The sequence below is a fragment of the Faecalibacterium sp. An121 genome, from assembly GCF_002160915.1.
In the GTDB taxonomy this organism is placed as follows: Bacteria; Bacillota; Clostridia; order Oscillospirales; family Ruminococcaceae; genus Faecalibacterium; species Faecalibacterium avium.
On record NZ_NFLM01000009.1, the window covers coordinates 56370 to 112750 of the forward strand.

Below are 56381 nucleotides of genomic sequence, written 5' to 3' on the forward strand. Positions count from 1 at the left end.
TAGAAAAAAGCGCCCCGCCCGCCCGGAAAGCCGGGGCAGGCAGAGCGCCATACAGGCACGATTTATGCGTTGGGACGGGCCGGCTCGAAGTCCACCTTGCCCAAGTTGACGTCGGCACGGACAATGGTGATCATCAGGCTGTCGCCCAGATTCCAGGACTTGCCCGAGACAGGGTCGGACAGGCGCACGCCTTCGGTCAAAAGCGCGCCGGAGGGAGTCAGACTGCCCACAGGGACAAAGCCCTCCACACCGTTGTCCAGCTCCACAAAGACGCCCCGCTGGGTGACGCCCGAGATGGTGCCCTCGCGGCATTCCCCAATGTGCAGGCGGGCGTATTCGGCCTTGTAGCAGTCCTCGGCCCTGCGCTCGATCTGCATGGCCACCACTTCCTGGGCGCTGGACTGCTTGCTGACCTTTTCGGCAAAGTCGGCATAGCGCACCGTCAGCGTCTCCTTGTCGGTGCCGGACAGCAGGTCGGTCAGGATGCGGTGGATGGCCAGGTCGGGATAGCGGCGGATGGGGCTGGTGAAGTGAGCATAGTCTTTCAGCACCAGGCCGTAGTGGCCCTTGGGCTGGGCCTGGTATTCCGCCTTGGACATGCACCGCAGCAGGCCGGTGTGGATGATCTTTTCATAGGGGGTACCCTTGACCCCTTCCAGGATGGCGCTCAGCTCTTTGGGCTGGGGCACCTCAGCTGCAAAGTGGTCGTTGATGCCGCAGGCCTTCAGCAAAGTGTGCAGCCGCTCCAGTTTCTCGCTGTTGGGCTCCTCGTGCACACGGTAGACAAAGGGGATCTTGCGGGTGCGGGCGAAATGGGCCGCGCACTGGTTGGCCAGCAGCATGAACTCCTCGATCATGGCCTCGCTCTCCCCCTGCACTCGCTTTTTGACGTCGATGCACCGGCCGTTATCGTCCAGGATCAGCTTGACCTCGCCGCTCTCGATGTCCATGCAGCCCCGCTGGCGGCGCAGGCCGGCGCGCAGGCCGTACAGCGCCTTCATGGCGGGCAGCTGGGCAGCCACCTCGGCGTATTTGTACTGCAGCTCGGTGTCGGCGGTGCCGGCCAGCAGGGCGTTGATCTCGCTGTACACGCCCTTGACCCGGCTGCGGATCACCGACTTGACAAACTTGTAATCCACCAGGTTGCCCGTCTTGTCCAGGTGCATCAGGCAGGAGAAAGCCAAACGCAGCTCCCCTTCGTTCAGGCTGCAGATGCCGTTGGACAGCTGCTTGGGAAGCATGGGCACCACCTGGTCCGCGTAGTAGACGCTGGTGGCACGGCTGAACGCCTCATTGTCCAGCTCGGTGCCCGGCTTGACATAGTGGGACACGTCCGCGATGTGGACCCCCAGCTCAAAGCCGTCGGGGGTCTGGTTGAGGCTGATGGCGTCGTCGATGTCCTTGGTCTCGGCGCTGTCGATGGTAAAGATGGGCAAGGCCCGCAGGTCCATCCGGCCGGCGGTATCCGCCTCGGAGACCGATGCGCCCTCCAGCTTTTTGGCTTCCTCCCGCACCTTGTCGGGGAAACGGACATGGACATCCCGGTCATACAGCAGGGCTTTGGCGCAGCGCTTGGCCTCCTCGCTGGAACCAAACCGCATGGTGACAGCCACCCGGTGGTCCTCCTGGCGGGTGCCGCGGCTGCGGATCTCCACCGCCACCTTGTCCCCGTCCCGGGCGCCGCCCTCGCCGTCCCGGATGATCTGCATCGAAATGGCAGGGCAGGCATCGGGCACGAACACCAGACGCCCGCTGATCCGGCGGGCGGTGCCCACCAGGTCGTTCTTTTCCTCCAGCACGGCCAGGATCTCGCCCTCGTCGCTGCCCTCCACCCGGGGATGGGCCAGTTTCTCCACCAGCACCCGGTCTCCCGGCATGGCGCCCTTCATCATCCGGCCGGGGATAAAGATGTCCCCTGTGCCGTCCTCCAGCATGGCAAAGCCAAAATTCTTGCCCAGCTTGACCAGGGTGCACACCAGGGCCTTATCCTTCCGGCCCGAACGCACCGTAAAGAACACGCCCTCGGTCTGGCAGATCACGGCCTCCCGGACCAGCTGGTCCAGCGCCTCCATCACCTTGCGGTCGGCAGCGCGGTCCCCGCCGAATTTGGCTTTCAGGTCCCGCACCGTACAGGGCTGCATTTGGATGGCCCGCTCGATCTTGTCTCTCATTGGCATATCAAATACTCTCCTTCACATCCTTCTGCGTACCGCCTGCTGCTTCGGGCGGACGCGCTGCCAGGCCCGGGGCCGTGCCCGGGCACAAAAACAGCCCCGCTTTTCCTGCGGGGCCTCTCTGGCGTGCCGTGCCGGCACACCTTCGGGGAAGCCAGTTTCTGCGCCCTGTATCCCCTGTTGTGGTTTGCGATCCTCGCTGTTCCGTCCGGGTTGCGGTGCCCTGAATTTCCGGCGCGCATGCAATGCGCTTGAAAATTCAGACCGCGGCCCCTTTGGTTGCTGTTAGCCAAATTTCCATCGCACGTCGCAGCGCGCTCGTAAATTTGGACAGCTGCCCCAACTCCAGCTCGGCTGTATCGTCCGCTGGACGTGCCTCGCTTTCGTTGTGCCTCGCCTGCTTCGTCCGCAGGACGCGGCTCGGCTGCGCAGCCACAGGACGCGGCAAAGCATGTCAGCCCAGGCGGCTGGACAGCACGCAGGCGGCGATCGCCACCACGAAGAAGATCACACCGGCAACGCGGGTCACTTTGGCCAGCATCTGGTCGGCGGGGCTCAGGCGGGTGGTATTGGCGCCCTGCATCCCGCCGCCAATGGCGCTGGACAGGCCCTGGCCGTGGGTGTGCTGCAGCAGGGTCAGCACAATGATCACAAGTGCAACGATCAGCAGAACAACGCCGCCGACAATCTCATAAACCGTCATGTGTAGAACGCTCCTTTAAACTCCCGGGCAGCCCGCTGGGCCAGCCCCCGAATCGATTTGCATGGAAATACCTTTATAGAATAGCACAAGATCCTGTCAAAAGCAAGATGCTTTGGAGCTATTCCTGTTCCAGCAGCCACAAAGCTTCGCACACCTGGGCAAAGATCCGGGCGCTGGAGCACACGGGGTCGGTCTGGCCGTCCTGCAGCACCACCACCGTATACCGGGGGTCCTCCGCCGGGCAGAACCCCGCAAACCACAAATTCATCTTCTCCTCCCCTTCCGCAGTGAACTGGCCGGTCTGGGCGGTGCCGGTCTTGCCGGCGGCACTGCCATGGATGGGCGCGCCCTGGCGGCCGGTGCCCTCTGCCACCACCCCCGTCAGCAGCTGCTGCAGCCGCTGGGCGGTCCGGGCCGAAAACACCTGCCGGGCAGCGGGGATGGCGCCGCTCTCCACCACTTCGCCGCTCTCTCCATCCAAAACGGCCAGCACAAAGCTGGGGGTACGGCAGACGCCGCCGGCGGCAATGGTGTTCATCATGGCGGCCACCTGCAGGGGAGTGGCCAGCAGCTGTCCCTGTCCAAAGCTGAAGTTGGCCAGCTGCCCCGAGGCCTCCAGCGTCTCCAGGTCGGGCAGTTCCCCTGCCGCCCCCTGCAAGCTGCCCGCCACCGGCGTGTGCTGGCCAAAGCCCAAAGCCCGGGCCGCTTCCAGCACCCGCTCGGCTCCCAGCTGCTGCCCCAGCCGGATGAAATAACCGTTGCAGCTCTGCTCCAGGGCGGCAGCCAAGTCCACCGTGCCATGGGCGGTGCCCGAAGCACAGCGGAACACCTGTCCGTCCACCATGGTATAGCCGGGGCATTCCACCACAAGACCGTCCAGTCCCGCCTCGATGGCGGCAGCCGCCAGCACCGGCTTAAACACCGAGCCCACCGCATAGGCCGCCAGGGTACGGTCCAGCAGAGGGCTGCCGGGCTGATCCAGGCTGGCGGCCACATGGTCCGGGTCGTAGCCAGGCAGGCTGACGCTGGCCCGCACCTGGGCGGTGTCCACATCCAGCACAAGGATACAGCCGCTGGTCATGGTCTGTGCCGCCACCGCCTCCACCGCCCGCTGCACCGGCCGGGAAATGGTCAGCTGCACATCCGCCCCTTCAAAGCCCGCCCGGGTGTAGAGGGGCTGGGTCCCCTCCACCAGACGCCCCTGGCCGGTCACCTCGCAGGTGATGGTATCCCGGCTGCCGCTGCCCGCCAGCTGGCGGTCCAGAGCGGCCTCCAATCCTGCCACGCCCCGCCCTTCCCCGTCCAGATAGCCGATCAGGTGCTGGCACAGGGGCGCCTGGCAATACCGCCGGACCGACGGGTAGGTATAGACCCCCAGCGCGGACACATCCCGGCTGACCTCCAGCAGAAAGGGCGCCGCGGCGTTCCTGCGCTGGTACAGCGCCGCCTGCCCTGCCGGTGTGGCCGCATCGTACAGGCGGACATAGCTGCTCTCCCCCGGCAGACAGAGGGCATACCAGCCGGTCTGCAGCCCGGTGAGGGGCAGGCCCTGGCAGTCATAAAATGTGCCCCGCCGGGCGGGCATACTGAGGGTGACGCTGCTCTGCCCCGCAGCGCGGGCTGCATAGCCGGTGTTGCTGGCGGCCAGATACAGCCTGCACAGCACCACTGCAAACAATCCCACCAGCACCCCATACAGGGCGGTGATCCTCCGCACAGACAAAAGCCCGCACCCCCTTTGCAGACAGTGTGGGCCGGACAGGGTCCGGTTATTCTTCCCCAGGCTTACAAAAACCCCGGCGCCCTGCTTTTGGAAGCAGAGCGCCGGGGCGCTATCTTTTATTCAGCCTGCCGGCCGGCGTTTATCAATACATATCGCCGCCTGCGGGTGCAGCGGGAGCTGCGGGAGGCTCGGGCAGATCAGCCACCAGGCTCTCGGTGGTCAGCACCATCTCAGCCACAGAAGCAGCGTTCTCCAGAGCGGAACGGGTCACCTTGGTGGGGTCCACGATGCCTGCGGCGATCATGTCATCCACATAGACTTCCTTCTGAGCGTCGAAACCGAAGTTGGGCTTGGCAGCCGAGACGATCTTCTCGATGATGACGCTGCCCTCCAGGCCGGCATTCTTGGCGATCTGGCGCAGAGGAGCCTCCAGGGCCTTCAGCACGATGCTGGCGCCGGTGCGCTCGTCGCCCTCCAGGGTGCCGCACAGCTCACGCACAGCGGGGATGGCGTTGATGGGGGCGGTGCCGCCGCCGGCCACGACGCCCTCTTCCACAGCCGCCTTGGTGGCGTTCAGGGCATCCTCGATGCGCAGCTTCTTGTCCTTCATCTCGACCTCGGTAGCAGCGCCGACCTTGATGACAGCCACGCCGCCGGCCAGCTTGGCCAGGCGCTCCTGCAGCTTCTCACGGTCAAAATCGCTGGTAGCGGTCTCGATCTGGTTGCGGATCTGTGCCACACGGCTCTTGATGGCTTCCTTGTCGCCGTAACCGCCCACGATGGTGGTGTTCTCCTTGGTCACCTTGACCTGGCGGGCACGGCCCAGCATCTGCAGGGTAGCGTCCTTCAGCTCATAGCCCAGGTCGGAGGAGATGACGGTGCCGCCGGTCAGGATGGCGATATCCTGCAGCATCTCCTTGCGGCGGTCGCCAAAGCCGGGCGCCTTGACGGCAGCCACTGTGAAGGTGCCGCGCAGACGGTTGACGATCAGGGTGGACAGAGCCTCGCCCTCGATGTCCTCGGCAATGATCAGCAGCTTCATGCCGTTCTGGACCACCTGCTCCAGCAGGGGCAGCAGATCCTGGATGATGCTGATCTTCTTGTCGGTGATCAGCACCACGGCGTCATCCAGCACAGCCTCCATCTTGTCGGTGTCGGTGACCATATAGGGGCTCAGGTAGCCGCGGTCGAACTGCATACCTTCCACGATCTCGCTGTAAGTCTCAGCGGTGGCCTTGTTCTCCTCGATGGTGATGACGCCGTCGGAGGTGACCTTCTCCATGGCCTCGGCGATCAGACGGCCGATCTCGGGGTCACCGGCAGAAATGGTGCCGACGCGGGCGATGTCGTTGGAGTCCTTCACCTTCTGGCTGTGTGCCTTGATGGCCTCCACAGCGGCATTGACTGCCTTGCTCATGCCGCGGCGGATGTCCATGGGGTTGGCGCCTGCGGCCACGTTCTTCATGCCCTCGGTCACCATGGCCTGGGCCAGCACGGTGGCAGTGGTGGTGCCGTCGCCTGCGGCGTCGTTGGTCTTGGTGGCAACTTCCTTCACCAGCTGGGCGCCCATGTTCTCAAACGGGTCCTTCAGCTCGATCTCCTTGGCGATGGTGACGCCGTCGTTGGTGATCACAGGGGCGCCGTACTTTTTGTCCAGCACCACGTTGCGGCCCTTGGGGCCCAGGGTGATCTTGACGGTGTCGGCCAGCATATCAATGCCGGCGCAAAGTGCCTTGCGGGCGTCCTCGCCCTGCTTGATCTGTTTTGCCATAAGGTATCTCTCCTTTTTCTGTCAAAGCGCGGCCCGCGCCGCGCAACTGTCGTGTGATGGGGCGTTGAAAGAGGGGGTTACTCCTCCACAATGGCCAGGATATCGCTCTGGCGCACGATGGTGCACTCCTCGCCGTCCACCTTGACGTCGTTGCCGGAGTACTTGCTGGTGAGGACCTTATCCCCCACCTTCACGGTCATGACGACTTCCTTGCCGTCCACCATGCCGCCGGGGCCCACAGCGATGACCTGTGCCACCTGGGGCTTCTCCTTTGCGCTGCCGGTCAGGATGATGCCGCTCTTGGTGGTCTCCTCGGCCTCAACCGTTTTGATGACGACGCGGTCTGCAAGAGGAATAATCTTCATAATTCTTGCCCTCCTATTTAAAAATGCTTTTTATAACATCTCTGATGGGAGCCGCCCGCCCTGCGGGCCTTCCCTTAGCACTCCGTTTCCCTGAGTGCTAAGAGTATTGTACTCATCTTGGCAGGAAAAATCAAGAGCTTTTGCCCATTTTTTTGTTAAGTTTTTATGACAAAATGCCAAAAATGCCCCGCGCCGGCAAAAAGAAGCGCAGGGCCGTTTTCTTTTTTATATCCCGGACAGGGCCGGAGCTTTGGCGCGCTCAAAAACCGCCCGGGGCAGGATCACCCGGCCCGCCAGAGGCCGCAGGGAAATGTCCAGTTTTTCCACCGGCGCGCACTCGCCGTCCGCCGTTGCGACCAGGGGCCCGGCCCCATCCGCCGTCTCAATGGAGATGCTGCGGGCCCTGCGGTAGATGAAAAAGCCGCTGGTGCGCACATCCAGCTCCGCCCCGCTGAAATGGCCGCCCTTTTTGTACCGGCCCAGCAGGCGCAGGATCTTGGCCCGGCTGACCCGGCGCACGATGACCAGATCGATCCAGCCATCCCAGGGACAGGCGTTGGGAGCTGCACGGAACCCGCCGCCGTAGTCCCGGGTGTTGCAGGCGGCGCACATCAGCACGTCGGCGGCAAAGGACTCCCCGTCCACCACAAACCGCAGCCGCCGCCCGATGGGCCCGCAGATCTGCCGGAGCGCCGACAGCAGGTAGGCCGCCTCCCCGTGGAACAGAGGATTGCGCCGGAAATCCGCCGCGCCCATGGCCACCTGGGCATCCAGTCCGGCGGCGCACACCGCGGCCGACAGGCCCAGGCTGGTGTCCATCAGGTCGATGGGGACCACCCCGCCCCGCAGCTGGTCTGCCAGGTCCAGGAACTCAGCCTTGGTGCCGAAGGTGCGCAAAAAATCGTTGCCGCTGCCCGCCGGGATGCAACCCACGGCAGCGTTGGGATAGGGGCTGGCTCCCTCCAGAGCCTCCCGGAACGTGCCGTCCCCGCCGGCGGCCCAGATCCGCACCGGCTGTCCGGTCCGGGCAGCCTGCCGGGCGAGGGTTTTGGCGTGGCCCTTATACATGGTGCGGATAAAGGAGCAGTCCTGCCGTGGGATGCCGCACTGCAGCAGCGCACCCTCCAGCCGGCGCCGGGTCTGGGCAGTGGTGTCCTGCCGGCCGGCGGCAGGGTTGAGCAAAAACAGGTAGTGCATCGGTTCCTCCCATGAGACATAATAATATAAGTATACCGATTTGTCCCCTGTTTGTAAATGCGCTCTTGACAAAGCCGGGCCGCCGTGCTATCTTATTTGCGAAATCAAGCGAAAGGGGTGGAAGGATGCGTCATTTTTCCTGCTGAACAATGGAATCGCGCGTGGCGTCCGTATGGGATCGCTGCGCCCATTTGCAGGAAAGTTGACCCGTCCCGCCGCCCTTTTGTGTCGATACAAGGGGCAGTTTTGCCGTGCACGGCCGCAGGGGCTTTCCTGCGGCCTGTTTTTTTGTGCAAAGGAGGGCTGCCCCATGGCACAGATATCCATCGAACATCTTTCTTTTTCCTACCCGTCCTGCTTTGACCCCATCTTCCAGGACGTCACCCTGACCCTGGACACCAGCTGGAAACTGGGCTTCATCGGCCGCAACGGAAGGGGCAAGACCACCTTCCTCAGGCTGCTGCGGGGAGAGTACGAATACAGCGGGCTGATCCGGTCGCCGGTGGCCTTCGATTATTTTCCCTTCCCGGTCAAAGAGCCCGGCCGTCCCACCGCCGCCGTGCTGGAGCAGATCTGCCCCGAGGCCGCCGGCTGGCAGCTGGAGCGTGAGCTGTCGCTGCTGGGGGTGGACTCCGGCGCCCTGGAACGGCCTTTCTGCACCCTGTCCAACGGGGAGCAGACCAAGGCCCTGCTGGCCGCCCTGTTTTTGCAGGAGGGGCACTTTCTGCTGATCGACGAGCCTACCAATCACCTGGACGCCGCTGCCCGGGCCAAAGTATCCGCCTACCTCAAGCGGAAATCCGGGTTCATCCTCGTCTCCCACGACCGGCAGTTCCTGGACGGGTGCGTGGACCACATCCTCTCCCTCAACCGGGCCACCATCCAGCTGCAGAGCGGCAACTATTCCTCCTGGCAGGCCAACTTCGACCAGCAGCAGGCCCGGGAGCTGGCCCAGAACCAGAAGCTGCAAAAGGACATCCAGCGGCTGGAAGCCTCCGCCCGGCGCACCTCCGTCTGGGCCGACCGGGTGGAAGCCAGCAAACGCGGGGCCGCGGACAAAGGGTATGTGGGCCACAAGGCGGCCAAGATGATGAAGCGGGCCAAATCCGTCGAGGCCCGCCAGACCAAAGCCATCCAGGAGAAATCCGGCCTGCTGAAAGACCTGGAGGAGACAGAACCTCTCCGCATCACCCCGCTGGCGCACCATGCCCCGGTGCTGGCCTCCTTTCAGGATGTGTCCGTCTGCTACGACGGGCGGACGGTTTGCGGGCCGGTCCGTTTTGAGATCCGGCAGGGGGAGCGGATCGCCCTGTGCGGGAGCAACGGCTGCGGCAAATCCAGCCTGCTCAAGCTGCTGTGCGGCGTGGACATCCCCCACACCGGCACTGTGACCACCGCCCCCGGCCTGGTGATCTCACAGGTGCCCCAGGACGCCGCAGGACTGTCGGGCAGCCTGGACCAGTTTGCGCAGGACGCCGGGATCGACCAGACCCTGTTCAAGGCCATCCTGCGCAAGATGGATTTTTCCCGCCTGCAATTTGAAAAGGATATGGCGGGCTATTCCAGCGGACAGAAAAAGAAGGTGCTTCTGGCCCGCAGCCTGTGCCAGCAGGCCCATCTGTACGTCTGGGACGAGCCGCTCAACTTCATCGATCTCTACACCCGCCTGCAGCTGGAGCAGCTGCTGGGCCAGTGCTGCCCCACCCTGCTGTTCGTGGAGCACGACGCCGCCTTCCGGGACGGAGTGGCCACCCGGCTGATCCGGCTGTGAGCGGACGCATCTCATACCGTGGCCGCGTCTCCTGAAATGAGCCGGACGCTGCCGTCGGCGGCGCAGTCCGCCGTAAGGCAGGCTCCCGGCTGCACCGCCCCCATGGCGATGCGGTCGGCCAGAGGCTGTTCCACCGCCCGGTCCACCTGGCGGCGCAGTTCCCGGGCCCCATAGGGGGAGGCAGCCCTCGCGGCCAGAGCCCGGCAAGCCCCGGGGGTATGGGTGAGGGTGTAGCCGCTGCGGGCGGCCCGCTTTTCCAGCTGGGACAAAAGCCGGTCGGCAATGGCGGACAGGCTGTCGGGCCCCAGAGGCCGGAACACGATCATGTCATCCAGACGGCCCACCAGCTCGGGGCGGAAGAACTTTTTGGCCTCGGCCACAGCCTGGGCGGACTGCTTTTCCAGCGCCGCCTCCTGGCCCGCCGCGAAGCCCAGCGGGGCCGCCTGCCCCGCCAGGAACCGTGCCCCCAGGTTGGAGGTAAGCAGGACCACCGTGTTGGTGAAATCGGCTTTCCGCCCCATCGAATCGGTGAGGCAGCCGTCCTCCAAAATTTGCAGCAGGATGTTCTGGATATCGGGGTGGGCCTTTTCGATCTCGTCAAACAGCACCACGCTGTAAGGCCGCCGGCGCACCGCCTCGGTCAGCTGGCCCCCTTCATCATGGCCCAGATAGCCCGGAGGCGCACCCAGAAGGCGGGCCACCGTGTGAGCTTCCTGGTACTCGGACATATCGAACTTGAGCAGGGCTTTTTCACTGCCAAACCAGCTGCGGGCCAGCGCTTTGGACAGGGCGGTCTTGCCCACGCCGGTGGGGCCCAGAAACAGCAGCGCCCCAATGGGCCGGCCTGGCTCCCCCAGCCCGGTGCGGCTGCGGCGGATGGCGGCGGCCACGGCGGCCACTGCCTTCTCCTGCCCCACCACTTCCTGGGACAGCCGGCTTTCCAGCAGCGCCAGACGTTCCCGCTCGGCCTCCCCCACCCGCTGGACGGGCACCCCGCTGGCCCGGGCCACCACCTGGGCCATGTCCTCCCTCGTCAGACAGGGGGCGGGGCGGTTCTCGTGCTCGGCCCGGATGCGGGCGGCGGCGCAGGCCTCGTCCATCAGGTCGATGGCCTTGTCGGGCAGGCACCGTCCCGGCAGATACCGCACCGACAGTTCCACCGCGTCATCCAGCGCATCCGAGGGGATCAGCACGCTGTGGTACCGCTCGTACCGGGGGGCCAGCCCCTCCAGGATGTCCCGGGCCTGCTGCGGGGTGGGCTCCTCGATCTGCACCCGGCCGAACCGCCGCTCGAGGGCGGGGTCTTTCTGGATGTGGGTGCGGTATTCCTGGTTGGTGGTGGCGCCGATCATCTGCAGCTCCCCCCGGGCCAGCACCGGCTTGAGGATGTTGGCCGCATCGATGGCCCCTTCGGCCGCCCCCGCCCCCACGATGGTATGGAACTCGTCCACAAACAGAATGACGTTGCCGTCCCGCACCAATTCTTCCAGCAGGTTTTTCAGCCGCTCCTCAAAATCGCCCCGGTACTTGGTGCCCGCCACCAGGCTGGCCATATCCAGGGCCAGCAGCCGCCTGCCCTTGAGGCTGCGGGGCACCTGCCCGGCCGAGATCCGCTGGGCCAGCCCTTCGGCCAGGGCGGTCTTGCCCACCCCCGGCTCTCCCACCAGACAGGGATTGTTTTTCTGGCGGCGGCACAGGATCTCGATCATCCGGTCCAGTTCCCGCTCCCGGCAGAACACCGGGTCCAGCTCTCCTTCGTCGGCCCGACGGGTCAGGTCACGGCAGTATTTGTCGCTGGCACGGCCGCCCCGGGGGGCGGCTGCGGCGGCCCGGGGCTGGACGGGCAGGGTCAGCTGACCCGACAGCTGGCGGCACTCCCGCACCGCCTCGCCCAGCTGCACCCCCATGGATGCCAGCAGTTCCCCGGCGGTACAGCCCCCATCCTCCAGGATGGCGCACAGCAGGTGTTCGGGCTCGGCCCTGCTCTGACGGGCGTTCTGGGCGTCAATGAGGGCATAGTCGATGGCCCGGCGCAGCTCGGGCGCCAGGTCTCTGCGGTGGAGGCGCCGGGGCGGGCCTTTGCGGTTTTCCGCCACCTGGCGGCGCACCTGCTGTTCCTGAATGTTCTTGCCGGCCAGGAAACGCCCCGCCGGGCCGTGGTCCTGCTGCAGGATAGCCAGCAGCAGATGGCCGGTGTCCGCCTTGTCGCAGCCAAAATTGCCTGCCAGCTCCACCGCGCCCTCCAGAACCCGGCTGCCTTCCCGTGAAAAACCGCCCCATCCTGTGTTGAAATGTTCAAAGATCCCCATGTGCTGCTCCAATCCCGGCTGTATGCCGCATCGCCTTTGTGGCGGATAACAAATACAGTATAGTCCCACTGTGCAGAAAAAAATCATCTGTTTTTGTCACATCGTTCCGTTGGTTTTGATGCGGCAGCCCAGGCGGCGGGACGAATTTGCAGCCAAACGCCATAAAACACAAAACGGCCCCTGCCCATGCGGACAGAGGCCGTTTTTGTTTATAAGGACCCGTTTACTGCTGCTGCTCCATGGCGGCCAGGGCCTTTTTGAGGTTCTTGGCGATCTGGTCGGGGCAGCTGGTGGGCTTGGGCCCACAGGTGACGCCCTCCATGCGGGCAATGGCGTCCTCCGCCTTCATGCCCTTGAGCAGGCTGGAGATGCCCTTCAGGTTGCCGTTGCAGCCGCCCACCACTTCCACCGACTGGATGGTGTGGTCGGGGGCCAGCTCGATCTTGGTCATACGGGAGCAAGTGCCCTGGTTGGGAAATGCGAAAGTCATGTTCTTTTCCTTCTCTCTTTATAAGTCCTTCGGCTTCAGCTCTGGTAGCGCTTTGCCAGGGCGCAGATCCGTTCGATCTGATCGTCCTGGGTGACGCAGGTGCCCACCGGGCGGGGATGGGCCGAGTTCGAACCGTGGAAGTCGGTGCCCCCCGTCACGATCAGGCCGTACTTCCGGCACAGCTGCCGGCATTCTTCCTTGTCCTCCTCGCTGTTGCGGGGATGGTCGATCTCGATGCCGTCCAGCTGGCCCTCGGCCGCCAGCCGGCGTACCAGAGGCATACTTTTATATACTGTGGGGTGGGCAAACACCAGCACCGCCCGGGCGGCCCGGGCCGTGGCAATGACCTGCTCCACCGGGAAGTATTCGGGGCTGTGCAGCACCGTGCCCCGGGGCTGCCAGCCAAACAGGCGGTGGTACACTTCCCCATAGATGCTGTCGGCAAGGCCCAGCTCGTGCAGCGCCTGCATGATGCCGCTCTTGTACAGCACCCCGCTGTCCCGGGCATATTCCAGGGCCTGCTCGGTGGTGAACTGCGGGTAGATGGCCTCCAGTTCCCGGGCGCTTTGCAGACAGCACTGGTTGCGCCGCTGGCGCATGATATCGCAGTGGGCCCGCAGCTGGGGACAGTCCTGGGGCCAATAGCACAGCAGATGCACCCGGTGCTGCCGTTCATAGTCGTAGCCGGTCAGCTCGGTGGCCGGGATCAGCCGCACCCCGTCCTGGACCGGGTGCTCGTAGCAATACCGGACGCTGTGCAATGTATCGTGGTCCGAAATGGCCATGGTGTCCAGCCCTGCCCGGGCCGCCATCAGGGGCAGGCGGTGGATGGGCACCGAACCGTCGGAACAGGTGGAATGATTGTGCAGATCGCCAGGCATGGCGAAGCATCGCCTCCTTTACGGCAAATCGGTCAGCGCTTGTAGTAATTGATCAGGCAGCCGTCCGCCAGGATCTGGCGCTCGTCCTCCGTGAGGGGGGCAATGGACAGGCTGAACGCCCTGGGCCCGTCCTCACCCAGCACATAGGCGGGGATGTCAGACAGGTCCCCTGCCAGAGCCTTCCGGACATTGGGCACCAGGATGTAGTCTCCCAGCCCAAAGGGGGCGGGCCCTGCGATCTGGAAGGGCAGCATCCCCCAGTTGATCAGGTTGGAGCGGTAGCGCTTGGTGGCATACTCCACCGCGATGTTGGCCCCCGCACCCAGCACACGCTGGCAGCTGGCGGCCTGTTCCCGGGCGGAGCCGTCCCCCGGCTTGACCGCAAAGATGGTGGATGCGATCTGGACATCCTGCCAGGTCAGCCGCTCACAGCCCGGCACCGCCTGGACCCGGGCCAGTAGGGCCTGATCGCCCTGGCCGTCCCTGCGGGCGGCCTCCTCGGCCTGCACCGCCTTGGCCCGGCCCACATAGGCGGGGTCTTTGCGGCTGAGGGTGAACTCTGCCAGGCCCAGGGGATTGGAGCGGTAGGAACTGGTCTCGCCCGAGGGGATCAGCTCGTCGGTGGTGGTGACCGGGTCGGTGATGTAGGAGGCCACCTTGAGCAGCAGGTTGTCCCCCAGGGGAGCGATCTCGGGCCAGTCCTTGATGTTGGGCCCCAGCTTAAGCAAAGCATCGTAGTCCCCCCGGCCAAAGCCCTGGTAGACCCGGGCCCTGTAGCTGGTGTCGTCAAAGACATAGTCGGGCACGGTGGGATCGTAGTCGATGTCGGTGGCCGCCGTCAGGATGCCGCCGTTGGCGGTGGTGGCCGCAATGCTGCGCGCATCCATCAGCGCCACCCCGGCCAGCTGGCCGGCGCCGGGCTTGGAACCCTCGCGGCTGGGGAAGTTGCGGGTGGTGTGGCGGATGGACAGAGCCCCGTTGAAGGGCACGTCCCCTGCGCCGAAGCAGGGTCCGCAGAAGGCGGTGCGGATGGTGGCGCCCGAGGCCATCAGGCTGGCCAGCACCCCCGCCTTGTCCAGGGCCATCATGACCGGCTGGCTGGCGGGATAGACACTGAGGGCGTACTCATCGCAGCCGCCGGTATGCCCTTTGAGGATGGAGGCCGCCTCACAGATGCTGTCGTACAGGCCGCCGGCGCAGCCCGCGATCACGCCCTGGTCCACCCGCAGGCGGCCGTTCTCGATCTTGGAGCGCAGGTCCAGGCTGTGGCCGGTGAGCTTCTGGACGTCCTGCTCGCAGGCGTAGAGGATGTCCTCCAGATTCTCGTTCAGCTCCTGGATGGTGTAAGCGTTGGAGGGGTGCATGGGCAGGGCGATCATGGGCCGGATGGCCGACAGATCCACCTTGACCACGCCGTCGTAATAGGCCAGGCTGGCAGGGGCCAGGGGGCGGTAATCCCCGGGCCGGCCGTGGGCCGCCAGGTAAGCCTGGGTGGCGGCGTCTGTCTGCCAGATGGAGGACAGGCAGGTGGTCTCGGTGGTCATGGCGTCGATGGCGTTGCGGGTATCCTGGCGCAGGGTGGCCACGCCGGGGCCAATGAACTCCATCACCTTGTTCTTGACATAGCCGCTCTTGAACAGGGCGCCCACCAGGGCAATGGCCACGTCATGGGCGCCGCAGCCCACCGGCAGCTGCCCGGTGAGGTAGACCGCCACCACTCCGGGCCGGGCCACATCGTAGGTGCGGCCCAGCAGCTGCTTGGCCAGCTCGCCGCCGCCCTCGCCAATGGCCATGGTGCCCAAAGCGCCGTACCGGGTGTGGGAGTCGGACCCCAGGATCATCTTGCCGCAGCCCGCAAATTCCTCCCGCATATACTGATGGATCACCGCCAGGTGGGGCGGCACAAAGATGCCGCCATACTTTTTGGCCGCAGACAGGCCGAACCGGTGGTCATCCTCGTTGATGGTGCCGCCCACCGCGCACAGGCTGTTGTGGCAGTTGGTCAGCACATAGGGCAGCGGGAACCGGGTCATGCCCGACGCCCGGGCCGTCTGGATGATCCCCACAAAGGTGATGTCATGGCTGGCCATGGCGTCAAACTTGATCTTCAGGTCATCCTCGCTGCCGCTGGTGTTGTGGGCCTGCAGGATGCTCCATGCAATGGTGCCTTTTTTGGCCTGGTCCATAGCCGCAGCGTCAAAGCCCAGCGCGGCCAGGGCCGCCGGGGCGCCGGCATCCGCCGGGATCCACTGGCCATGCGCCAGATATGCGCCGGTGCTGGTGCACTCGATCATTTCATTCGCCTCTCTCTCGATTTTTCTTTCTTTCGCAAAGCCGCCCGCCGCCGCAGCGCCGGCATTCGCTTTGTTTTTATAGTATAGCATGAAATGCGCCCGAGGGAAAGAGGTTCCCTTCCGCTCCCAGACGAAAGTCCCGCCCCTCCCCTGCCGCAGCGCACAGTTTTGGGGGTGTTTTGCCGCCGGAAGTTGGCACAATTCACAAATCGTTCATAATTCACTTGACAAAAGGGCCGGGATGCGCTATCCTGTCTGCAAGGCAAAGGCGCCGGGATGATTCCCGGCGCCTTTTCTGTTTTGTACGCAATGGGGCGGTTTTCCGGGCGGCTGCAAGGCTGCCGGGGACCGCCCCTTTCCCTTTTGCAGAAGGGAACCACCGGCGGTGCAGCGCGCTGCGCCGCCCCGACAGAGGGAGGAATTTATGGACACTGCCATGATCATCGACACCTTGTGGGTGCTGCTGGCGGCCATCCTGGTGTTCTTCATGAACCTGGGATTTGCATCGGTGGAGGCCGGCTTTGCCCGGGCCAAAAACACCGTCAACATCCTATCCAAAAACTTCATCGTGTTCGCCGTGTCGTCCCTGGGCTTCATGCTTCTGGGCTGGGGACTGATGTTCGGCGGGGACAACCCCTTTGTGGGCACCCAGCATCTGCTGGTTCTGGGCGGCCAGGACCTGTCGTTTTACGACGACACCCTGACGTCCAGCGTGCCCTTCTGGGGCAAGTTCTTCTTCCAGCTGGTCTTCTGCGGCACCGCCGCCACCATCGTGTCGGGCGCCGTGGCCGAACGGATCAAGTACATCTCCTTTATTATCTTTTCCTTTGTGCTCACCCTGCTGATCTATCCGGTGGTGGGCCACTGGATCTGGGGCGGCGGCTGGCTGGCCGACCTTGGCTTCATGGACTTTGCCGGAGACGCCGCCGTCCACTCGGTGGGCGGCTGGGCCGCTCTGGCCGGCGCCATGCTGCTGGGCCCCCGCATCGGCAAGTATGACAAAGAGGGCAAGCCCCAGGCCATCCCGGGACACAATATGTCCCTGGCCGTCATCGGCCTGTTCGTGCTGTGGCTGGGCTGGTTCGGCTTCAACCCCGGCTCCACCATGAGCTTCCAGCACCCCGCCGATGTGATGCACATTCTGGTCACCACCAACAGCGCAGCCATTGCAGCCGTGCTGACCTCCACCATCACTTCCTGGATCGTCATCGGCAAGCCCGACCTCGGCATGACCATCAACGGCTGTCTGGCCGGCCTGGTGGCCGTCACCGGCAGCTGCGCCTATGTGAGCATCGAGAGTTCCCTCATCATCGGCGCCCTGGCGGGCGTGCTGGTGGTGTTCGCGGTGGGCTTCTTTGACAAGCTGCACATCGACGACCCGGTGGGCGCCACTGCGGTGCACCTGTGCTGCGGCGTCTTTGGCACCCTGTGTGTGGGCATTTTCTCCCAGGAGGGCGTCACCACCCTGGCCACCCGCAGCGGCCTGCTGTTCGGCGGCGGCTTTGGCCTGCTGGGCGTCCAGCTGCTGGGCGTTGCGGCGGTGGGTGCATTCACCTTTGTTACCTCGGGCCTGGTGTGGCTGATCCTCAAGCACACAGTGGGCATCCGTGTCAGCACCAACGAGGAGCTGGCCGGCCTGGACATCGGCGAACACGGCAACATCGCCTACCCCGATTTTGCGCCCGCCATCCCCACCGGGGAGTTCCTGGCTCCGGATGCCTCCCCTGCCCCTGAAGCACCCGCAGTGCCTGCCGCAGCCGAGGCAGCCGTCCCTGTGGAGCACCGTCCCCGCAGCGGCGCCGTCATGACCAAGGTGTCCATCGTCACCCGGCAGGACCGCTTCATCCCCCTGCAGAACGCTCTGGAGGCCCTGGGCGTGACCGGCCTGACCGTCACCAACGTCTTTGGCTACGGCCAGCAGAAGGGCCATGAGGCTTACTTCCGCGGGGTGCCCATGGAAGCCAGGCTGCTGCCCAAGCTGAAAGTGGAAGTGGTGGTCTCCAAGGTGCCCGTGGAGGACGTGGTCCAGGCGGTGCGCAAAGCCCTGTACACCGGCCGGATCGGCGACGGCAAGATCTTCATTTACGATGTAGAGAACGTGGTCAAGATCCGCACCGGCGAGGAGGGCTACGACGCCTTGCAGGACGCCGAGTGAACCGCCTCCATCCAACCAAATGAAACGAGCCGTCCGGGACTGCCCGGGCGGCTTTTTTGGGGCTTGCGGGAAAAACTTTTCTCAAACCAGTTGACAAACCGCCCCGGGCCTGCTACAATAATGAAGCACCTTACGCAGGGTTAGCTCATCCGGTAGAGCGACTGCTTCCCAAGCAGTAGGCGGCGGGTTCGAGTCCCGTATCCTGCTCCAACGCACAAGCCCGCATGGATGCTCGGAAGCCGAGTGCCCATGCGGGCTTTTCTATTTTGTTTATCTGAAAGGAGGGCGGCCCATGCTGGATCTGCCGCAGCTGCTTTACTTTAAAAACAAAAATCTCTATTCCGCCTGCCAGGCCGAGATGCGTTACCGCGCCGTCCCCGGCAAGCGCAAGGGAGAGGACGGGACCGAGGAGGCCGTATTGACGGTGGATATCTGGCCGGGGCCCTGGACCATCGAGTACACCGACCCCGCGCTGCGGCTCCAGCAGGTCTTTGCCCTTACAGAGGAAGGGCTGGGCCAGGCCCGCGCCTGGCTGAAAACCACTTATGAACAGGACCCGGACCGCTGGCAGGCCGCACCGTCCATCCTGGACTGCGAGCCCTGGACGCCCCCTGCCCGGCCAGAGGAGGAAAACCTATGATCTACCGCCTCAAACCCCAGCAGGGCGATTCCATAGCCGTGCCCCAGCTGGTCTTTGCGCGGCTGGGCGCCGCCGAGGAGGCCAGCGTCCGGGTGGCCCTGTATGTGCTGGCCACCGGCGTCACCGACCCGGATAAACTGTGCACCGACCTGCGGCTGCGCAGCCGGATGACCGCCGAGAGCGCCCTGGCCTACTGGGCCGGGGCCGGCCTCTTGGAGCGCTACGACGAGAACGCCGCCCCTGCCGGCGGCGAGCCTGCCCCCACTCCCATGACCTGGGCCGAGATCACCGCGGCGTCCCGCACCGACCCCATGATCGCCAGCCTGATCGAGTGCGGACAAAGCGCCTTTGCCCATGCCCTCAGCCGCAGCGAGATGGAAAAGCTGGTGGCCCTGTATTTGCAGGAGGGATACCAGCCCGAGGTGGTGATGCTCTGCCTGGCCTACCTGGCCGGCAGGGACAAGCGGACCATCGGGGCCCTGCGCCACGAGCTGAAGGTCTGGCGGGCCGAAGGGGTGGTCACGGGGGAGGAAGCCGACGCCCATCTGCGGCTGCTGGATCTGCGGGCAAAGCGGGAGGCCTATGTGGCCAGCCTGCTGCAGATCCAGCCCGACCAGCTGACCCTGGGCGGCAAAAAGGCCATTGCACGCTGGTACGAGGTGTATGGCTACGACGATTCGATGATCCAGGAGGCCGCTGTCCAGGCGGGGCCCAAACGGGACCTGTGGTACTGGAACGGCATCCTCAAGACCTGGAACGCCAAGGGCCTGCGGACGGTGCAGGATGTGCGCGGGCCGGTGGCCCTCAGCGGGGCCAGCCGCAGCCTGCGGGTGGACCGGCCGGAACCCAGCGGCTCCGATTTCCTCAAGGACGCCGTCAACCGCCCCCGGCGGCATAAGAGAAAGGAGTGACCTCCATGCGGACACGAAACGAGCTGTATCAGGCCGCCATGCGGATCCTATCGGCGCGGCGGCAGATGGCCAAGGCCCAGGCCCAGGACGCCCGCGCCCAGGCAGAGGCCGCCGTCCCGGAGCTGCGGGCCGCCGAGGACGCCATGCGCAGCTGCGGTGTGCGCTATGCCCTGGCAGGGGCTCAGGGGACAGGCCGGGAGCAGGCCGCAGCCGCTCTGGCCCAGGCCCGTCAAAAGCGGGACGCCCTGCTGGCCGCCAGCGGCCGCAGCCCCCTGGCCCTGGAGCCCCATTATACCTGTCCTGTGTGCCAGGACACCGGAGTGGCCGACGGCAAGACCTGTCTGTGCGTCCGCCGGGAGATGCAGCGGCTGCGCCGGGAGGAGATCGAGGCCATGTCCAGTCTGTCGGTGACCAGCTTTGACACCATGCGGCTGGACTACTACCCCGACAGCCGGGACCCCCAGACCGGCCAAAGCGTCCGCCAGTACATGGCCGAGCTGCTGGCCGACCTGCGGGACTATGCGGCGGAGTTCGATCTGGACAGTGAGAATCTGATGCTGACCGGCAACGCCGGCCTGGGCAAGACCCATGCCGCCCTGGCGGTGGCGGGGGCCGCTCTGAACAAGGGCTATGACGTCATCTATATCTCCAGCCCCGACTTTTTCAGCCGGGTGGAGACGCTGCACTTCGGCTCCGACCCCGCCGGGGAAAAGGAGACTTTGCTGGACACCGTCACCGGGGCCGACCTGCTCATCCTGGACGACCTGGGCACCGAGTTCAATTCCAGCTTTGTCATCAGCACCCTGTACAGCCTGCTGAACGACCGGCTGGGCCGCCGCCGGCCCACCATCCTCACCACCAACATCGTTGACGGCGCCCTGCTGGAAAAGCTCTACACCGAGAAAGTCTCCAGCCGCATCTCCGCCTTTGTCCCCTACCGTTTTCTGGGCGAGGACATCCGGCTGAAAAAGGCCCTGGAAGACTGACCGGCCCCGGCCGCTTGTGGTACTTGTTAAATCGGACGTTCTGTGTTATACTTTCAGTGTTTGCCCATACTGGGCACAGAGCGGACGGGAGGGGCTGGCCATGTATCAGAAATACTTCAAACGAGCCATCGATTTCGTGCTGGCGCTGGGTGGCATCCTCTGCCTGTCCTGGCTGCTGGCCGGGCTTGCGGTGGCCATCAAACTGGACTCTCCCGGGCCGGTGTTTTTCAAGCAGAAGCGGGTGGGCATCCACAAGACCCACTTTGCGATCTACAAGTTCCGTACCATGCGGGCGGACACCCCCCACGATATGCCCACCCACCTGCTGGCCGACCCCGACCGCTACATCACGCGGGTGGGGAAATTCCTGCGCAGGACCAGCCTGGACGAGCTGCCCCAGCTGTGGAACATCCTGCGGGGGGACATGGCGGTGATCGGCCCCCGTCCGGCCCTGTGGAACCAGTACGACCTGCTGGCCGAGCGGGACAAGTACGGCGCCAACGACGTGCGCCCCGGCCTCACCGGCCTGGCCCAGATCCATGGCCGGGACGAACTGGAGATCCCTGTCAAGGCCAAACTGGACGGGGACTATGTGGCCCACATCACCTTTTGGGGGGATGTGAAGTGCTTTATGGATACCATCGGCGTAGTGCTGCGCCATGACGGCGTGGTGGAAGGGGGCACCGGCACCCTGCACCGGCAGCACAAGGACTGATCCTGCGCCCTTTGCGCAGGCGAACGGATACACACAACTTGGATGTGAGAGGTTAGCTATGATAACGATCGACGAACTGAAGGTGCAGCTGGCCGAGTATGGCAAGGCCGTCCAGGACCTGGAGGACGCACTGGCCATCGACGCCAGCAAAAAGCGTGTGCAGGAGCTGGAGCACGCCATGACCCGCCCCGGCTTTTACGATGACGCCGAAGCAAGCAAGAAGGTCTTTGATGAGGTGGGCGACCTGAAGGGCAAGCTGGGCCGCTTTGAAAAGCTCCAGGGCCTGTACGAGGACGCCCAGACCATGCTGCTGATGCTGGAGGAGGAGAACGACCCCGCCCTGGTCCCCGAAGGGGAACAGGCCGTGGAGTCCGTGGGCAAGGCCGTGGATGAGCTGCAGCTGATGACCATGCTGAACGGCGAATACGACCACAGCAACGCCATCCTGACCTTCCACGCCGGCACCGGCGGCACCGAGGCTCAGGACTGGGCCGAGATGCTCTACCGTATGTATACCCGCTGGGCCCAGAACCACAGTATGTCGGTGGAAGTGCTGGATTACCAGGACGGCGACGAGGCGGGCATCAAGAGTGCCTCCGTCATGGTCAAGGGGGCCAACGCCTACGGCCTGCTGAAAAGCGAGAACGGCGTCCACCGTCTGGTGCGGGTCAGCCCCTTCGATTCCAATGCCCGCCGCCAGACCAGCTTTGCCTCCCTGGAAGTGATGCCCGAGCTGGACAACACCATCGAGGTGAACATCCGCCCCGAGGACATCGAAATGCAGGTCTACCGCTCCTCCGGCGCCGGCGGCCAGCACATCAACAAGACTTCCAGCGCCGTCCGACTGATCCACAAGCCCACCGGCATCGTGGTCAGCTGCCAGACCCAGCGCAGCCAGTTCCAGAACCGGGACTACGCCATGCAGATGCTGAAGGCCAAACTGTACCAGATCGCACAGCAGCAGCATATGGACAAGATCGAGGACATCAAGGGCGTCCAGAACGAGATCGCCTGGGGCCATCAGATCCGCAGCTATGTCTTTATGCCCTACACCATGGTCAAGGATCACCGCACCGGCTATGAGACCAGCAACGTCAACGCCGTCATGGACGGCGACCTGGATGGTTTCATCTTTGCCTATCTGAAAGCCGCCAGCCGCGGCGAACTGGCCGAGACCTGATCCGTATCCCCCGCTCTCCTTTCGAGGAGGCGGGGGTTTTCTGTGTTCCGGGCCGGCCTGCTTGCGCGGCGGGCCGGTGTGTGGTATGATAGTTTCGGCCTTGTATGCGCCTGCGGGCCCGGTCCAAAGAGGGCCCTGTGCGGCGTCTGCGGCACATCCGACCATCAAGAGCCCCGGCCCCGGCGGCCGGGACAAAACCGGAGGGAAATCCCATGGAACAAAACGACCAACAAGCGCAAAAGCAGCCCCTGAGCCGCAGCGAGCGGGTCTGGGTCCTGTACGACGTGGGCAATTCAGCATTCACCCTGCTGATCTCCACCATCCTGCCCATCTACTTCAACGGCCTGGCCGGGGCGGCCGGGCTGACCAGCGCCCAGTATCTGGCCTTCTGGGGCTACGCCGCCTCCTTTGTCACGGTGGTGGTGGCCCTGCTGGGCCCCACGCTGGGGGCTGTGGCCGACCTGCCCGGCATGAAAAAGCGGCTGTTCATCCTCTGCGTGGCGGTGGGCATTGCCGGCTGCTCCCTGATGGGACTGGTCCAGTCCTGGATGTGGTTCCTGGGCTTTTTCATCCTTGCCAAGATCGGATACAGCGCCAGCCTGGTGTTCTACGACTCCATGCTCACCGACATCACCACCCCAGCCCGGATGGACAAGGTATCCTCGGTGGGGTACGCCCTGGGCTATGGGGGCAGCTGCATCCCCTTCATCCTCAGTCTGGGCATCGTGCTGGGATATGAGGCCCTGGGCCTGACCCTGAACACCGCCATGCTGCTGGCCTTCCTGCTCAATGCGGTCTGGTGGCTGTGCTGCACGCTGCCTCTGCTGCGGCGCTACCGCCAGCGGTACAGCGTTCCCGCCCACGGCCAGCTGGTGCACGGCGCTTTCCAGCGGCTGGCCGAGACCCTGCGGGAGATCCGGGGCAACAAACAGGTCCTGTGGTTCCTGATCGCCTTCTTTTTGTATATCGACGGTGTGTACACCATCATCGACATGGCCACCGCCTATGGCCAGGCCCTGGGCTTGGACAGCACCGGCCTGCTGCTGGCTTTGCTGGTGACCCAGATCGTGGCCTTCCCCTTTGCACTTCTGTTCGGGCAGCTGGCCCGCCGGGTGGAGTCCTCCCTTCTGGTGTCGGTCTGCATCCTGGCTTATGTGGGCATTGCGGCCTACGCCATCTTCCTGCGCACCCAGGCCCAGTTCTGGGTCCTGGCCGTCTGCGTGGGGATGTTCCAGGGGGGCATCCAGTCCCTCTCCCGCTCCTATTTCGGCAAGATCATCCCGCCCGAGCGCTCGGGCGAATACTACGGCCTGCTGGACATCTGCGGCAAAGGCGCTTCTTTTGTGGGCACCTTCCTGGTCAGCCTGATGACCCAGCTGTCGAGCAGCACCTCGGTGGGCGTGATGGTGATCGCTCCCCTGATCCTGCTCGGGTTTTTCGCATTCCGCCGGGCGGTGGCCCAGGGCCGCGCCGCCGGCCAGCCGTAAGATCGGAGGTATCGCTTATGCCCGCTGTCTACGCACACCACCGCTTTGGGGACAAGGCCCTGCAAGCCTGTCCCAGCCCCCTGGCCCGGGAAGCCGTGACGGCCTTCCCCGACTTATACGCCATCGGCCTGCAGGGCCCTGACGTCCTGTTTTATTACGATCCTTTGCGTCCCAACCCCTGTAAGGCGGCGGGCAACGCCCTCCATGACGCGCCGGCGGCCCCCTTCTTTGTTCGCGGGCTGGGCAAGGTGGACGGCTCTCCTCTGGGCCGGGCCCTGCTGAGCTATCTGCTGGGGATGACCTGCCACTTTGCTCTGGACAGCGCCTGCCACAGCTACATCGAGCACCGCATCCAGTGCACCGGCCAGAGCCATGTGTCCATCGAGACCGCTCTGGAAGGCCGTCTGATGGCCCAGGACGGGGTGGACTGGCGCACCGTCAACCCGGCCGGCTATCTCGCCGTCCATGAGACGGCCTGCCGCACCATGGCCCGCGTGCTGCCCGCTTCCCCCGCCCAGCTGCGCCGCTGCCTGGTCAACATGAAGCTGTTCAACGGCCTGCTGATGCCGGGCCGCCCCCTGACCAACGGGCTGGCGGAACAGGCGCTGCGCCGGTCGGGCAAATGGGCGGAGATCGGCGGGCTGCTGTTCTCTGCCCTGGACCCCGAGGAATACGCCCAGAGCAGCAGCGTACTGACCGATCTTTTCTTCCAGGCGATGCCCAAGGCCGCCGCCCTGATGGACAGCTGCTGCGCCCATGTCCAGAGCGGCGCGCCCCTGGACCCCCGTTTTGACAAGACCTACGGCCCCGATCCCGAGGCCATGGCCCTCTTTGCCGCAAAACCGGCCGACTGAGTTTTCCCGGGAAATGCAGGTACGAACAGGCCCCCGCCCTCTCACAGCGAGAAGGCAGGGGCCTTTTGGTATCTCTTTTTTGCGCGCAGGCTCACCCTCTGGCCCGATCGAATTCCGCCTGGATCTCAGCCGAGGGGGCGGGGGTCGCCAGGGACACCCCCACAATGAACAGGCAGGAAATGACAAAGGCCGGGAACAGCTCATAAATGCCGAACACGCCGCCCAGCGGCTTGAGCAGCAGGTTCCACACAAAGACCATGATACCGCCGGACAGCATCCCCGCAATGGCGCCCTGGCGGGTGGTGCGCTTCCAGAACAGGGAGAACAGCATCACCGGGCCAAAGGTAGCCCCAAAGCCGGCCCATGCAAAGGAGACGATGGTGAAGATGACGCTCTCCTCGTCCCAGGCAATGGCCATGCCGATGGCCGCAATGGCCAGCAGCACCACACGGGACACCCGCATCACCTGGCGGTCGTCGGCCTGATCCTTCTTGAAAATGCCCTCATAGAGGTTCTTGGCAAAGGCCGAGGCGGCGATGAGCAGGTAAGAGTCGGAAGAACTGATGGTGGCCGCCAGGATGCCCGCCATCACCACGCCGGCCAGCACCGGAGGCATCAGGGTCTGGGCCATCACGATAAAGACGTTCTCGGCATCGCCGGAGCTCAGCAGGGAGGGTTCGGCCCCCAGCATGGCCCGGCCGATCACGCCGATGAGCACCGCAGAGCTCAAGGAAAGGATCACCCATACCGTGGAGATCCGCCGGGACTGTTTGATCTCCCCTTCGGAGCGGATGGCCATGAACCGCAGCAGCACCTGGGGCACGCCAAAGTAGCCCAGGCCCCAGGACAGGGTGGACACGATGGTCAGCGGGCCATAGCTGGTGGCCGGGCCGAACTGGGCCGCACCGTCCACCACCTGCTGCACCCCGCCGGCGTCGGTGACCGGGGCCGCCTGCTGCACCATGGACAGGTAGCCCGGGATCTGCCTGGCGTTCTGGATGACGGCGTCGATGCCCCCCGCCGCAGCGGTGCCCAGGGTCAGCACCACCAGCAGGGCCACCACCATCACCATGGCCTGCATGAAGTCCGAGGCGCTCTCGGCCAGAAAGCCGCCCAAAAAGGTGTACAGCACCACAAACACCGCCCCGGCGATCATCATGGAATGGTAGGATGCACCGAACAGGGTGGAAAACAGTTTGCCGCAGGTGACAAAGCAGCTGGCGGCGTACACCGTGAAGAACACCAGGATGAACACCGCCGAAATGGCCAGGATCACCGGGTTTTTCTCATGGTAGCGGTTGCTGAGGAAATCGGGCACCGTAATGGCGTCCCCCGACACCGCCGAGTAGCGCCGCAGCCGCCGGGCCACGATCAGCCAGTTGACGTAGGTGCCCACTCCCAGGCCGATGGCGGTCCAGGCGGCGTCGGAAATGCCGCACCAGTAGGCCACCCCGGGCAGGCCCATCAGCAGCCAGCCGCTCATGTCCGAGGCCTCGGCGCTCATGGCGGCCACCCAGGGCCCCAGCGACCGGCCGCCCAGGAAGTAGTTCTCCGAGTTTGCCTGGGCGCGTTTTGCAAAAAACAGCCCGATGCCCACCACGATCAGCATATAGGCCACCATGGCGAATAAGATTTTTAAAGTATCAGCAGTCATAGATTCCCCTCCCTCAATGGAATATGAATTATGGTAACAGATTCACATACAAAAGTAAAGCCCGGCGCGGCAAAACCGATTTTCTCTGCACCGGATCGCAGATCTTGTTTTGTAGAAATACCGTCCCATTTTTCTTTTGTCCATGTGCGCTTTGCACAAAAATGCAGCTTCTTTCCGGCCGAGCCGGGCTGCACCGTCCCCCCTGCGCCCTCACCTTTTCCCCCTTTTGCGCGAAAATAATTCATCACAGCAGAGTGTCAAAGCAGCGTTCCGCAAAGGCCCTTGCATTCTGCCGCAGAATATGATAAAATATCTAAAGCACCCCGGTCACCGGCGGTGCAAGCCATGTCGGACAGCGCCTTGCTGCGCGGTTTGGCATACGGATGCGGGCCCTGTACGACTGGGCCGCTGTGAACCAGGTCAGGTGGGGAACCAAGCAGCCTTAAGCGGTGTGCACGGTGCGTTTCAGCCAGCCTGCATCCGTATGCCATGCTTCGCAAGGCGGGGGTCAACCCCGCAGCGCCGTCCGATTTTTTTATCCCTGCAAAGGAGGTGCGGGTATGTATCGTGCGCTTTACCGCAAGTGGCGGCCCCAGCGCTTTGAGGATGTGGTGGGCCAGCAGGCCACCGTCACGGCCCTCAAAAATCAGGTGGCCGCCGGGCGGGTGGGCCATGCCTATCTGTTCACCGGGGTGCGGGGCACCGGCAAGACCACCTGTGCCAAGATCTTTGCCAAGGCGGTCAACTGTCTGTCCCCCCGGGAGGGCGACCCCTGCGGCCAGTGCCCGGTCTGCCGCGGCATTGACGACGGCAGCATCCTGGATGTGGTGGAGATGGACGCCGCCTCCAACAACGGCGTAGACGACATCCGGGACCTGCGGGACGAGACGGCTTACACCCCCAGTGTCTGCACCTATAAAGTGTATATCATCGACGAGGTGCATATGCTCTCCACGGCGGCTTTCAACGCCCTGCTCAAGACCCTGGAGGAGCCACCTGCCCACGTCATTTTCATCCTGGCCACCACCGAGATCCAAAAGGTTCCGGCCACCATCCGTTCCCGCTGCCAGCGGTACGACTTCACCCGCATACGCCCCGAGGATATCGCCGGCCGCGTGGCCCAGGTGGCCCGGGCCGAGGATCTCCACCTCACCGACGGCGCTGCCAGTCTGATCGCCAGACTGGCCGACGGCGCCCTGCGGGACGCTTTGTCCATCCTGGACACCTGCGCGGGGGTCACCGGGCAGATCGATGAAGGGGTGGTCCGGCAGATGGCCGGGGTCACCGACCGGGGGTATCTGTTCCGGATGTCCGACGCCATCGCCGCCCGGGACCCGGCTTCGGCCCTGGCCCAGCTGGCCGCCCTGCGGCAGCAGTCGGTGGACGTCAAACGCCTGACCGAGGAGCTGATCGCCCATTACCGCAGCCTGATGCTGGCGGCGCTGCCCGGCGGCCGGGAACTGCTGAGCGGCGTCAACCCCGACGAGGAAGCCCTCTATCTGGAAAAAGGCCCCGCCCTGGGCCGCCGTGAGGCGGTGCGGGCCATCCGGGCCCTGGGCGCCGCCCTGGAGCATATGTCCCGGGGCAGCGACCAGCGCATCGAACTGGAACTGGCCCTGTTTTCCCTGACCGAACCGGCCTCCCAGCCGGCCGCCTCTTCCCTGCCCCTGGCGCAGCAGCCGGCGGCGCAGCCCCAGAAAGAGGTTCCACGGCCCTTTGTCCGTGCGCCGGTGACCCAAGCTGCGCCCCCTGAGACGCCCCAGCCCACGGCGGCGCAGACATCCGAACCATCCCAGCCTGCGGCAGCCCAGGCGCCCGAAGCGCCTTCGCCCGCGGCTGTTCCGGCCCCTGCGGCGCCTTCCGAGGCGGACTATCCGCCCTGGGAGACCGGGCCTGTATCCGAATCGCCGCAGCCCGAACCGGTGGCCCCGGCTGTCCCTGCAGAGGAGGCCGTTCCGGAAGAACTTCCGCCCCCGGAGCCGCAGGAGGCGCCGCCTCCCCCGCCCTATGAACCGGCGGCGCCCGGCGCCTACCCCGCAGATCCCCAGCTGGATAAGCCCCGCAAGGTGGCCGGCGAGGGCATCCAGCCCTATCCCTACTGGTCCGATGTAGTGGCGCGCATCCAGTCCACCGACCCCATGCTGTATGGCTATCTGAAAAAATCCAAAGCCTATTTCGACGGGGTGCGGGTGCTGATCGACGGGGGCAAGACCTTCCGGGATTTCATCCGGGCCAACAAAAACAGCCAGCGGCTGATCAAAAAGCTCATCGCCGACGTGTCGGGCATCCGGGTGCCCATCGGCCCCTATGAGCCTGAGAAGGCTCCCGACCATCCCCGGGCCAGCGCCGAGGAATCCCTGCACAAGCTGGAGGCCCTGGGCCTGGATGTCACCATCCAGGACACCGCACGCCGGCACACGACCTGATTTGAGGAGGAACATCTGTTATGAAAGCAAGAATGCCCGGCGGCTATGGCCGCCCCGATATGAGCAGCCTGATGCGTCAGGCCCAGAAGATGCAGAGCGATATGCAGGCCAAGCAGGCCGAGCTGGAGCAGACCGAGTACACCGCCAGCGCCCCCGGCGAGATGGTCACGGTGCGGATGAACGGCAAGCACGAGGTGCTGGAAGTGACCATCAAGCCCGAAGCTGTGGACCCCGATGACGTGGAGATGCTCCAGGACCTGGTGGCTGCCGCCGTCAATGCCGCCGTGCAGACGGTGGACAAGGCGGCCGCAGACGCCATGGGCCAGCTGACCGGCGGGCTGAACATCCCCGGCCTGGGCCTGTAACGGGGGCCCGGACATGAACAATTCCGCCGCGCCTCTGGAGACGCTGATCGATGAGCTGAAGCGGCTGCCAGGCATCGGGGACAAGAGCGCCACCCGCCTGGCCTACCAGCTGATGAATCTGTCGGAGCAGCAGACCGAAAACCTGGTACAGGCCATCCGCGGGGTGCATGTCAAGCTGAACCGCTGCTGCCAGTGCCAGAATTATACCGAGGGCGATACCTGCCCCATCTGCGCCGATCCCAGCCGGGATCACACCACCATCTGCGTGGTGGAGACCCCCCGGGATGTCCAGTCCATCGAGCGCACCCGGGAGTACCGGGGCCTGTACCATGTGCTGTACGGTCTCATCAACCCGGTCAAGGGCATCGGGCCCGAAAACCTGACCATCCGCCAGCTGCTGGCCCGCCTGACAGACGACCAGGTCAAGGAGGTCATCATGGGGCTGCCTCCCAGCGTGGAGGGAGACGCTACCTCGGTCTACCTGGCCCGCACCATCAAACCTTTGGGCGTACGCACCACCCGCCTGGCCTCGGGCCTGGCAGTGGGTTCTCGTCTGGAGCAGGCCGACCGTCAGACCATTTTCCGCGCCCTGGAGGGCCGCCACGATCTGTAAACGTTTACACTCCGTCCACAAAAACGCCCTTGCACTTTTGCAAAGTTGTGGTACAATATCTTACACCGAAGGCTCATCATGAAAGGAGGCGCGTTGTATGCCTGTCAAGGAGCGGCCGGCCACCAAGACCATCGCAACCAACCGGGAAGCGCGCCACGAATATTTCGTGATCGAGGCGCTGGAGACCGGCATCGAACTGAAAGGCACCGAGGTAAAAAGCCTGCGGGCCGGCGGCGTCAATTTGAAGGACAGCTGGGTGGACATCGAAGAAGGCGAGCTTCTGGTCAAAGGGATGCATATCACCCCCTACGACCACGGCAACATCTTCAATGCCGATCCCATGCGCCAGCGGCGGCTTCTGGCCCACAAAAGCGAGATCCGCCGGCTGGGGCAGCAGTGCAAACTGCAGGGCTACACTCTTGTGCCCCTGTCCCTCTATTTCAAGCACGGGCGCGTCAAGGTGGAGCTGGGCCTGTGCAAAGGCAAAAAGCTCTACGACAAGCGGGCCGACGCCGCCAGGCGGGATGCCAAACGCACCATCGACCGCGCTTTGAAAACCAACGGACGTTTTGAATGAACAACACCGGGCAGCTATGCCCCTTTCGCAGTCACCTTCCCCGCGCCTTTGGGCGCGTATCATGGGGGCGTAAAGGTTTCGACGGGGGGTGCGAGGCCTGGGCAGCGGGTAGCAGCGGGGGACCTGCTCTAAAATCCTCCAAAAAACGAACTGACAACAATAGAACTCAGTTGCTCGCAGCCTGAGTGCTGCGCGTTCCGCCCACATTTGTGTCGTGTGGGGCCGGGGCGTCCTTTAGACACAGCACGTGAACGGACTTAAGCTTTGCGGACCGTCATGAACTCATGAAGCTACTGAAGCGTTAGCCTGGCGACCGGCGTGACGCGGAGGGAATGTTGTAGATCGCCTGCACCCGGAGATACCCACGCTGAACGCCTTTCGGACATGGGTTCGACTCCCATCGCCTCCACCACAAGAAAGCAGCCTAGGAACGCAAGTTTCTGGGCTGCTTTTTTTGCTTTGACCACACTTTTGACCACACCTGTAATACCGTCAGCTGTATGCCGTCGGCTTTTCCTCCATCGGGCGTTTGCATTATTCTTCCTAACAAATCCTTACAAATTACATACTAGATAGTTTTCTAACAGTATTCGCTGTTCTTATCGTTAGCTTTGTACTGATAAAGGATGGTTCGTAATTGGTCCATCCAGGCACAAAAATGCCGGGGCGCAGCCAATCGGGCGGCGCTCCCGGCAAGGGGGGATCGATCCTGCGAATCGTATGGGGTGCGGGCCTGCGGGAACCGTCCGGTCCGGCACCGAAGATGCAGGGTGTTCAGCGCATGGGGAAGATCAGGACTGCGCCGATGGTCAAAGCCAGCAGGCGGATGAAATACTGGGGAATGGTGAACTTCCAGAACTCACCGATCTTGTAGTTGCCGGTGCCCATGATCATGGCGGGCATACCGTCGATGGGCAGGAAGTGTCCGCACCAGCCCGAGATGACGATGGCTGCGGCCGCAGCGGTGGGGTCCAGGCCCAGGTTCATGCAAGTGGCAATGGCCATGGGGGCAAAGACATACACCGTGCCGATGGTGGAACCGGTCAGAGTGGCCAGCACGCTGGTCAGGATGCAGAACACAAAGATCAGAAGGAGAATTTGACCAGGTTGACATCCGAAGAAGCCCCTGCGCTCTGCAAAACCGCAATGACGATGCCATATTGCAGGGCGGTGTTGAAGGGCAGCAGCGGGTGGTTGGCCGCAAAGCCTGCGGGCATCAGAACCCTGGAGGGGGGAAGGCTGCGGGAGTCGGGCAGGTTGGACAACAGGCCGATGACCAGCACATAATATGCGGTGGAGCCGGTGCCAAACAGGCTGCATCCCAGCATGACGATCAGGATCAGCAGCACATAGGCCAGGAAACCGCCTTTGCTGGCCATCTTGAACAGGGCGTCCTTGAACTTGATGATGAAGCTTGTCTTTTGCAGCGCCGCGATGATGGCCATGAACGAGGCGAGCATCACACAGTTCGGTTTGAAAAGGCAAACCTTCTCTCCCCCTATTCCGGTCCGGCGCCGCACCGGCGTTCCGTTCTGGAATAGGCGGCAAAAAGGTCCCGCCCGGGCGGCAGACGTCCAGGCGGGACCTTTGCAGGCAACGGCGCGATGGACCGAAGCAAAGCGGTTCCAGATCAGTTTTTGCAGCCGTTGGCCATACGGATGGCATAGTCGATGGCGTTGACCAGGCTCAGCTCGTTGCTGGTGCCCTTGCCCGCCAGGGCAAAGCCGGTGCCATGGTCCACACTGGTGCGGATGATGGGCAGGCCCAGGGTGACATTGACCCCTTCCACAGCCTTCCATGCCTGTTTTTCGCGGTCGTAGACAAACCCCACCGTCTTGAGGGGGATGTGTCCCTGGTCGTGGTACATACAGACCACAATGTCATACCAGCCGCCCAGCGCCTCGCTGAAAACGCTGTCGGGCGGGATGGGGCCGATGGCATTGATTCCTTCGGCTTTGGCGGCCTGGATGGCGGGGGTGATCTCCTGGATCTCCTCGGTGCCGAACAGGCCGTTTTCGCCGCAGTGGGGGTTCAGGCCGGCCACCGCCACCCGCGGGGTTTCGATCCCCATATCCTTGCAGGCCTGGTGGGCGATCTCGATCACCTCCAGCACCCGGTCCTTTTTGACCCGGTCGCAGGCCTCCCGCAGGGAGCAGTGGGTGGACACATGCACCACCCGCAGGTCGTGGTGGGCCAGCATCATGGTGTATTTTTTGGTGTGGGTGTAGGTCGCATAGATCTCGGTGTGGCCGTCAAAATGGGTGTAACCGTCCGAGTTTGCGCCCCCGGCGGCCTCCAGAACCTTGTTCATGGCCTCTTTGTTCAGGGCGTTGGTGCAGGTGGCGTCCACCTCCCCGTCCATGGCCAGCTGGATCACCTTGCGCACGCACTGGAAAGCCGCATTGCCTCCTTCCAGGCTCACCTTGCCCAGCTCAAACTTGTCCACATCCGCGATCAGCTCCAGGTGGAGCACGTCGATGGTGCCGGGGGTGAACAGAGCGTCGCTCACCTTCTCACAGCGGTGGATCCGGATGTCGGGCCGGCCCACAAAGCCCCGGGCCTGCTCCAGCATTTTGGCGTCCCCCACCACGATGGGGCGGCACCGGTCGTACAGGTCGGCCCGGGCCAGGGCCTTGACGGTGATCTCGGGGCCGTTGCCCGCAGGGTCGCCCATGGTGATGCCGATGATGGGTCTTGTCATATCTTACCTCTCCCTCTTTTTCTGCGAAACTGCCGGGCCGGCCTCTGCGCTCAGCACATGCCCTTTTCCGCGTTCTCCTTCAGTACCTTCTCCAGGGCCTTGATGCCTTCCTCGGGTACCTGGTTGAAGGGAGCGCGGCATTTGCCCACGTTGTAGCCCAGCATAGCCACGGCGGTCTTGACGATGGTGTTGGGGTTGCCGTACTTGAAGCAGGCGCGGAACGAAGCGATGCTGGCGTTGGCCGCCTTGGCCTCCTCGATCCTACCCTCCATGAACAGGTCATAGATGGACGCCATGGTGTGAGGGTAAACGTTGGCGCAGCCCGCAATGCCGCCGGTGCCGGCATAGACGGGCACGCGGCCGTTGCATTCCTCGATGACGGTCCGCAGCACCAGTTCCTTTTCCTTGCCGTTGAGGATGTAGCCCTCGCCGTTGGTGCCAAAGCAGAAGATGGCGTGGACGCCGCCCTCGATCTGGCGGTTGACCTGGGCCCGCAGCTCGGCCACATTGATGGACTCGTCCTCGTTCATGGGGGTGATGATCGGGGGGATGATGCCTTTGATTTCAACAGCCTTCATGGTAGATTCTCCTTTGTCTCCTGTATTTGGACGTTTTTATACGTCACATCACTTCCTGGTACAGCCTGCGGGCGTCGTCGGGGGTCACAGGGCGCATATTGTTCACCAGCAGGCGCTGCGGTTCTCATCTCCCATGTAGCCCTCGCCCCGCTCCATCCAGCGGATGATGGGGAAGGTCAGGCCGCCGTCCTCGCTCAGGGCCACCGCCACCGGGCAGCGCAGGCCGGGGTGGGAATCGGGGGTGCAGGTGGGATTGTACGCGATGGCGACCCGTCCGCTCCGGAGCTTGATGGCTCTGATGCTGGAATTGTTGTTGGGCAGCGGGGTGGGCTTGGGCTCGCTCCAGCTTTCGCCCCAGTCAAAGGACTCGCTGCGGTGGATGCGGTAGGCCTCCCGGTTGCGCATAAAGGCTACAAGGTGCCCCGGTTCCAGCTCCACCACGTTGGCGTGCACATGGCCGTAGGAACCGGGCATCATCACCATCCACAACCTGGAGGAGACCAACCGCGCTTTGGACCGGCTGCGGGAGGGCGGCTACAAAATGGTGGTCAGCGACATGGTCACCCACACCCTGGCCCGGCAGAAGGGCTTCGACGCCTTTCTCATCACCTCGGGGGTGGAGAGCCTCCACGACGCCTTCACCCAGGCCATCCAGATCAGTGACCGCTTCCGCCAGCTGCGGCGCCAGAACCAGCTGCTGGAGGGGGTGGCCCGCAGCCGCAGCGGCAACACCATCATCCTGGACGCCGCCGGCCAGCTGGCCTATGCTGCCCGGGAACAGCCCGGCGAGGCCCTGCTGTCCCTGCTGCGCTCCCGGATCCCCGATATCCCTTCCGCCGCGCCCCTGCGCTTTTTCCACAGCGACAAGGGGGAGTTCATCCGGGTCACTGCCCGCAGCCTGCGGGCCGGATGGGATCCGTATTACATCTTCCACTGCCAGCTGGCCCAGATCCCTCTGCGCAGCAGCAAAAACGGGCTGCGCTTTTTTGACGAGGCCGAGGCCGCCCAGCAGTTCATGCACAGCTTTTACAGCATCAGCGGCGCCATGGGCGCTCTGGAGGAGCCGGTCAACGCCATCGCGCCCACCCGCCAGCCGGTGATGATCCTGGGGGAAGTGGGCACCGGCAAGGAACAGATCGCACGGGCCCTCTATCTGCGCAGCCCCCGGGTGAACAGCCCTCTGGTGGTGGTGAACTGCACCCTGATGACCGACAAAAACTGGGAGTACCTGTTCAACCACTACGCCTCCCCGCTCAATGAGGGCAGCTGCACCGTCTACTTTCAAAACCTGGAGCAGCTCAGCCGTCCGTACCAGCAGGAACTGCTGGCGGTGGCCACCGAGACCAACCTGCCCCGGCGGGTCCGACTGATCTTTTCGGCGGCCTGCATGGACGGCCAGCCCCTGCCCGAACCGGTGCAGGCGCTGCGCAGCCAGCTGGGCTGCCTCACCTTGCAGCTCCCCACCCTGCGCAGCCGCCGGGACGAGCTGCCCAGTCTGGCCAGCCTCTATCTCAGCAGCCTGAACGCCGAGCTGGGCAAGCAGATCATCGGCTTTGACCCCCGGGCCACCGAACAGCTGCTGCACTACGAGTGGCCCAACAACTACACCCAGTTCAAGCAGGTGCTGCAGGAACTGGTCACCCTGACCAACTCGGCCTATATCCGGGGCAGCGTGGTGGCCGAGGTCCTGGCTCAGGAGCGCCGGTCCTGCCACACCGACCTGCCTTCCCTGCCCGCCCAGGGAGCTGCCCCGGGCGGCACCCTGGATGAGATCATCCTCAGCGCCATCCACCGCACCCTGGACGCGGTGGGCGGCAACCAGACCGCCGCAGCCAGACAGCTGGGCATCAGCCGCACCACCCTGTGGCGCTATCTGAACCCAAAGCCCGCCAAAAAACGCCGCAGGACTGAACCGGGCTGCCCGCTTTTTTGTCTATATCATCCATCGATAAAATCGATCGATTTTCCTCATTCGATTCACTTTACAAAAGCATGGTCCCTGTGCTACACTGTAAATCACGACAGTGAAGTGTCGAAATAGACCGCGCCGGTTCTGCGCGGAAGAAAGTGTGAGGAAACATCATGGCCGCCATCCAAACCATCTACAACTTTTTGTGGGGGGATATCGTGCGCATCCCCCTGCCGGGAGGCAGCACCCTGGGACTGTCTTTGCTGGTGCTGATCCTGGTGCCTGCGGGGCTGTATTTTACGGTGCGCACACGGTTTCTGCCCTTCCGCCTGTTCCCCGAGATGCTGCGCGTCACCCTGGAAAACAACAAAAAGGGAGACGACGGCATCTCAGGCGTCCAGGCCCTGATCGTCTCCACCGCCTGCCGGGTGGGCATGGGCAATCTGGTGGGCGTGGTCGCGGCCATCTCGGCCGGGGGCGCCGGGGCGGTGTTCTGGATGTGGGTGATCGCCCTGCTGGGTTCTTCCACCGCCTTCATCGAAGCCACCCTGGCCCAGCTCTACAAACAAAAAGACCCCCTTTACGGGGGATACCGGGGCGGCCCGGCCTACTATCTCCACGCCCTTTTCATCAAGCCGGGCAGCAAGCGCCGCCGTTCGGTGATGGCGTCCCTGTTTGCCCTGTCGGGCCTGGTATGCTGGTGCGGCATCAGCCAGGTCACCGGCAACTCCATCTCCTCCTCCTTTGAGAACGCCTTCCACATCCCGCCCCTCTATTCCACCATCGCCCTGGTGGCCCTGGCAGCGGTCATCGTCCTGCGCAAGCACGCCACCGTCAAGGTGCTGGACCTGATGGTGCCGGTGATGGCGGCCTGCTATTTCTTCATCACCCTGTTCATCATCCTGCGCAACATCGGGCAGGTGCCTGCCGTCTTTGCCCAGATCTTTGCCGAGGCCTTTGGTGTGCGGCAGGTGGTGGGCGGCGGCATCGGCGCGGTGATCATGAACGGCGCCAAACGAGGCCTGTTTTCCAATGAGGCGGGCTCCGGCTCGGCTCCCTGCGCCGCAGCCGCGGCCGACATCGACCACCCCGCCAAGGAAGGCCTGCTGCAGTCTCTGGGCGTGTTCATCGACACCTTGGTCATTTGCAGCTGCTCGGCCATGATCATGCTGCTGACCCCTCAGGAGCTGACCGCCGGCCTGGAGGGGATGGATCTGCTGCAAGCGGCCATGCGGTATCATCTGGGTGAGTTCGGGGTCATCTTCATCGCGGTGATCCTCTGGCTGTTCAGCTTCTCCACCTTTTTGGGTATCCTGTTTTACGCCCGGTCCAACGTGGCCTATCTCTTTGGGGACAACTGGCTGAGCCAGACGCTGTACAAGGTGCTGGCCCTGGTGATGCTGTTCGTGGGCGGGCTGGCCGCCTACCAGTTCGTATGGGACCTGGGAGACGTGGGCGTGGGCCTGATGACCATATTCAATATGGCGGCCCTGTTCCCTCTGGCGCCCAAAGCCCTGGACGCCCTGCGGGATTACGAAACCAACCGGCTGCACCAAAATACCGAACGATAAAACAAAGGGGAAGGAGCCCTGCCGCGGCAGGATCTCCTTCCCCCTTTTGGGTCTTTTGCACCGGTCAGGCGTGGTGGCGGATGAAGTAGCACACCGCGCCCACCAGGCCGGCGTCGTTGGCCAGGGCCGCAGGACGCACCTCCAGTCCCTGGGCAAAGGCGGGCATCACCCGCGCCTTGACCTGACGGGCCAGAGGCCGAATCAAGAGTTCCTCCTGGCTGCTGACGCCGCCGCCAATGAGGATCAGCTGGGGGTTGAACAGATGCACCAGCCCTGCCAGCCCTTCCGCGATCTCCACGATCCAGCTGTCCAGAAGGCGCAGCATCGCCGCGTCCCCCTGCCGGGCCGCCCCAAAGATGGCGCGGCCATTGTCCAGCCTGGGGTCCAGGCGGACGGCCTGGCGCACCAGGGCCGATGTGGACGCATAGCGCTCCCAGCAGCCCGCCGCGCCGCAGGTGCACCGCTGGCCATTGCAGGCGTGGGTGCGCATATGCCCCAGTTCACCGCCCAGGCCCCGGGCGCCTTCCAGCAGACGGCCCCCTGTCAGGACACCGCCGCCCAGCCCCGTGCCGATGGTGACGCCCAGCACGTCGGTATAGCCTTTGGCTGCACCCACCCAGGCTTCCCCCAGGATCATGCAGTTGGCGTCGTTGGCCACCGTCACAGGCAGCCCCAGGTCCGACTCCAGGACGGCGCGGATGGGAGCGCCGGGCCAGCCGGGCAGGCTCCCGCAGGTGCCCGCCACAATGCCCTGTCCGCTGTCGATCTGGCCGGTGGCCGATACGCCTGCGCCCACCGGCTGATAGCCCGCTTCCCGGCTGGCGGCCAGCATCCGGGCGGCGGCCTTCCGCACCGTCTCCAGGATGGGGGTCTGATAGTTGTCAAAGCTGACGCTGGCCTCCTGCCGCAGCAGTACCTCCCCGTTTTCTGACACCAGCCCCAACTTGACGGCGGTGCCTCCGATGTCGATTCCAAGATAGGTATTCATATCATTTCAAGTCCTTGATGGCCGCGGTGAAGCGGGCAGTGATCTCGGCGGGACGGGTGATGGCACCCCCCACCACCAGGGCAAAGGCACCCGCTTCCAGGGCCTTGCGGGCCTGCTCGGGGTAGTGGATGTGCCCTTCCGCAATGACCTTGGCCGGGCAGTTTTGAGCCAGGCGGGCAATGAAGGCAAAGTCGGTCTCGTTGATGCCCTGGGTCTCGGGGGTGTAGCCCCGCATGGTGGTGCCCACAAAGTCGGCTCCGGCCTCAGCACAGGCCATGGCCTCCTCGTCGGTGGCGATGTCCGCCATCACCAGCTGCTGGGGATACTTCGCCTTGATCTCGCGGATGAACTCCGCCGCCGTCTTGCCGTCGGGCCGCAGCGCGCTGGTTCCCTGTACGGCCAGGATATCCACCCCGCAGGCCACCAGCTCGTCCACCTCTTTCATGGTGACGGTGATGTACATGGGCGTGCCGGGATAGTCCTTTTTGATGATGCCGATGACCGGCAGGTCCACCACCTGCTTGATCTGGGTGATATCCCGCACCGTATTGGCACGGATGCCCACCGCGCCGCTCATGGCGGCTGCCTTGGCCATCAGGGGCATGACGCCGCCTTCCTTGGTGTACAGGGGCTCATGCTCCAGCGCCTGGCAGGATACGATCAGCCCATGCTGGATCTGTTTGAAAAGTGCTTCTTTTTCCATCCTGGTATTCCTCCTTTTGGGGCGTCCGAACGCCCCGCCGTTCATTCGCCCATCCGGATCTTGACCACTGCCTTGCGCAGATGGGTGCAGCCGGGGCTGATGCAGCTGGGCTTGTGGTACTCCCCGGGCAGGAAGAGGGCGAACCTCCCCTCCCCCAGCAGGCCGCTGGACTGTTCGGGCCCGGCTGCAAAGCCGCAGTCCGCCTGCCCGTCAAAGGGGGCTGTGGGCTGAGCCGTAAGGGTCCAGGCCCAGTATTCGCTGCCGGTCAGATCGATCTGCAGGTCGGCATACAGGTGATGGTACTCAAACACAGCACCCTGGGCCTCCCGCAGGTCCGCTTCCATCACGTTCACATACACGCGCCGCCCGTCGATCTCGGTGATCCCGTCCGGCAGCCCGGCCAGGTCGTGCTCCGCCAGCCAGCGGATGGCCAGATCCAGGGCCGGGTGGATGCCGCTGTAACGATCCAGGCTGCTGAGGTTGTCTGTGATCATGCTCCGTTTCCTCCCTTTTTGCAGCCAGCAACGCCCGGCGCCGCCTGCCCCTGGGGGCCGGCAGCCACCGGGCGTCTGGCACGTTTCTGCTTTTGGTTTACAGGGCGGATGCCTTGGCCACCGCCGCCTCGATCATCTGCTGGGCCTGGGCCACAACAGCCTCATCCCCGGGGACGAGGTTGGGCAGGGGCGCCCGGACGCCGCCCAGCTCCAGGCCGTACATCCGGCGCAGGATCTCTTTCTGGACGGCATACAGGTTGCCGCGGGCCTCGCACATCTTGTAGATGATGCGGTCGGCCTCGTACTGCAAAGCCCGGGCCTTGGCCATCTCTCCCTTGTGCACCAGCTCGTACATCTTCAGGAACAGCTCGGGCATGACGGCATAGGTGCCGCCGATGCCGCCGTCTGCGCCCATGGCCAGCCCCGAGACGAACTGCTCGTCGGGACCGTTGAACACCACAAAGCCGTTCTCACCGCGGGCTGCGATCCCCGCATCCTTGAACATCTGGATGTCCTGGGTGGGCATGGAGGAGTTCTTCACCGCCACCACATTGGGGTTTTCCAGCATGGTGTGCAGCAGACTCATGGTCAGAGCGGTGCCGGCCAGCTGGGGGATGTTGTAGATGACGAACTCAGTGTTGGGGGCAGCGGCGCTCATGGCGTTCCAGTACCCGGCAATCGCGTGCTCGGGCAGGTGGAAGTAGATGGGCGGGATGGATGCGATGGCATCCACGCCGCAGGCTTCGGCATGGGCGGCCAGCTCCACCGAGTCAGCGGTGTTGTTGCAGGCCACATGGGCAATGACCGTGATCTTGCCTTTGGCCTCGCTCATCACGGCCTCCAGCACGGCCTTGCGCTCATCCGGATGCTGGTAGATGCACTCCCCGGACGAGCCTCCCACGTAGACGCCCTTGACCCCCTTGGCGATCAGGTGACGGGTCAGAGCCTTGGTCCCTTCGATCGAAACATGGCCATCCTTGTCGTAGCAGGCATAGAATGCAGGAATAACGCCCTGATATTTGGTATGGTCTTTCATTGTCATACTCTCCAATCTGTAGCGGGAACCGCCGGGCTCAGCCCTTGACAGCGCCCATGGTGATGCCCTGGGTAAAGTATTTCTGGAACATCAGGAACACGGTGACGATGGGGATGGCGGCCAGCGCGGCGCCGGCCATGATGAGGCCGAAGTCCGAGGAGACTTCGCCCTGCAGGCGGGCAATACCGGTGGAGATGGTCAGCACTTCACGCCGCTGCAGCATAATCAGCTGCAGGAAGTAGTCGTTCCATGTGTTGACGAAGGTGAAGATGGCCAGGGCGCCCACGCCGGGCTTGACCATCGGGAACACAATGGAGACGAAGGTGCGCGCTTCGCTGGCGCCGTCGATGCGGGCAGCTTCCAGCATCTCGGTGGGGATGGTCTCGGAGAACTGCTTCATCAGGAAGATACCGAAGGGCCAGCCCACGGTGGGCAGGATGACGGCCAGCAGGTTGTTGTTCAGGCCAAGGGCGCTCATCTCCTGTAGCAGGGGGATGACGATGACCTGCTTGGGCAGGGCCATGGCGCACACCAGCAGGCTGAACAGGACCGTGCGGCCATAAAAGCGTTTTTTGGCCAGGGCATAGCCTGCCAGGGCCGCGGTGATGCAGGTGAGCAGCATGGCGGCCACGGCAATGATGATGGTGTTGAGCAGCCACTGGATGGCGGGCTGCTTGAACAGGCGGACGTAGTTGTCCAGGGTGGGGTTCAGCGGGAACCACTGGGGCTTCTGGGCGTTGATGGTGATGGCATCCTTCAGCGAACCGGTCAGGATCCAGTACAGGGGGAAGATGAAGAACACCGCCAGAAGAGCCAGCACGATGATCACAAAGATCTTATAGCCGCGGGATTGGCCGTCCAGGCCGGATTTTGCCTTTGCTTTGGACATATCGAACCCTCCCTATCAACCGTTGTCCGTCTGTGCGACCTTGAACTGGATCGCGGAGAAAATGGCGATGAAGATGGCCAGGACCACGCCCATGGCGTTGGCATAGCCGAAGCGCTGATAATTGTACGCCATATCGAAGATGTAGTACATCAGGGTGCTGGTGCTGCCCAGAGGGCCGCCGCGGGTCAGCAACTGGATCAGCGCAAAGCACTGGAAGCTGTTGATGGTGGTGATGACCAGCACGTACAGGGTGGTGGGCATGATCTGGGCCCATTTGATCTTCCAGAAGATCTGCAGCTTGGTGGCGCCGTCAATGGCGGCGGCCTCCTCGAGGGACCGGTCCACGTTGCCCAGGGCCGCCACATACAGCACGATGGGCTGGCCGATGGAGGTAGTGAACAGGATCATGATGATGCACCAGATGGCGGTGCGGGTGTCGCCCAGCCAGTCAAAGCCGGTGGTGCCGAAGATCTGGTTCAGCAGGCCGTTGTAGGGGTTGAACATCCATTTCCACACCACGGTGACCGCCACCGAGCCGGTGACCACCGGCAGGTAGAACACACACCGGAAGAACGAGCGCAGTTTGGAGCGCATGGGGTAGATGGCCGAGCCGACCCACAGCGAAAAGGCTGTGACCAGGGGCACCGAGACCACCACGATCAGCACGGTGTTCCACAGGGAACGGATGAAGGTCTTATCCTGGAACATCTCCACATAGTTGCTCAGGCCGGTGAAAGTGGCGGCCGAGGTGTCGATGCCCATATCCAAAAAGCTGTATACCAGGCACATGCCCATGGGTACCAGCACAAAGCCCACAAAGAACAGCAGGCTGGGCAGCATGAACAGGTAGGCGGAAATGGTCTCCCGCCTGGCCAGCACGCGGCTGGAGGCATGAGCTGTACCGTCGTTCCGGCGGTCCTTGACGGAAGTCTTTGCCACGTTGAATCCCTCCTTTGAACAAATACCGAAGCATAAAAGATGCGCCTGCCCCGGCGGGGACCAGGCGGCAGGCGCACCTTTCACTCCTTTCAGGACGGCAGGCCGTCAGCGGCAGCCGCCGCCGGCAGACGCAGGCCTTTTACGGATTGCTGGCCTCCACAAATGCGTCGGCAGCTTCCTGGGCGGGGGTGCCATTGACCATGATCTGCTGCAGCATATTGAACCAGTTCTGACGCTGTGCCGTCCAGTTGGGGGCCACATTGTAGTAATCACCCAGGTAGGGCATCAGGGCTGCGAACTCGCCCATCTGCTCGGCCTGGTCGGTGCCTTCGTACACGTCGCCCAGGGAATCCTTCACGGGGAAGAAGCCGGTCAGGCGGACGCTCTCGGCAGCCTGGTCTGCATCGTCGCAGACGAACTTGATAAAGGTCTTGGCAGCCTCAATGCGGGCGTCGTCGCCGCTGTTGAAGATGCCGAAGCCCCAGATACCGCCGCACAGCTCAGGCACGCCGTCATCGGAAGGGAATGCCATGGCATACGGGGTGAAGGTGACCTGGGAAGCATACTGGGCCTTGTTGGACGCATTCCAGCAGAAGGTGACGGCGGCGGTGCCGTTGGCGAACTGCTGCAGCTCGTCTGCTGCCTGGAAGCCGGCGTTGGCGTTCAGGCTGCGGTTGTCCACCATGCTCTTGAGCAGCTCCAGAGCCTTGACGTTCTCGGGGCTGTTGACGGTGTACTCGGTGTGCTCGGGGTTGGTGTATGTACCGGAGTAGAGGTTGTTCACCAGTGCGCGGGTGCCCTGGTCGCCGCCCTGGCCGCCGCAGTACAGGATGCCGGGCACAGCTGCCAGGCCCGAGTCACGGATGGTCTCCATGGCCTTGACAAAGTCGTCGGTGGTCCAGGTACGGGTCTCCTCGTCCAGATACTGCAGAGCGCCGGCCTGCTCAAAGACCTCATAGTTGATGGCCATGCAGTGGGTGGTCATGCACAGGGGGTACTCATAGTAAGCGCCGTTCAGCTTGCAGGCGCTGACCACAGACTCGCTGACGGCGGCGATGTCCTCCTCGGTCTCGCTCCACAGGTCGCTCAGGTCCACCATCAGGTTGTTGGCGCCCCAGTTGGTCACCAGACGCTCGGGGCCTTCCATGATGATGTCGGGGGTCTCGTTGGCGGTGATGGCCGAGGTGACCAGGTTGTCGCCGTTCTGGTAGTCCAGCGTCTCATAAGTGACGGTGATCTCAGGATGGACCGCATTGAAAGCGGCGATGATGTCATCCAGCTTGGACTCGGTGCCGCCCCAGGAACCGATGGGATAGGTCCACAGGGAGATCGACACATTGCCGCCGGATGCAGCCGTGCTGGCAGCAGTGGAACTGGCGGGGGCCGCGGTGCTGCTGGAGCTGGAACCGCCGCAGGCAGCCAACAGGCCCGCCGCGCCGGCTGCACCTGTGACCTTCAGGAAATCCCGACGTGAAATTGCTCTTTTCATAGTGTCCTCCTTTTATCTTGCCGAACTGTCCATACCGGCACTGTCCACGATCGGGCGCTCGTGTGCGCCGCCCGATCCTCTTATACATCATTTTACAAACAAGCCAGAAAGAAGTCAATACTTTTTGTGTATTTTTTTGAAAAAAATTTTCATCCGTTTTTGTTTATGATGTATCATTTTCAAAGAGGGGTAAAAAAGCCCCGGAAGGGCAAGCAGTCCCCCTTCCGGGTCAAATGTGTTTGGCAGCCAGCGCGTCGGCCACATCCCGGCGCACCTTTTCCACCTTGTCCTCCTGGCGGCGGCACACCTCGGTGAACAGCGCATCGATCAAAAACAGCTGTGCCATACGGGCCGGCACCGAGCCCAGCTGCAGCGGGCCCTCGTTGGCCCCGCACTGCAGGATCACATCCGCATAGGCGCAGGCAGGCGACTTGGGGAAATGGGTCACCAGGATGGCGGGCACGCCCCGCTGGTGAGCCAGCTCCAGCAGTTCCACCGACTCGCGGGTGGCGCCGGAATAGGAAAAGAACAGGATGGCGTCCCGGGGCGTGAGAGCGGTGACCGACACGATCTGGATGTGGGAATCGCTCAGCGCAAAAAAGCTCATGCCGGCCGTGGCAAAGATGTGGGCCGCCTCCTCTGCCATGATCATCGAACCGCCCTGGCCCATGCACAGCACCTTGTCCGCCCGGGTCAAAAGGTCGGCCGCCCGGATGATCTCCTCCGGCCGGATCAGGGTCAGGGTCTGGGAGATGGCGTCTACCTCGGCGCCGTACAGCTTATGGCACATCTCCTGGATGTCATCGTCCGGGGTCACTTCGCCGCTGAGGAACGGGATGCCCCGGCGCCGGGCCACGTTGTTGGCCAGGGCCAGCTTGAAGGCATTGTATCCCTTATACCCCAGCTTGCGGCAAAACCGGGTGATGGTGGCCTCGGCCACGCCGCTGGCTTCGGCCAGGTCTGAGATGGACATGATCTGTGTGCCCGGCTGATGGTCGGTGATGTAGTCCGCCACCTTCCGTTCCGAGGTTGTCAGCTGGTAATATTCGGCGCTGATCCGTTCCATAACGTTGCGTAAATCGGTGGACATGAAGGACCTCCTTTTCTGTGTTGGCACGGCTGCACCCGCCGGCAGCCGCGGCTTCTCCTCCGCCCGGCGCACGCCCGGGCGGCCGGTCCTGTACAGGGGCGTCCCCCACCCCGCCGGAATGGACGGCCCTGCACGGTATCCAATAAAATAGTACCATGTTTGCGGCCCGTTTGCAAACCTCAAGGGGCAAAGAAGTACAAAAAATATCCCAAAAATGTCAAAAAACAGCTTGCGTCCGATCCCAGCTTTGCAAATTCCGCATGGATTTGAAAAAAATTTTCAATTTTCCTCTCTTTTCCCCCTCCGGCGGGTGACATTTGCTCCCGGATATGATAGTATGGTAACAAGCGCTCCCCTTCTGGGCGCAATGGAAGGAGACTTATCGTATGTCTGGCGGCATCTTCAACCCCGAGAACCGGTTCTGGCAAACCCTGGACCATCTGTCCGACTTTCTGATCCTCAGCCTGCTGTGGCTGCTGTGCTCGCTCCCCCTGGTGACGGTGGGGGCGGCCACCGCCGCCCTCTACGATGCGGTGGCCCACTGTGTGCGCGGCCCCGAGACCCTGCCCTGGCGGCGGTTTTGGCAGACCTTCAAGCGGGAGCTGCCCTGCGCCTGCATCGTCACCCTGGCCTGGGGCGCATTGCTGATGCTGCTGGCCAACGCCCTGCTGCTGATCCGGACTGCGGTGACGGCCGGTGCTCCGGGCGCCGTGGCGGTGCTGCTGTTCTGCCTGGTCCTGATGATCCTGCCGGTGGGGGCGGCCTGCTGGATGTTCCCCCTGCTGTCCCGGTTCGACTTCCGTCCGGTGGGGCTGATGCTCACCGCCCTGCGGCTGACCGTGGGCTGCCTGCCCCGCACCCTGGGCCTTGTGGCGGTCCTGTTGGTGTCGGCGCTGCTGGTGCGGACCCTTTTGATCCCCATCGTGCTTGTGCCGGGGGTGGCAGCCTGGCTGTTCGCCGCCCTGCTGGAACCGGTGTTCCGCCGCTACCAGGCCCCCTCTGAGGAGGATGACCCGGAGGACCCCGACGAGGACGCCCCCGACGTATGATCCCATACAGCAAAAGGCCCCGGCCGGACGGCGCGTGCGTCCAGCCGGGGCTTTTTTGTTGGGAGCGTTACAGGGCGCCGCGCTGCACATTGCAGTCTGGACAATCCCGCGCCCGCGCTGTATACTGGAGAAAAAGAGGAAACGGAGGGGGCTGCCTTATGCTGGATCTCATCGGCGATGTATTGGAATTTTTCCTGGTGGAATGGTTTGACTGGATGCGCGAAAAGCACAAGGTCGCCTGGGTGCTGCTGGAAGTGGGCGTTCTGGTGCTGGTGGGCGGCTGCGCGGTTCTCTGCCTGCTGGGCGGCGCCGTGGTGCAGGGGGTTCTGCTGGCTCTGGTGAGCCTGGCCTGGCTGACCCTCTTTCTGTATGCGCTGCGGCGCACCCCCACCGACCAGCACATCCAAAAAGGGGGACGGCGGGAATGAAGGCCGCCGCCTTCCCCGACAACGCAGAAACGGACCGGCGCATCACGCACCGGTCCGTTTTTTCGGGTCGTTTTTTCAGCCCAGGCTGAGCACCAGCGCCTCATAGGGGCGCAGGGCGGCGGCAGGGGCCGCGTCGGGGTAGTTGCCCAGCAGCACCCCGGCGTCCTGCCACGGTGCAGGCAGCTGTACGGGGGCCTCATGGCCGGTCAGGTTGCACAGCACCAGCAGCTGGCTGTCTCCATCCCAGCGGCGGTAAGCCAGCAGGTCCGGGTCGTCTTTGTACAGGAATTCGATCTGTCCCTCGCTGATCACCCGGTGCTGCTTGCGCAGGGCCACCAGCTTTTTGTAATAGCTGTAAACCGAGTCCGGGTCGTCCACCTGGGCGGCGGCGTTGATGGCGGGGTAATTGTCCACCACGCCGATCCAGGGGGTTCCGGTGGTAAAGCCTGCATGGGCTGTGCCGTCCCACTGCATGGGGGTGCGGCCGTTGTCCCGGCTGCGCTGCTGGATGATCTCCATTGCCTCGGCGGAGCTCTTGCCCTGCTGCTGCAGGATCTGGTAATAGTTCAGGCTCTCCACATCCCGGTACTGGTCGATGGACCGGAAGTGGCAGTTGGTCATCCCGATCTCCTCCCCCTGGAAGATATAGGGGGTGCCCCGCATCAGATGGGTGGCGGTACCCAGCATCTTGGCGCTCTCTTTCCAGTACCTGCCCTCATCCCCAAAGCGGCTGACCGCCCGGGGCTGATCGTGGTTGCACCAGAACAAAGCGTTCCAGCCGTGGCCGGCCTGCATCCCCTCCTGCCACTGGGCAAAGAGGTTTTTCAGGGCCATGTGGTCGGCGGGCATCAGGGCCCACTTGTCCCCGTTCCTGTAGTCCACCTTCAGGTGGTGGAAGCTGAAAGTCATGGTCAGTTCATGGCGGTCCGGGTCGGTGTAGCCGATGCAGTTTTCCAGGCTGGTGGAGGACATCTCCCCCACCGTGATCATCCCGTCAATGCCTCCGGCGGCCACCAGCTCCTGCAGATAGCGGTGGACGTTGCGCCCGTCGGTATAGAACCGGCGGCCGTCCCCCTGGTGGTCGTCCTCATACACCTCGGGTTTGGAGATCAGGTTGACCACATCGAACCGGAACCCCTTGATCCCCTTGTCCTTCCAGAAGCGGAGGATGCCGGCCAGCTCGGCCCGCACCTCGGGGTTTTCCCAGTTCAGGTCGGCCTGGGTGACATCGAACAGGTGCAGATACCACTTGCCCAGCGCGGGCAGATACTCCCAGGCGGGACCGCCGAACTTGGACACCCAGTTGGTGGGGATCTTGTCGGGGCTGCCGTCCTTGAAGATGTAGTAATCCTGGTATTTCCGGTCCCCTGCCAGGGCTTTCTGGAACCACGGATGGGCGGTGGAGGTATGGTTGAACACCATATCCAGCATCAGGCCGATGCCCCGCTTGTCCGCCTCGCGGATCAGGGTCTCCAGGTCCTCCATGGTGCCAAAGCGGGGGTCGATGGCCCGGTAATCGGCCACGTCATAGCCGTTGTCCCGCTGGGGCGAGGGAAAGAAAGGAGTCAGCCAGAGGTAGTCCACCCCCAGGTCTTTCAGGTAGTCCAGCCTGGCGGTGACGCCAGGCAGATCCCCCAGACCGTCCCCGTTGGTGTCACAGAAGGACTTGGGATAGATCTGATACACCACTTTGTCGTGAAAGTTTGCCATGATCGCACTTCCCTTCTTGTATCATCGTTGCTTCTTATCATTTGCCCCGCCGCCCTCTTGGCGCAGCGGCGGATCCGGCTCACACATCAGGCGACGCCCTTTTTCTTGCCCATGATGACGGTGAGGACAAAGGGGATCACAATGGCGATGACCATGCAGATGGCAAAGCTGAGCATCGAGGCGGGCTGGATGGACAGGATGCCGGGCAGGCCGCCCACGCCCACCGAGTTTGCGGTGGTGGAGGTGGCGGTGCAGACCACGCCGGCGATGGCCGAGCCGATCATGCCGCAGAGGAAGGGGAAGTTATACTTGAGGTTGACGCCGAACATGGCCGGCTCGGTAACGCCCAGATAGCAGGAGATGCAGGAGGGCACGTTGACTTCCTGGGCGGCTGCGTTCTTGCGCTGGAGGTAGATCATGCCAAGGACGGCCGAGCCCTGGGCGATGTTGGACAGGGCGATCATGGGCCACAGCATGGTGCCGCCGAAGTCGGCTACCAGCTGCAGGTCGATGGCGTTGGACATATGATGCAGGCCGGTGATGACCAGCGGCGCATACACAAAGCCAAAGATGGCGCCGAAGATGACGCGGAAGGGGCCGGAGATGCCGGCATAGACCGCCGAGGAAACCGCCGAGCCGATGGCCCAGCCGATGGGGCCCAGCACAAAGTGGGCGGCCATCACCGACAGCACCAGGCTGCAGAAGGGCACCACGATCATCGAGATGACCGCCGGGCAGATCCTGCGGAAGAACTTTTCAAGGTAGACCAGGGTGAAGGCCGCCAGCATGGCGGGGATGACCTGGGCCTGGTAGCCGATCATGTTCACCTGCACAAAACCGAAGTCCCACTTGGGGATGTCGGCGGCGGCGGTGGTCGCCACCGAGTAGGCGTTCAGCAGCTGGCCGGACACCAGAGTCAGGCCCAGCACAATGCCCAGGCTCTCGGTGGTGCCCATCTTTTTGGTCACCGACCAGCAGATGCACACCGGCAGCATATGGAAGATGGCCTCGCCGATCAGCCACAGGAAGCTGTCTACGCCGCTCCAGAACTGGCTGACCTCGACCAGGGTCTTGGTGCCGTTCTCCAGCAGGTACATGCTGTCGATGCAGTTGCGGAAGCCCAGGATCAAACCGCCGGTGATCATAATGGGGATCAGCGGCGCAAAGATCTCGGCCAGGGCGCTCATCACCTTCTGGGCGCGGTTCTGGTTCTGTTTGGCCGCGCTCTTGACGGCGTCCTTCGAGACGCCCTCGATGCCCGACACGGCCACGAAGTCATTGTAGAAGTCGTTGACCGTGTTGCCGATGATGACCTGGAACTGCCCCGCCTGGGTAAAGGTGCCCTTGGCCGATTTGATCTTCTCGATGCGGGGCACATCTGCCTTGGCCGGGTCGTTGAGCACAAAGCGCATCCGGGTGACACAGTGCGACACCGCTGCAATGTTCTCCCTGCCGCCCACTGCCGCCAGCAGTTCTCTGGCGTCCTCTTGGTATTTGCCCATGAAAACATCCTCCTTCAACACACCGCGAACCTGTTCAGTTTTTTGAACATGTTCACATCCATTTCGTTCACGGCCCGATTGTAGCATCTTTGGGAAGTCAAGTCAATGCGCGGGCAATATTTTGGCATTGTTACAGCACTTTTTCAGAGCTTGGCACAAACGCAGACCTTGTAATTTATAAGGTTTTACTGTATACTAAGGTCAAACATTTGAACATGTAGGAGGTGTTTTGGATGCCCAAGGCAAAATTTGAGGGCATTTACCGCAGCATCAAGCAAAAGATCGAGGCGCAGGATTTTCCCTACCAGTCTCTCCTGCCCGCCGAGAGCGAGCTGATCGCCGCCTATGGCTGCGCCCGCAATACACTGCGCCGCGCCCTGGCCGAGCTGACCGCCGACGGCTATCTCCAGCCCATCCAGGGCAAGGGGGTGCGGGTGATCTGGCGGCCCGTGGGCAAGACCGCGTTTCTGATCGGGGTGATCGAGAGCTTCCAGGAGACGGCTGCCCGCAACCACCTGCGCACCGTCACCAAGGTGGTGCAGTTCGAGCAGGTATCCGCCGACGAGCGGCTGGCCTCTCAGAGCGGCTTTATGGTGGGCGAGCCCCTGTGGGCCATCCAGCGGGTGCGCTACCTGGACGGCAAGGCCCTCATCCTGGACTGCAACTACTTTTCCCAGGACATGGTGCCGGGCCTGACCGCCGACATCGCCGCACGCTCCATCTATGAGTACATCGAGAAGGTACTGCATGTGCGCATCACCACCACCAAGCGGAAGGTGACGGTGGAGCGGGCCACCACCCGGGACGAGGAGCTGATGGACCTGAACGGCTACGACAGCGTCGTGGTGGTATCCAGCATGACCTTCGATGCCGACGGCCTGCTGCTGGAGTACACCCAGTCCCGCCACCAGCCCGAATATTTCTGCTTCCAGGACACGGCCACCCGCCGCCGCCAGATCCCCGCCGGGGAGGAATGAACAAAAAAACAGCGAGGCCGGCCGCCCCTTCCCTTTCCGGTTGGGGCGGTCCCTCGCTGTTTTGTTTTGTGCGGATGGGCGCGCTTACGACCGGGGCCCGTCGTCCTCCTTCTGCATCCTGCTGACGTAGGCAGCGGAGGGGTCGTCGTCCGACAGGGGCAGCAGCTCCTCGCTGATCACCGACAGCATCTCTCCAAACTTGGCGCACTCCTCGGGGGTAAAGCGCTCCCGGATGCGGGCCACTGCGCTCTGCACCCGGTCCCCTGCCCCGCAGTATGTCTCATACTTGCGGGTGACGTGCAGGATGTATTCCCGCTTGTCCTGGGCCGAACGGGTCTTTTCCACATAGCCCTTGCGCACCAGGCTGTTGATCTTGTAGGCTGCATTGGGGATGGACACGTGCATGAACGCCGCAAATTCGTTGACGGTGGGGCTGCCCAGAGCCCGGATGGCCTCGGCGGCAAAGATCTCCGCCGCTGTCAGGCCGGTCTCCTGGTCCTGGAAGCGGGCAAAAAGCTCGTGGTAAAAGCGGAGGGTGAACTCCTTATATGCTGTTTTTACGATCTGTTCCAGCATTCTGCTCCTCCCACAGGGCCTGGGCCGCGCCGCGGTCCCTGTCGTTGTCAGGTACACTCGGGGCCTTTCACCAGCGCAAAGGTCAGCTCGGCGGTGGCCACCACCTGGCCGTCCACCTCTGCTTTGGCCTCACCGATCCCCACAGGGCCCTTCTGCTTGGTCAGGGTGCAGGTGATCTCCAGCACGTCGCCGGGGGTCACCTGGCGGCGGAACCGTGCGTTCTTGATGCCGCCGAACAGGGCCAGCTTGCCCTTGTTTTCCGGCATGGACAGCAGGGCCACGCCGCCCACCTGGGCCATTGCCTCCACGATCAGCACGCCGGGCATCACATGGTACTGGGGAAAATGTCCCTGGAAAAAGGGCTCATTGACGGTGACGCACTTGATGCCCTTGGCCCACTTGCCGTCCTCACCGTCCACGATGCGGTCCACCAGGGCAAAGGGATAGCGATGGGGCAGGATCTTGGCGATCTCGTCGGAATTGTACTTCATCATACGGCTCAGCCCTCCCACTTCTTGAACAGGACACAGGCGTTGTGGCCGCCGAAGCCCAGCGAGTTGGACAGCGCATAGTGCAGGTCAGCTGCACGGCCCTGGTTGGGCACATAGTCCAGGTCGCAGGCGGGGTCGGGCACCTTGTAGTTGATGGTGGCGGGGATGTAGCCGTCCTTCAGGGCCATGGCAGTGAAGATGGCCTCCACGCCGCCGGCTGCGCCCAGCATATGGCCGGTCATCGACTTGGTGGAGCTGACCGCCAGCCGGTAAGCGTGCTGGCCGAACACCGCCTTGATGGCGGCGGTCTCCCCCGAGTCGTTCAGCGGGGTGGAGGTGCCATGGGCGTTGATGTAGTCCACCAGCTCGGGGGCCACGCCGCCGGCGTCCTCCAGGGCCTGCTGCATGGCCCGGGCGCCGCCCTCGCCGCCGGGGGCGGGAGCGGTGATGTGGTAAGCGTCGCAGGTGGCGCCATAGCCCACTACTTCGGCGTAGATCTTGGCGCCGCGGGCCACAGCGTGCTCGTACTCCTCCAGCACCAGGATGCCGGCGCCCTCGCCCAGCACAAAGCCGTCCCGCTCTGCATCAAAGGGGATGGAAGCGCGGGTGGGGTCGTCCCCCACATGCAGCGCACGCATGGAGGTGAAGCCGCCGATGGACAGCGGGGTCACACAGGCCTCGGTGCCGCCGCACAGGGCCACCTCGGCGTAGCCGTCCCGGATGTGGCGGAAGGCGTCGCCCACCGCGTTGGAGCCGCCTGCGCAGGCGGTGACGGGGCAGGTGCACATCCCCTTGAAGCCAAACTCGATGGCGATGCGGCCTGCGGCCATATTGGCGATGTTGGACGGGATATAGAAGGGCGAAGCCTTGTCAAAGCCCTTCTGCAGGCAGCGGGTCTGCTCGCTCTCGGTGGTGGAGATGCCGCCAATGCCGCTGGACACGATGACGGCGCAGCGGGTGCTGTCCTCCGCCTCCATGTTCAGGGCGCTGTCGGCCATGGCCTCCTTGGCTGCGGCCACTGCAAACTGGGAGTAGCGGCCCATATGGCGCACTTCCTTCTTGTCCAGCACGGCGGTGGGGTCCCAGTTCTTGACCTCGGCGGCCAGATGGACCTTCTGAGCCGACGAGTCATACTGGGTGATGGGGGCGATGCCGCACACCCCGTCCCGCACAGCCTGCCAGCTCTCAGCGACATTGTGGCCCACAGGGTTGATGGTGCCCATGCCGGTGATAACAACTCTGCGTTTTTCCATCTTTCGCATTCCTCCTCACATTCCCATGCCGCCGTCCACGCTCAGCACCTGGCCGGTGATGTAGCCTGCCTCCTCCGAGGCCAGGAAGGCCACGGCGGCAGCCACGTCCTCGGGGGTGCCGGGACGGTTCACCGGGATGGTGGACAGCATGGCCTGCTTGGCAGCGTCGGGCAAAGCGGCGGTCATATCGGTGGAGATGTAGCCGGGGGCCACCGCATTGACGGTGATGCCGCGGGCGCCCATCTCCTTGGCCAGGGACTTGGTCATGCCGATCAGGCCGGCCTTGCTGGCGCAGTAATTGATCTGGCCGGGGTTGCCGCGCAGGGCCACCACCGAGCTCATGTTGACGATGCGGCCGTAGCGCGCCTTCATCATGGGGCGGATGGCAGCCTTCATGCACAGAAAAGCGCCCTTGAGGTTGGTCTGGATGACCTTGTCAAAGTCCTCTTCCTTCATGGCCATGGCCAGGCCGTCCCGGGTGATGCCGGCGTTGTTGACCAGGATATGGATGCCGCCCAGTTCCTTGACGGCGGTATCGATCAGGGTCTTGGCGGCGTCGGGGTCTGCCACGTCCCCCTGGACGGCCCGCGCCTGCACGCCCAGAGCTTCCAGCTCCTGCAGCGTCTGCTGGGCGGCCGCAGCGTTGCCCGCATACGAAAAGACAACGTTGGCGCCCCGGCGGGCAAGCTCCAGGCAGATGGCCCGGCCAATGCCGCGGCTGCCGCCGGTAACGACGGCGGTCTTTCCACTCATGCTGCCCATATCATTCTCCTTTCAGCGCCGCGCACAAGGCGTCGATGTCGGCGCAGGTCTCCACAGGGATGGTCTTGATGGCGGGGGCGGTCTTTTTGACAAAGCCGCTCAGCACCTTGCCGGGGCCGATCTCCACGATGGTGTCCACGCCCAGATCCTCCATGCGGCGGATGGTGTCCTCCATGTAGACCGAGGACTGCACCTGCCGCTCCAGCAGGGCGGGGATGGTATCCCCCTCCCCCATCTCGCGGCCCAGGCAGTTGAACAGCACCGGGAACTGCATTGGGCCAAAGTGCTCGGATGCAAAGCGCTGGCGCAGCGCATCCCCGGCAGGGGCCAGCAGAGAGGTGTGGAAGGGTCCGCTGACCTTCAGAGGCAGGCAGCGCTTGGCTCCCAGCTCCTTGGCGCGGGCAGCAGCTGCGTCCACAGCGGCCTTGTGGCCGCCGATGACCAGCTGGCCCGGGCAATTGTAGTTGGCGATCTCTACCACGCCCTCAGACGAAGCAGCCTGGCAGGCGGCCTGCAGCTTGTCCCGGTCCAGGCCCAGCACGGCGGTCATGCCGCAGGGCACGCCGGCGGCTGCCTGGGCCATGGCCCTGCCGCGGAAGGCGGCCAGCTCCACAGCCTGGGTGGCGGTGAATACGCCGGCGGCTGCCAGGGCGGAATATTCGCCCAGGCTCAGGCCGGCGGCATAGTTGGGCCGGATGCCCTTGCCCGCCAGGATGGCGGTCATGCCGGCCGCAAAGGCCACCATGCAGGGCTGGGTATATTCGGTCTGGTTGAGCACCCCGTCCGGGTCGGTGAACGAGACGGTCTTGATGTCGAAATCCAGCCTGGCGCCGTCCAGCACGGCCCGGAATTCAGGGTAGGCCTGGTACAAATCGGCCCCCATGCCGGGGTGCTGGCTGCCCTGGCCCGCATACAAAAACGCTAATTTCATGCCTTGAGTCCTTTCACGGTGGCTTCACAGCCGGCCATCAGCTCCTCAAAGATCTGGCGCAGGGGCCGGATCTCGTGCAGCATACCGGCCACCTGGCCCGACATAAAGCTGCCGGTGTCCAGATCGCCGTCGAACACAGCCCGGCGCAGGGAGCCCAGCGTCAGCTTCTCCCGCTCGGCCAGGGGCATGTTCTCTTTCTCCATCTCCAGGTACTGGCGGGCCATCTTGTTCTTCAGCACCCGCACGGGAGCGCCGGTGGTGCGCCCGGTGACCACGGTGTCGTTGGCGCCCGCCTTGAGCAGGGCCTTCTTGTAATTCTCATGGATGGGGCACTCCTCGCTGACCAGCAGGCAGGTGCCCACCTGGACGCCGCAGGCGCCCAGGGCAAAGGCTGCGGCCATCTGACGGCCGTCGGCGATGCCGCCGGCTGCAATGACCGGCGCCTTGACCGCGTCCACCACCTGGGGAACCAGGGCCATGGTGGTCATCTCACCCACATGGCCGCCGCTCTCGGTGCCCTCGGCAATGAAGCCGTCCACATCGTACCGCTCCAGGCGCTTGGCCAGGATGGGGGCAGCCACCACGGGGAACACCTTGATGCCCGCCTCTTTCCAGGCGGGGACATACTTGCCGGGGTTGCCGGCGCCGGTGGTGACCACCTTGACCCCTTCCTCGACGACCACCTTGGCCAGCTCGTCGATGTGGGGGTTCATCAGCATCAGGTTGACGCCAAAGGGCTTGTCGGTGGCGGCCTTGGCGGTCTGGATCTCCTTGCGCAGGGTGTCGGCGTCCATGCCGCCCGAGCCGATCAGGCCCAGCGCACCCGCGTTGGAAACGGCGGCGGCAAAAGCGCCGGTGGCAATGTTGGCCATGCCGCCCTGAATGATGGGGAACTCGGTCCCCAGAAGCTCGTTGATCTTCATAATAGCTCCTTTGTCAAACTGTCAAAAAGCGATGGTGAATTCGGGCTGCCGGCGTCTGTCAGGCCAGCTGCAGCAGAGCGCCGGCCCAGGTCAGGCCGCCCCCGAAGCCGGCGCACAGAGCGCGCTGGCCCGAGCGCAGGGCCCCCGATGTGACCAGCTCGTCCAGCAGCAGGGGGACGCTGGCGGCAGAGGTATTGCCGGTGCGGGCGATGTTGCCGGCGCACCGGGCAGGGTCGATCTTGAGCTTTTTGATGGCGTAGTCCAGGATGCGCTGGTTGGCCTGGTGGAACACAAAGCGGTCCACCTGGTCCAGGCTGATGCCGGCCTTGGCCGCCACCTCTTTGGCGCACTTGGGCAGCACGTCCACTGCGAAGCGGAACACTTCCTTGCCGTCCATGTGGATGAAGTTGGGGCTGCCGGTGTTGACGCCGGGGATCATCAGGACCTGGCGGTTGCCCCGGCTGCCCATGACAGCGCACAGGGAGGGGTAATCCTCCCCCCACTCCAGGATGGCCGCGCCGGCCCCGTCCCCAAACAGCACGCAGGTGCTGCGGTCGGTAAAGTCGGTGATGCGGCTGAGCACTTCGCACCCGATCACCAGGCCATACTTGCGGCTGGCAGCTGCCAGCAGGCATTCGGCGGTGTGCAGGCCATACACAAAGCCTGCGCAGGCGGCGTTCAGGTCAAAGCAGACGGTGTCCTCGGGCAGGCCCAGCTCCTTTTGCAGCACACAGGCTGTGGAAGGGGTCATGGTGTCCTGGGTCAGGGTAGCCACCAGGCATACCCCGATCTGCTCGGGGCGCAGGCCGCTGCGCTCCAGCGCCTGCCGGGCCGCGGCCAGGCAAAGGCTGGTATGGCACTCTTCCCCGCTGCAAAAGCGGCGGGCCGAGATGCCGGTACGGGTGGAGATCCACTCATCGCTGGTCTCCACCAGCTTTTCCATATCAAAATTGGTCACTTCCCGCACAGGCAGGGCGGACCCGGTGCTGATCAGTTTGATCCCGCTCATAGACGCTCCTTTCTCAGGGCGCCAGCGCCCATCATGCGGAATTTTTTGTAGCGGCCCGCGGCCAGTGCCGCAGGGCTCTGTTTGGACAGGGCGGCCAGTTCTTTGACCAGCAGCTCGTCCAGGGCACGGTAGACCGCCTGGG

52 protein-coding genes, 1 tRNA gene, 2 other RNA genes and 1 pseudogene (1 of these 56 only partly in view) are annotated in these 56381 nt (G+C 63.8%); 21 read left to right on the forward strand and 35 right to left on the reverse strand.

The window, feature by feature from the left end; all coding sequences use genetic code 11:
- Positions 1–62: 62 nt before the first annotated feature.
- The 6 genes from rnr to B5E66_RS06740 all read right to left on the reverse strand — a co-directional run bounded on the left by rnr (position 63) and on the right by B5E66_RS06740 (position 7933).
- A complete protein-coding gene (rnr, locus tag B5E66_RS06715; protein ID WP_087230466.1) occupies positions 63–2177 on the reverse strand; it encodes a ribonuclease R in 2115 nt (704 codons plus the stop codon).
- Between the two features lie 451 nt (positions 2178–2628).
- Complete coding sequence (gene secG, locus B5E66_RS06720) at positions 2629–2877, reverse strand: preprotein translocase subunit SecG (protein WP_087230469.1); 249 nt, start codon at positions 2875–2877, stop codon at positions 2629–2631.
- Between the two features lie 118 nt (positions 2878–2995).
- A complete protein-coding gene (locus tag B5E66_RS06725; RefSeq protein ID WP_242958119.1) occupies positions 2996–4594 on the reverse strand; it encodes a peptidoglycan D,D-transpeptidase FtsI family protein in 1599 nt (532 codons plus the stop codon).
- Between the two features lie 148 nt (positions 4595–4742).
- Positions 4743–6371 carry a chaperonin GroEL gene (groL, locus tag B5E66_RS06730; protein ID WP_087230475.1) on the reverse strand — a complete coding sequence of 543 codons (1629 nt, stop codon included), beginning with the start codon at positions 6369–6371 and terminating at the stop codon, positions 4743–4745.
- A gap of 77 nt (positions 6372–6448) precedes the next feature.
- Positions 6449–6736 (reverse strand): co-chaperone GroES, encoded by a 288-nt coding sequence (locus tag B5E66_RS06735; RefSeq protein ID WP_087230478.1) that lies wholly within the window; start codon positions 6734–6736, stop codon positions 6449–6451.
- Between the two features lie 225 nt (positions 6737–6961).
- Positions 6962–7933, reverse strand: a complete 972-nt coding sequence (locus B5E66_RS06740) for a diacylglycerol/lipid kinase family protein (RefSeq protein ID WP_087230481.1) — start codon at positions 7931–7933, stop codon at positions 6962–6964.
- Positions 7934–8243: 310 nt separating this feature from the next.
- Here B5E66_RS06740 and abc-f point away from each other — a divergent pair, with 310 nt between their 5' ends.
- Entirely contained in the window at positions 8244–9704 is a 1461-nt protein-coding gene (gene abc-f, locus B5E66_RS06745; protein ID WP_087230484.1) for a ribosomal protection-like ABC-F family protein, read from the forward strand.
- An 11-nt stretch (positions 9705–9715) separates the two neighbouring features.
- Here abc-f and B5E66_RS06750 read toward each other — a convergent pair whose 3' ends face one another.
- From B5E66_RS06750 to B5E66_RS06765, 4 genes are all read right to left on the reverse strand, one after another.
- Positions 9716–12013, reverse strand: a complete 2298-nt coding sequence (locus B5E66_RS06750; protein WP_087230486.1) for an ATP-dependent Clp protease ATP-binding subunit — start codon at positions 12011–12013, stop codon at positions 9716–9718.
- A 223-nt stretch (positions 12014–12236) separates the two neighbouring features.
- Positions 12237–12503, reverse strand: coding sequence for a TIGR03905 family TSCPD domain-containing protein (locus tag B5E66_RS06755; protein ID WP_087230489.1), 267 nt, complete (start codon positions 12501–12503; stop codon positions 12237–12239).
- A gap of 35 nt (positions 12504–12538) precedes the next feature.
- A complete protein-coding gene (locus B5E66_RS06760) occupies positions 12539–13384 on the reverse strand; it encodes a PHP domain-containing protein (protein ID WP_087230491.1) in 846 nt (281 codons plus the stop codon).
- Between the two features lie 32 nt (positions 13385–13416).
- On the reverse strand, positions 13417–15678 hold the full coding sequence (locus tag B5E66_RS06765; protein ID WP_087230494.1) for a hydratase: 2262 nt from the start codon (positions 15676–15678) through the stop codon (positions 13417–13419).
- Between the two features lie 424 nt (positions 15679–16102).
- On the opposite strand from B5E66_RS06765, the gene B5E66_RS06770 reads away from it, so the two are divergent.
- From B5E66_RS06770 to B5E66_RS06810, 9 genes are all read left to right on the forward strand, one after another.
- Complete coding sequence (locus B5E66_RS06770; RefSeq protein WP_087230497.1) at positions 16103–17833, forward strand: ammonium transporter; 1731 nt, start codon at positions 16103–16105, stop codon at positions 17831–17833.
- A gap of 134 nt (positions 17834–17967) precedes the next feature.
- Positions 17968–18043 (forward strand) — tRNA-Gly (locus tag B5E66_RS06775).
- An 82-nt stretch (positions 18044–18125) separates the two neighbouring features.
- Positions 18126–18473 (forward strand): hypothetical protein, encoded by a 348-nt coding sequence (locus B5E66_RS06780; RefSeq protein WP_087230499.1) that lies wholly within the window; start codon positions 18126–18128, stop codon positions 18471–18473.
- Positions 18470–19384 (forward strand): DnaD domain-containing protein, encoded by a 915-nt coding sequence (locus B5E66_RS06785; RefSeq protein ID WP_087230502.1) that lies wholly within the window; start codon positions 18470–18472, stop codon positions 19382–19384. The genes B5E66_RS06780 and B5E66_RS06785 overlap by 4 nt, the downstream gene beginning before the upstream one ends.
- Positions 19385–19389: 5 nt before the next feature.
- Positions 19390–20370, forward strand: coding sequence for an ATP-binding protein (locus tag B5E66_RS06790; protein ID WP_087230505.1), 981 nt, complete (start codon positions 19390–19392; stop codon positions 20368–20370).
- 100 nt (positions 20371–20470) lie between these two features.
- Positions 20471–21085, forward strand: coding sequence for a sugar transferase (locus tag B5E66_RS06795; protein ID WP_087230508.1), 615 nt, complete (start codon positions 20471–20473; stop codon positions 21083–21085).
- A 58-nt stretch (positions 21086–21143) separates the two neighbouring features.
- Positions 21144–22265, forward strand: a complete 1122-nt coding sequence (gene prfB, locus B5E66_RS06800; protein ID WP_087230511.1) for a peptide chain release factor 2 — start codon at positions 21144–21146, stop codon at positions 22263–22265.
- Positions 22266–22477: 212 nt separating this feature from the next.
- Positions 22478–23752 carry an MFS transporter gene (locus tag B5E66_RS06805; protein ID WP_087230514.1) on the forward strand — a complete coding sequence of 425 codons (1275 nt, stop codon included), beginning with the start codon at positions 22478–22480 and terminating at the stop codon, positions 23750–23752.
- 17 nt (positions 23753–23769) lie between these two features.
- A complete protein-coding gene (locus B5E66_RS06810) occupies positions 23770–24606 on the forward strand; it encodes a zinc dependent phospholipase C family protein (RefSeq protein WP_087230517.1) in 837 nt (278 codons plus the stop codon).
- Positions 24607–24697: 91 nt separating this feature from the next.
- Here B5E66_RS06810 and putP read toward each other — a convergent pair whose 3' ends face one another.
- The gene (gene putP, locus B5E66_RS06815; RefSeq protein ID WP_087230520.1) at positions 24698–26260 is read right to left on the reverse strand and encodes a sodium/proline symporter PutP; all 1563 of its coding nucleotides are present in this window, start codon (positions 26258–26260) and stop codon (positions 24698–24700) included.
- Positions 26257–26508 carry a hypothetical protein gene (locus tag B5E66_RS12815; RefSeq protein ID WP_143406940.1) on the reverse strand — a complete coding sequence of 84 codons (252 nt, stop codon included), beginning with the start codon at positions 26506–26508 and terminating at the stop codon, positions 26257–26259. Before B5E66_RS12815 ends, putP begins: the two co-directional genes overlap by 4 nt.
- A 135-nt stretch (positions 26509–26643) precedes the next feature.
- Here B5E66_RS12815 and ffs point away from each other — a divergent pair.
- The 6 genes from ffs to ssrA all read left to right on the forward strand — a co-directional run bounded on the left by ffs (position 26644) and on the right by ssrA (position 30653).
- Positions 26644–26743, forward strand: an RNA gene (gene ffs / locus B5E66_RS06820) — signal recognition particle sRNA small type.
- A 77-nt stretch (positions 26744–26820) separates the two neighbouring features.
- Positions 26821–28686, forward strand: coding sequence for a DNA polymerase III subunit gamma/tau (gene dnaX, locus B5E66_RS06825; protein ID WP_087230523.1), 1866 nt, complete (start codon positions 26821–26823; stop codon positions 28684–28686).
- Positions 28687–28706: 20 nt separating this feature from the next.
- Entirely contained in the window at positions 28707–29051 is a 345-nt protein-coding gene (locus B5E66_RS06830) for a YbaB/EbfC family nucleoid-associated protein (RefSeq protein ID WP_087230526.1), read from the forward strand.
- Between the two features lie 13 nt (positions 29052–29064).
- The gene (recR, locus tag B5E66_RS06835) at positions 29065–29664 is read left to right on the forward strand and encodes a recombination mediator RecR (RefSeq protein WP_087230529.1); all 600 of its coding nucleotides are present in this window, start codon (positions 29065–29067) and stop codon (positions 29662–29664) included.
- Positions 29665–29761: 97 nt separating this feature from the next.
- Entirely contained in the window at positions 29762–30241 is a 480-nt protein-coding gene (smpB, locus tag B5E66_RS06840) for an SsrA-binding protein SmpB (RefSeq protein ID WP_087230532.1), read from the forward strand.
- A gap of 63 nt (positions 30242–30304) precedes the next feature.
- Positions 30305–30653, forward strand: a transfer-messenger RNA (tmRNA) gene (gene ssrA, locus B5E66_RS06845).
- Positions 30654–31015: 362 nt separating this feature from the next.
- Here ssrA and B5E66_RS13370 read toward each other — a convergent pair.
- The 5 genes and pseudogenes from B5E66_RS13370 to B5E66_RS06865 form a co-directional block, all read right to left on the reverse strand.
- Positions 31016–31321: a hypothetical protein gene (locus B5E66_RS13370; protein WP_242958117.1), complete on the reverse strand. Its 306-nt coding sequence runs from the start codon at positions 31319–31321 to the stop codon at positions 31016–31018.
- Between the two features lie 5 nt (positions 31322–31326).
- Positions 31327–31686 carry a hypothetical protein gene (locus B5E66_RS13375; protein ID WP_242958118.1) on the reverse strand — a complete coding sequence of 120 codons (360 nt, stop codon included), beginning with the start codon at positions 31684–31686 and terminating at the stop codon, positions 31327–31329.
- A 185-nt stretch (positions 31687–31871) separates the two neighbouring features.
- Entirely contained in the window at positions 31872–32942 is a 1071-nt protein-coding gene (gene pdxA, locus B5E66_RS06855) for a 4-hydroxythreonine-4-phosphate dehydrogenase PdxA (protein WP_087230535.1), read from the reverse strand.
- 50 nt (positions 32943–32992) lie between these two features.
- Positions 32993–33520: a dihydrodipicolinate synthase family protein gene (locus tag B5E66_RS06860; protein WP_087230538.1), complete on the reverse strand. Its 528-nt coding sequence runs from the start codon at positions 33518–33520 to the stop codon at positions 32993–32995.
- Between the two features lie 114 nt (positions 33521–33634).
- Positions 33635–34000, reverse strand: a pseudogene (locus tag B5E66_RS06865) (exo-alpha-sialidase); the annotation flags it as partial.
- A 31-nt stretch (positions 34001–34031) separates the two neighbouring features.
- On the opposite strand from B5E66_RS06865, the gene B5E66_RS06870 reads away from it, so the two are divergent.
- Both B5E66_RS06870 and B5E66_RS06875 read left to right on the forward strand, forming a co-directional pair.
- A complete protein-coding gene (locus tag B5E66_RS06870) occupies positions 34032–35561 on the forward strand; it encodes a sigma 54-interacting transcriptional regulator (protein WP_087230541.1) in 1530 nt (509 codons plus the stop codon).
- Positions 35562–35602: 41 nt separating this feature from the next.
- Positions 35603–37000: an alanine/glycine:cation symporter family protein gene (locus B5E66_RS06875; RefSeq protein WP_087230544.1), complete on the forward strand. Its 1398-nt coding sequence runs from the start codon at positions 35603–35605 to the stop codon at positions 36998–37000.
- A 64-nt stretch (positions 37001–37064) separates the two neighbouring features.
- Here the strand turns inward: B5E66_RS06875 and B5E66_RS06880 are convergent, their stop codons facing one another.
- From B5E66_RS06880 to B5E66_RS06915, 8 genes are all read right to left on the reverse strand, one after another.
- Positions 37065–37988 carry an ROK family protein gene (locus B5E66_RS06880; protein ID WP_087230547.1) on the reverse strand — a complete coding sequence of 308 codons (924 nt, stop codon included), beginning with the start codon at positions 37986–37988 and terminating at the stop codon, positions 37065–37067.
- A gap of 1 nt (position 37989) precedes the next feature.
- Positions 37990–38691, reverse strand: coding sequence for an N-acetylmannosamine-6-phosphate 2-epimerase (locus B5E66_RS06885; RefSeq protein WP_087230549.1), 702 nt, complete (start codon positions 38689–38691; stop codon positions 37990–37992).
- 41 nt (positions 38692–38732) lie between these two features.
- On the reverse strand, positions 38733–39185 hold the full coding sequence (locus B5E66_RS06890; protein WP_087230552.1) for a YhcH/YjgK/YiaL family protein: 453 nt from the start codon (positions 39183–39185) through the stop codon (positions 38733–38735).
- Between the two features lie 97 nt (positions 39186–39282).
- Positions 39283–40221 carry a dihydrodipicolinate synthase family protein gene (locus B5E66_RS06895; RefSeq protein WP_087230555.1) on the reverse strand — a complete coding sequence of 313 codons (939 nt, stop codon included), beginning with the start codon at positions 40219–40221 and terminating at the stop codon, positions 39283–39285.
- A 37-nt stretch (positions 40222–40258) separates the two neighbouring features.
- Positions 40259–41110, reverse strand: coding sequence for a carbohydrate ABC transporter permease (locus B5E66_RS06900; protein WP_087230558.1), 852 nt, complete (start codon positions 41108–41110; stop codon positions 40259–40261).
- A 15-nt stretch (positions 41111–41125) separates the two neighbouring features.
- Positions 41126–41950, reverse strand: a complete 825-nt coding sequence (locus tag B5E66_RS06905; RefSeq protein WP_087230620.1) for a carbohydrate ABC transporter permease — start codon at positions 41948–41950, stop codon at positions 41126–41128.
- A gap of 238 nt (positions 41951–42188) precedes the next feature.
- Entirely contained in the window at positions 42189–43538 is a 1350-nt protein-coding gene (locus tag B5E66_RS06910; RefSeq protein WP_087230561.1) for an ABC transporter substrate-binding protein, read from the reverse strand.
- A 229-nt stretch (positions 43539–43767) separates the two neighbouring features.
- Positions 43768–44628, reverse strand: a complete 861-nt coding sequence (locus B5E66_RS06915; protein WP_087230564.1) for a MurR/RpiR family transcriptional regulator — start codon at positions 44626–44628, stop codon at positions 43768–43770.
- A 386-nt stretch (positions 44629–45014) separates the two neighbouring features.
- On the opposite strand from B5E66_RS06915, the gene B5E66_RS06920 reads away from it, so the two are divergent.
- A complete protein-coding gene (locus B5E66_RS06920; protein ID WP_087230567.1) occupies positions 45015–45677 on the forward strand; it encodes a DUF624 domain-containing protein in 663 nt (220 codons plus the stop codon).
- 158 nt (positions 45678–45835) lie between these two features.
- The gene (locus tag B5E66_RS06925; RefSeq protein ID WP_087230570.1) at positions 45836–46105 is read left to right on the forward strand and encodes a hypothetical protein; all 270 of its coding nucleotides are present in this window, start codon (positions 45836–45838) and stop codon (positions 46103–46105) included.
- A 75-nt stretch (positions 46106–46180) separates the two neighbouring features.
- On the opposite strand, the gene treC is transcribed toward B5E66_RS06925, so the two are convergent.
- Positions 46181–47815, reverse strand: coding sequence for an alpha,alpha-phosphotrehalase (treC, locus tag B5E66_RS06930; protein WP_087230573.1), 1635 nt, complete (start codon positions 47813–47815; stop codon positions 46181–46183).
- Between the two features lie 86 nt (positions 47816–47901).
- Complete coding sequence (gene treP, locus B5E66_RS06935; RefSeq protein WP_087230576.1) at positions 47902–49317, reverse strand: PTS system trehalose-specific EIIBC component; 1416 nt, start codon at positions 49315–49317, stop codon at positions 47902–47904.
- Between the two features lie 233 nt (positions 49318–49550).
- Between treP and treR the strand changes: the two genes are divergently transcribed.
- Positions 49551–50294 (forward strand): trehalose operon repressor, encoded by a 744-nt coding sequence (treR, locus tag B5E66_RS06940; protein WP_087230578.1) that lies wholly within the window; start codon positions 49551–49553, stop codon positions 50292–50294.
- Positions 50295–50378: 84 nt separating this feature from the next.
- Here the strand turns inward: treR and B5E66_RS06945 are convergent, their stop codons facing one another.
- The 8 genes in view from B5E66_RS06945 to B5E66_RS06980 are tightly spaced (at most 58 nt apart) and all read right to left on the reverse strand, a layout consistent with a single transcriptional unit that may run on beyond the window.
- The gene (locus tag B5E66_RS06945; protein WP_087230581.1) at positions 50379–50870 is read right to left on the reverse strand and encodes a MarR family winged helix-turn-helix transcriptional regulator; all 492 of its coding nucleotides are present in this window, start codon (positions 50868–50870) and stop codon (positions 50379–50381) included.
- A 47-nt stretch (positions 50871–50917) separates the two neighbouring features.
- Positions 50918–51364: a 3-hydroxyacyl-ACP dehydratase FabZ gene (gene fabZ / locus B5E66_RS06950; RefSeq protein WP_087230584.1), complete on the reverse strand. Its 447-nt coding sequence runs from the start codon at positions 51362–51364 to the stop codon at positions 50918–50920.
- Between the two features lie 5 nt (positions 51365–51369).
- A complete protein-coding gene (fabF, locus tag B5E66_RS06955) occupies positions 51370–52614 on the reverse strand; it encodes a beta-ketoacyl-ACP synthase II (protein ID WP_087230587.1) in 1245 nt (414 codons plus the stop codon).
- A gap of 15 nt (positions 52615–52629) precedes the next feature.
- Positions 52630–53376 (reverse strand): 3-oxoacyl-[acyl-carrier-protein] reductase, encoded by a 747-nt coding sequence (fabG, locus tag B5E66_RS06960; RefSeq protein ID WP_206393041.1) that lies wholly within the window; start codon positions 53374–53376, stop codon positions 52630–52632.
- A gap of 1 nt (position 53377) precedes the next feature.
- Entirely contained in the window at positions 53378–54307 is a 930-nt protein-coding gene (gene fabD, locus B5E66_RS06965; RefSeq protein ID WP_087230590.1) for an ACP S-malonyltransferase, read from the reverse strand.
- Positions 54304–55230, reverse strand: a complete 927-nt coding sequence (locus B5E66_RS06970) for a nitronate monooxygenase (RefSeq protein WP_087230593.1) — start codon at positions 55228–55230, stop codon at positions 54304–54306. The genes fabD and B5E66_RS06970 overlap by 4 nt, the downstream gene beginning before the upstream one ends.
- Before the next feature lie 58 nt (positions 55231–55288).
- Entirely contained in the window at positions 55289–56239 is a 951-nt protein-coding gene (locus B5E66_RS06975) for a beta-ketoacyl-ACP synthase III (RefSeq protein ID WP_087230595.1), read from the reverse strand.
- Positions 56236–56381, reverse strand: the 3' portion of a protein-coding gene (locus tag B5E66_RS06980; protein ID WP_242955887.1) for an acetyl-CoA carboxylase carboxyltransferase subunit alpha. Its footprint extends 676 nt past the window's final position; the window shows 146 of its 822 coding nt (coding positions 677–822); the start codon falls outside the window, past its right edge; its stop codon occupies positions 56236–56238. Before B5E66_RS06980 ends, B5E66_RS06975 begins: the two co-directional genes overlap by 4 nt.

Bases quoted from the DNA above. Each gene is read 5' to 3' on its own strand.
- rnr (WP_087230466.1), bottom strand. From the start codon at position 2,177: ATGCCAATGAGAGACAAGATCGAGCGGGCCATCCAAATGCAGCCCTGT.
- secG (WP_087230469.1), bottom strand. From the start codon at position 2,877: ATGACGGTTTATGAGATTGTCGGCGGCGTTGTTCTGCTGATCGTTGCA.
- groL (WP_087230475.1), bottom strand. From the start codon at position 6,371: ATGGCAAAACAGATCAAGCAGGGCGAGGACGCCCGCAAGGCACTTTGC.
- B5E66_RS06735 (WP_087230478.1), bottom strand. From the start codon at position 6,736: ATGAAGATTATTCCTCTTGCAGACCGCGTCGTCATCAAAACGGTTGAG.
- B5E66_RS06740 (WP_087230481.1), bottom strand. From the start codon at position 7,933: ATGCACTACCTGTTTTTGCTCAACCCTGCCGCCGGCCGGCAGGACACC.
- abc-f (WP_087230484.1), top strand. From the start codon at position 8,244: ATGGCACAGATATCCATCGAACATCTTTCTTTTTCCTACCCGTCCTGC.
- B5E66_RS06750 (WP_087230486.1), bottom strand. From the start codon at position 12,013: ATGGGGATCTTTGAACATTTCAACACAGGATGGGGCGGTTTTTCACGG.
- B5E66_RS06755 (WP_087230489.1), bottom strand. From the start codon at position 12,503: ATGACTTTCGCATTTCCCAACCAGGGCACTTGCTCCCGTATGACCAAG.
- B5E66_RS06760 (WP_087230491.1), bottom strand. From the start codon at position 13,384: ATGCCTGGCGATCTGCACAATCATTCCACCTGTTCCGACGGTTCGGTG.
- B5E66_RS06765 (WP_087230494.1), bottom strand. From the start codon at position 15,678: ATGATCGAGTGCACCAGCACCGGCGCATATCTGGCGCATGGCCAGTGG.
- B5E66_RS06770 (WP_087230497.1), top strand. From the start codon at position 16,103: ATGGACACTGCCATGATCATCGACACCTTGTGGGTGCTGCTGGCGGCC.
- B5E66_RS06780 (WP_087230499.1), top strand. From the start codon at position 18,126: ATGCTGGATCTGCCGCAGCTGCTTTACTTTAAAAACAAAAATCTCTAT.
- B5E66_RS06785 (WP_087230502.1), top strand. From the start codon at position 18,470: ATGATCTACCGCCTCAAACCCCAGCAGGGCGATTCCATAGCCGTGCCC.
- B5E66_RS06790 (WP_087230505.1), top strand. From the start codon at position 19,390: ATGCGGACACGAAACGAGCTGTATCAGGCCGCCATGCGGATCCTATCG.
- B5E66_RS06795 (WP_087230508.1), top strand. From the start codon at position 20,471: ATGTATCAGAAATACTTCAAACGAGCCATCGATTTCGTGCTGGCGCTG.
- prfB (WP_087230511.1), top strand. From the start codon at position 21,144: ATGATAACGATCGACGAACTGAAGGTGCAGCTGGCCGAGTATGGCAAG.
- B5E66_RS06805 (WP_087230514.1), top strand. From the start codon at position 22,478: ATGGAACAAAACGACCAACAAGCGCAAAAGCAGCCCCTGAGCCGCAGC.
- B5E66_RS06810 (WP_087230517.1), top strand. From the start codon at position 23,770: ATGCCCGCTGTCTACGCACACCACCGCTTTGGGGACAAGGCCCTGCAA.
- putP (WP_087230520.1), bottom strand. From the start codon at position 26,260: ATGACTGCTGATACTTTAAAAATCTTATTCGCCATGGTGGCCTATATG.
- dnaX (WP_087230523.1), top strand. From the start codon at position 26,821: ATGTATCGTGCGCTTTACCGCAAGTGGCGGCCCCAGCGCTTTGAGGAT.
- B5E66_RS06830 (WP_087230526.1), top strand. From the start codon at position 28,707: ATGAAAGCAAGAATGCCCGGCGGCTATGGCCGCCCCGATATGAGCAGC.
- recR (WP_087230529.1), top strand. From the start codon at position 29,065: ATGAACAATTCCGCCGCGCCTCTGGAGACGCTGATCGATGAGCTGAAG.
- smpB (WP_087230532.1), top strand. From the start codon at position 29,762: ATGCCTGTCAAGGAGCGGCCGGCCACCAAGACCATCGCAACCAACCGG.
- B5E66_RS13375 (WP_242958118.1), bottom strand. From the start codon at position 31,686: ATGGCCATCATCGCGGCGCTGCAAAAGACAAGCTTCATCATCAAGTTC.
- pdxA (WP_087230535.1), bottom strand. From the start codon at position 32,942: ATGACAAGACCCATCATCGGCATCACCATGGGCGACCCTGCGGGCAAC.
- B5E66_RS06860 (WP_087230538.1), bottom strand. From the start codon at position 33,520: ATGAAGGCTGTTGAAATCAAAGGCATCATCCCCCCGATCATCACCCCC.
- B5E66_RS06875 (WP_087230544.1), top strand. From the start codon at position 35,603: ATGGCCGCCATCCAAACCATCTACAACTTTTTGTGGGGGGATATCGTG.
- B5E66_RS06880 (WP_087230547.1), bottom strand. From the start codon at position 37,988: ATGAATACCTATCTTGGAATCGACATCGGAGGCACCGCCGTCAAGTTG.
- B5E66_RS06885 (WP_087230549.1), bottom strand. From the start codon at position 38,691: ATGGAAAAAGAAGCACTTTTCAAACAGATCCAGCATGGGCTGATCGTA.
- B5E66_RS06890 (WP_087230552.1), bottom strand. From the start codon at position 39,185: ATGATCACAGACAACCTCAGCAGCCTGGATCGTTACAGCGGCATCCAC.
- B5E66_RS06895 (WP_087230555.1), bottom strand. From the start codon at position 40,221: ATGAAAGACCATACCAAATATCAGGGCGTTATTCCTGCATTCTATGCC.
- B5E66_RS06900 (WP_087230558.1), bottom strand. From the start codon at position 41,110: ATGTCCAAAGCAAAGGCAAAATCCGGCCTGGACGGCCAATCCCGCGGC.
- B5E66_RS06905 (WP_087230620.1), bottom strand. From the start codon at position 41,950: ATGCTGCCCAGCCTGCTGTTCTTTGTGGGCTTTGTGCTGGTACCCATG.
- B5E66_RS06910 (WP_087230561.1), bottom strand. From the start codon at position 43,538: ATGAAAAGAGCAATTTCACGTCGGGATTTCCTGAAGGTCACAGGTGCA.
- B5E66_RS06915 (WP_087230564.1), bottom strand. From the start codon at position 44,628: ATGTCCACCGATTTACGCAACGTTATGGAACGGATCAGCGCCGAATAT.
- B5E66_RS06920 (WP_087230567.1), top strand. From the start codon at position 45,015: ATGTCTGGCGGCATCTTCAACCCCGAGAACCGGTTCTGGCAAACCCTG.
- B5E66_RS06925 (WP_087230570.1), top strand. From the start codon at position 45,836: ATGCTGGATCTCATCGGCGATGTATTGGAATTTTTCCTGGTGGAATGG.
- treC (WP_087230573.1), bottom strand. From the start codon at position 47,815: ATGGCAAACTTTCACGACAAAGTGGTGTATCAGATCTATCCCAAGTCC.
- treP (WP_087230576.1), bottom strand. From the start codon at position 49,317: ATGGGCAAATACCAAGAGGACGCCAGAGAACTGCTGGCGGCAGTGGGC.
- treR (WP_087230578.1), top strand. From the start codon at position 49,551: ATGCCCAAGGCAAAATTTGAGGGCATTTACCGCAGCATCAAGCAAAAG.
- B5E66_RS06945 (WP_087230581.1), bottom strand. From the start codon at position 50,870: ATGCTGGAACAGATCGTAAAAACAGCATATAAGGAGTTCACCCTCCGC.
- fabZ (WP_087230584.1), bottom strand. From the start codon at position 51,364: ATGATGAAGTACAATTCCGACGAGATCGCCAAGATCCTGCCCCATCGC.
- fabF (WP_087230587.1), bottom strand. From the start codon at position 52,614: ATGGAAAAACGCAGAGTTGTTATCACCGGCATGGGCACCATCAACCCT.
- fabG (WP_206393041.1), bottom strand. From the start codon at position 53,376: ATGGGCAGCATGAGTGGAAAGACCGCCGTCGTTACCGGCGGCAGCCGC.
- fabD (WP_087230590.1), bottom strand. From the start codon at position 54,307: ATGAAATTAGCGTTTTTGTATGCGGGCCAGGGCAGCCAGCACCCCGGC.
- B5E66_RS06970 (WP_087230593.1), bottom strand. From the start codon at position 55,230: ATGAAGATCAACGAGCTTCTGGGGACCGAGTTCCCCATCATTCAGGGC.
- B5E66_RS06975 (WP_087230595.1), bottom strand. From the start codon at position 56,239: ATGAGCGGGATCAAACTGATCAGCACCGGGTCCGCCCTGCCTGTGCGG.